The following is a 56,532-nucleotide window of genomic DNA, read 5'->3' as shown; positions in this document are numbered from 1 at the left end:
TGGAGGCCGAGATCCTGCCCGCGCGCGTCGAGGGCTACCGCGCCGGCGATCTCGACGCGCTCTGCGCGGCCGGCGAGGTCGTCTGGCGCGGCGTCGAGCCGGTCGGCGACGGCGACGGCCGCGTCGCGCTCTACCTCGCCGAGGCGTATCCGTACCTCGCCCCGCCGCCCGGCCGCGCCGAGGGGGCGCTGGCCGAGGGCATCCGCGCCGCGCTCGCGCGCCGCGGCGCGCTCTTCTTCTCCGACCTCTCGCGCGAGACGGGCGCCTTCGGCGGCGACCTGCTCGGGGCGCTCTGGGATCTCGTGTGGGCCGGCGAGGTCACGAACGACACGCTCGCCCCGCTGCGCGCTCTCGGCCGCGAGGCGCGCCCGAGCGGCCGCCGGCGCGAGCGCGACCGCCCCGCGCCCGGCCGCGGCCTCTCCGCGCTGCGGTCGCGCCGGATCGGCCCGCCGGGCAGCGAGGGGCGCTGGTCGCTTCTGTTGCCCCCCGGCGTCGCCGCGAGCGCGCCTGGCTCGGCCGCGGGCGCGCCTGGCGTCGCCGCGAGCGCGCCCGGCTCGGCCGCCGGCGCGCTCGGCTCGGCCGCCGGCGCGCCCGGCTCGGCCGCCGGCGCGCCCGGCTCGGCCGCCGGCGCGCCCGGCGAGACCGAGCGCCGCGCGGCGCTCGCGCGCGCCCTGCTCGAGCGCCACGGCGTGCTCACGCGTGAGGCGGCGGCGGTCGAGGGGCTCGCGGGCGGCTTCTCCGCCGTCTACGACGTGCTCCGCGCCATGGAGGAGGCCGGCCAGGCGCGGCGCGGCTACTTCGTCGCCGGGCTCGGCGCCGCGCAGTTCGCGGTGCCCGGGGCCGACGATCGTCTCCGCGCCTGCCGCGAGCCGTCCGACGAGCCGCGCACGCTCGTCCTCGCGGCCACGGACCCGGCGAACCCCTGGGGCGCCGCGGTCCGCTGGCCCGAGGTCGCCGCGCGCGCGGACGGCGCTCCCGAGGGCGCCGTCCGCGGCCCCGTCCGCCCGCAGCGCGCCGCCGGCGCCCTCGTGATCCTGCACGACGGCCGGCTGCTCGCCTGGATGGGCCGCACCGAGCGGAGCCTCACCACGTTCCTGCCCGAGGCCGAGCCGGAGCGCGGCGAGGCGATCCGGGCGATCGCGTCGGCGCTCGCGGCGCTCGTCAGCGAGGGGCGTCGGCGCGCGGTGCTCGTGGCGACGATCGACGGCGAGCCCGCGCACAGCTCGCCCCTTTCGCGCGCGCTCGCGGAGGTGGGCTTCACCTCCGGGGCGCACGGCTACCTCAAGCGCGCCCCCACGCCCGAGCGCGCCCCGTGGCGCCCGCGGCAGGCGCCCGCGAACGCGCCCGACTGGGCGCGCCGCGCGGCAGCGACGGGGCCGAACGCCCCCGAGGACGACGTCGACGGCTTCAAGCCGCCGCCCGGGCTGCGCTCCTGGCCGGCCGGCGCCACGGCGGGCGGGTGGCGGATGCCGCCCCCCGGCGCGGCCGCCCCCGGCGCGGCTACCGGCGGCGCGCGCGGGGTCGACGGGGGCCAGCCCGACGACGTCGACCTGGACGACGACGATCCGGCGCTGTTCGACGACACCGCGGACCTCGACGACGGGCTCGACGACGGATCGGCGTGATCTTCCCCGGCGCGCCGCCCTGAAGCGGCGCCTCGACCAGGCCGCGACCCGCCAGAAAAAGGACCGCCGAGCAGCCAGGAAGGGAGGCCCTTCGTGGTTCCTCGGCGGCTCTTGCTCGTGCTGCGGCGCCGGCGCCATCGCGCGCGGCGCGCTGCGACGGGTTCAGCCCTGGTGGCTATGCTCCATCGGCTTCACGTTCTGCTCATGGTGGCCGCGGTTCCTGCGGGTCCCGTTCGACGCCTGACTCCGCGCCTCGGCGCCCTTGCGCCCGATCGCCGCCATGTGCTCGCGGTTCTGGCTGACGACCTCGCCGCCCTTGCGGCCTGCCGCGCGTGCTTCTTCCGACGTGAACTCGTGCGCCGTGCCCTTCTCGTGCGCCGCCTTGCCGCCCTGGCTCGCGATCTGGCGCTGCTGCTCCGCGTTCATCGCCGCGAAGCCCCGCTTGATCTCGCTGCTCTGTCCCATGATCCACTCCTCGGATTGATGTGCATCGTGAACGTCACTCGACGACCGTGACCACGTGCTGCCTAGCCACAGCGCGCCGGCGGTGCCGGCGACGCCAGACGCTGCTGCAACGCGGGTGCCAGACGCGAGCGCCCGGACGATTCCCACGGAGCGTCGCGGCCGGACGATCGATGACCCCATGGCCGCGCCGCCCATCGTCTCCGGGACTCACTGCGGCAAACTGCCTCACTGTGCGTGCGGACGTGCTTGAGCGCCCCAACCCGGGGCGGTCTCAGCCGTGGCAACCCTCATGGCACGTCGCGCGATCTCGTTTTCCTCTTGCAATCATCCGATGCCGTCTTCGCTCACCGCACGCGCCGCGAGATGACCTGTCGTCATCCCGTGAATCCCGCGGCACACGGCGTTCACGAGCGCTTTTCGGGGGTCGCCTGATCCGCTGCCGGGCTTTTCGATTGCGCGTCCGGCGATCTCCGACGTCTCCATCGCACGCGCGCCGCTTCTGCCACAGGGCACCCCGGGCCGAGTGCCACAGGACTGTCCTTTTGCATTGGTGTTGTATGAATCGCCGACCCATGTGGCCCGGCTGTCGGGGGCCGCAGGGGTCCTCGGCGGCATCGCCAGGGCAGGGGAGCACGGCGCCGGCGCCTTGCGCCTTGACACGACGGCGCCGCGTCCGTTGTTGTTGCGCCGCATCATCACGCCGGCGTCTCGGAGCCCTGTGTTGGCGCTCCCGGGGCGGTCGGGGTGACGATTTTGCGGGAGATCCACGATGGCGGTTCCGATTCCGGGGGCTCGGCTCGATGGGGGCCAGCTCTCCTCACGTGATGCGACATCCTCACCGCGCCGCGCGCGCGGCCGTTTTCCGGGGGCCTTCCGCGGCGCGGCCCTCCTCGCGCTGCCCCTCTGGCTCGCCGTCGGTTGCGGCGGGGCCACGGGCGCCACGCCCGCGGAGAGCCCCGAGCCGGGCCCCGCGCCCGCGGCGAAGGAGCCGTTCGATCTGGAGAAGGCGCTCGCCCGCGAGGCCGACGACCTGCCCGCCCGCGAGATCCGCGCCGCGGACTGGTCGGCGCGCGCGTTCGGGGCGGCGGAGCCGACGATCGAGCGCAAGGAGAAGCTCGTCGCGATCACGATCCCCCTCGGCACGGCCAGCCAGGTCGAGTGCTTCGTCTACAACACGATGCTCGACTCGGGCGAGGTGATGAGGAACTTCATCGAGCTCCTCGACCCCGAGAAGGTCGAGGTCTCTCGCGTCGTGCCCTGGGAGATCAGCGTGCACCGGGAGAGCCCGGCGGTGTTCGTTCAGGCCCTCTACCTGGCCCCGACCGGCGCCGGGAAGGCGGCCGGCCTGCTCAAGATCGCGTTGCACGCGGACAAGGCGCACCCCATCGCGTGCCTGCACGACGAGGTCGGGTATGTCCGCACGTTCGAGCGGCTCGCCAAGGGCCTCTTCGACTCGTTCGAATCGAAGAGCGCCGCGCCGAAGCCCGAGTATACGGACACGGTGATCCTCCGCCTCGACAAGACCCCTGTCGGCTTCGAGACGAGCGATCTGTTCAAGGACGAGGACGGCCAGCGAAGGTGGCTGTCGCGCTCTGCCCTCCTCATCCCGCGAGACCCGAGGACGCTGCTCATCGAGGATGAGGCGTCGAACGTGCTCATCGACCCGCAGGGGCGCCTCAAGGGGGGCATCTGGATCGAGACGTCGCAGGGCAAGGCGAACCACCGGATCGAGCTCTCGCAGAAGAAGAACTTCCAGTACGAGTACGCGGGAGAGGTCGAGGGCAAGAAGATCCAGGGGACGTTCACCCCCGCGGCCAAGGCGTGGCTCGCGTCGCCGGTCACCACCGCCTCGGACCTCGCGCGCCTCCTCAAGAAGAACGGCCCCTTCGACCTGAAGCAGCAGGAGTACATGCCCAACGTCGATCCGACGAAGCCCGTCGACGTGCAGTACGCGCGCGACGCCTCGGGCGCCGTCACGGTCAACGTGAGCTCCGTGCGCATGGTGGGCAGCCTCGCGCCCGACGGCCGCCCCGAGTCGTTCGAGGTCTCGGCCGGTCCCCCGAAGCTGACGCTCCAGCGGGCCTACACCCGAGGGAAGCTCTAGAACGACGAACAATCACGTCGAGCGAGCGAGAAGTTAACCGCCAAGGCGCCAAGGGCGCCAAGAAGAGATGACATCCTGGCGCGCTTGGCGCCTTGGCGGTCCGAAGCGCTGCTCGCTCCAGGTGGGTTCGACCCGTTCGTCGCTCTAGGGCGTCGCGTCCCAGACGCGACCAGAGGCAGTTCCATTGCTGCCGGGGTTGAACACCTCGACGGCCATGACCTGATAGGTGGGATCGTCGCTCGCATCCAGATTGTTCATGTTCGGAACAATCCAGCCGGTGTCGGCCCATGCCTTCAGGTGATCGGCGAATACGATCTTGTGGTCCTCTCCGAGGGCCTGCGGCCGAGCAGGCTTGCTCCAGTACTGGTAGAACGTGGAGCGACCGTTGATAGAGGGCTGCTGCTGCCGCGTTGAGCGGTACGTGGAATACTCAACCCCATCGCTCACGAACGTCTTGCCAGGGGTGGCGCCCTGGCTGGGGTCATAACTCCATCGCTGCAGAATGTAATACTCCACCAGGTGTGCGGCGTTTGTCGTGGGCATGCTCTTGTCGTAGCCCCAGCCGTACAAAGCGATATAGCTCGCGCCGCTGTCGTTGTTGAGGCGGTAGCCGATCACCCTGTTCTCATCTCCGTAGTTGTTACCGCGCCCTCTCAAAAGTGGAGTTCGCCCCGATCTCGATCCCTATTCGTGATGGGAATCCCCTGATCGGCCGCTGCCCGCCCATCAGCGAGCCGGTGTGGGCCCGAGAGAGGAAGCCAGGGTGGAGGCTGATGCCCCGCCGTCGGCCGGCGTTCGCTGTGCATTCCTAAAACCAACCAAAAAATCTCACACAAACGTCAAGTCGCGCGACTTCGCCGCGCTGAGCGCCCTTGCATTCCCGTTCCACGACCCCAATTACCACTACACTTTGCGACACGTCAGCCCCTCGCTGACGTAAGGCCGGGGCCGAGGGAGCGGAGCATCGGCGCGAGGCCGGCCACAAAATAGGCGACGAGGGGATGCGTGTTGTGGCGACCCGTCTTCCCCTCGTCGTGCTCCGAGCACCGTGCAGGAGCGGAGCTCATGCAGGATCGTTCAAGCCGACGTCGACATCAAGCGCTGGATGACGGTGCTGCCAACGGTTGACCTCGTGCGGCCCGCGCGCTGCCCCTGCTGCGACGCGGCCGGCCGCCCCGTCAACGGCCCGCTGGTGATGCGCGGCCACGGCCTGCGCGAGCGGCTGGTGTGCGGCCCGCTCGAGCCCGGCGGCGCTCCCCAGCAGGTCACGATCCAAGCTCGACGCTACCGCTGCAGCGCCTGCGGCGCGATCGTGGTCGTAGTGCCTCGCGGGTTGCTGCACCGCCGGCGCTACTCCGCGGCGGCGATCGGCTGGGTGCTTGCTCGCATCGGGCTCGACGGCGTGAGCACGCCTGTCGCCCGCGCCGAGGTGTGCCCCTGCGCGACCCTGGGCGTCGCAGCGGCCGAGCGGTGGCTCGCGCCGTCTCGCTGGATCGAGGCCAGCCGCCGTGGACAGCTGTTCCCTCGGCTCGGGCGCCATGGCGCGGAAAGCCCCCGCGCGCAGATCGCCGAGCGCACCGCGATGCAGCTCGTGGGGCTGTCACCTCAGGGCAGCACGCGGGAGCCGGCGCCGCACCTGGCGTTCCGCGGCGCCGTGCTCGCAGCGTGATGCCCATCCGCAGGCCAACGCAAGCTCCGGCGACTCCACCACGCAGGATCGGGCACGGCGGTGCAGGAATGAGGCACTGGGTCCACATGGGTCGTCGAAGACGGACCCGTGGAAAGGACCGCTCGTGGACATCCTCAAACCCAGAGACCACGCGGAGGAGATCGCCATCTTCCGCCACGGCATGATCGGGCAGCTCTGCGCTCGCGATCTCGAGCATGGCGACCTCGTCGAAGCGCTACGCGCCCTCTCGAAGGAGCGCGTGCGACCGCCCGGGAGCTCGTGTACACGCACCTTCGCGGTGCCGACACTCGAGCGCTGGCTCTATGCCTACCGCCAGCGCGGGCTCGAAGGGCTCTGCCCTCGCGCCCGTCGCGACCGCGGGCGCGGCCGCGAGCTCGACCCGGTGCTGAGAAGGCTGCTGTGCGACATCCGCCGGGAGCACCCGGACGCTTCGGTGCCACTCATCCTGCGCACGCTCCGCGCAGACGGACGCCTGAGCGCCACGGTCAGCGCGTCGACCGTGCGTCGCCTCTTCCGTCAAGAGGGGCTCGACAAGATCCCGCAGCGCGACGGGAAAGGGCCGACGACTCGGCTCAAGTGGCAAGCCGAGCGCCCTGATGCGCTCTGGCATGGTGACGTGTGTCACGGCCCGACACTTCATCTCGACGGCCGAAGGGTCACGGTGCGGATCCACGCCCTGCTCGACGATGCCTCGCGCTTCATCGTCATCCTCTCGGTCGAGAGCGACGAGAAGGAAGACACCCTGCTGCGGCTGCTCGTCCGTGCCCTCCGGCTCTACGGAGTCCCCGATGCGCTCTACCTCGACAACGGTGCAACCTACCGTGGCGACGCCTTGCGCCTCTTCTGCTCGCGCCTCGGGATCACCCTGCTTCACGCGCGCCCCTACGACCCGCAGGCGCGTGGTAAGATGGAGCGATTCTGGCGGACGCTTCGAGAGAACGTGCTCGACCACCTGGGCTCGGTCACGTCGCTGCAGGACATCTCCTCTCGCATCCAGGCCTTCCTCGACGTCCACTACCACCCGTCGCCGCACGCCGGGCTGATGGGGCGCGCGCCGGGGCTTGTGTACGCGCCCGGGCAGCGCGAGATCGACGCCCTCTCCGAGGCTCGCCTGCGCGAGGCGCTCACGCTCCGGCAGCGTCGGCGCGTGCGCCGCGACACGACCGTCGCCCTCCGAGGACAGCTCTTCGAGCTTGATCACGGCTACCTCGCCGGCCGTGTCGTGACGGTCGCCTATTGCGTGCTCGACGAGCCTCTCGCCCCGGTCGTCGAGCTGGAGGGGCAGCGGATCCCGCTTCGCCCTGTCGACCCGGTACACAACGCGCACGTCAAGCGGCCAGCGCGCCGAGCCACGAGCGGCGGCGCGTCGGCCGCGGGGCAGCCTGTTGCCTTCGACCCGGGCGGCGCCCTGCTCGTCAAGAGCGCGCGCGACGCGGCCCTGGCGACCGGCGCGGACGAGGCCGATGGGGAGGAGGACCTCGATGCGATCTTCTGAGCTCGGCTTCTTCGGCCTTCGCACGGCCCCCTTCTCCAAGGAGCTCGACGATGCCGAGCTGTGGTTGCCCACGTCCAAGCAGGTGCTCGTCGACGATCTCGAAGCGGCGCTCCTCGAGCGTGCCAGTGTGCTCCTCGTCGGTGAGCCGGGCGTCGGCAAGACGTGTGTGCTACGGGCCTTGCGGCATCGGCTACCCCAGGCCGGATTCCGCCTGACCTACTGCCACAATGCGACGCTCGGCCGGCGCGACTTCTACCGCTATCTCTGCCACGCGCTCGGCCTGCAGCCGACCTCGAGCGCCGCGAACCTGTTCCTCGCCGTCGAGCGGCATGTCCACGAGTTGCGCAGAGATCAGATCCACCCGGTGTTTCTGCTCGACGAGGCCCATCTGCTGCACCCGGACATGATGGCGCACTTGCATATCCTCTTGAATCACGAGTGGGACAGCCGTGCTCTTCTGTCGATCGTCCTTGTTGGCCTCCCGGAGCTCGAGGGCCGCATGGCGCTGCGCTCCCATCGCTCGCTCCTCACGCGCATCCACCACCGCTTCATGATCGAGCCGGCCACGGTGGAGGACACGGCGGAGTACGTGGCCTTCCGACTGAAGGGCGCCGGTGTGGAACACGAGCTCTTCTCGCGCGAGTCGCTCGCCGCGCTGCATGAGCTCGCGTCGGGCTCGCTGCGCGAGATCGACCGCCTCGCCTCGGCGGCGATGCGGGAATCGGCGCGCCGCAAGCGCAAGCTGGTCGACCGCGAAGCGGTGGCCCGCGTCGCCGAGACGCTCACGCTCGCCTCGTCTCTCGGCTGAACGGCGGCGCACAGCCCGCGAGGCTCGTCGGCCTCGCGGGCCGAGGCGCGTCTGATCCAGGATGGCCATCGCCTCGCCGCGAGGGACCGTGGCCGGCACGATGCCCATCGCCGTACAGCGCCGGCGCGACACGCCCGCGATGGGCATCGGCGGCTGGGGAGACCTACCGAGCTGCGGCAAGATGGCCATCATTCAGGCGGGGCGCAGTGCCATCAGCCAGCCGGCTCGGCAACACGTAGTGCCATCCTGGACCGCCGACATAGTTGTAGCCGCCGCCCTGCCAGGTCACGCTGAATTCGCCGTTCGGGTCCACGGTCATGGACGTCGAGCCGCCATCTTTCCAGTGGGTGAAGAAAAAATCACCAACGTGGCCCGTCGCGTGATTTGAGTTGATCACGGTTTTTTCCGTGTACTTCTCCGTGTAGGCGGAGAACTTGGAGAAATCGAGGGTGGGTGTAGGCGTAGTCGTTGTGTCCAGTTCGCCATCGTTGGAATAAATGGCAAACCCTGCGATGGTGGGGTTCTCTACGCCCTCGATCAGCTCGATGGTGACGCTGCCGTCGTTTACCGCAATATCCGCGAAGGTCTCCGTGTGGCCCACGTCGTGGCCGACCTCAGCGTAAATATCCAGGTTGCTGATCACGGTGTTGCCTTCGACTGCGACGCTGAAGCTGCGCGAGCCGGCGCTGTTGTGGGCAATCTCCGCGAAATGCAGCTGCACGGTGTAGTTGCCGCTGGCGGTGACCGGGATCTCATAGCTGAATGAGCCGTACCGCTCTGTTTGATAAAGCTGCCCACCGACGACAGGGTCTTGCGTGCTGTTGGTCGAGCCGCCGCGAGCGTATTTGTCCGCCTGATACTCCACGCCATCGACCGTTGCGCTCGACGTGCTGCCGGAGTTGATGGCGACCACCAACGCGAGATCGCCGCTAGAAGAACCAGAGCTGCTCGAGGACGAGCTGGAGCTGCTAGAAGACGAGCTGGAGCTGCTCGAGGACGAGCTGGAGCTGGAGCTGGAGGAGGAAGAGCTGCCAGAACCAGAAGACGACGAGCTGCCCGAGGGCTCTGTGGGATTGCTACCACCGCCGCAGCCTGCCAGCGCGACGGAAGCGAACGCCAGTGTGTACCAGCGAGAGAATCGATTCTGCTGTAAATTTGTCATGGGTGTTTCCCGGGATCGCTTGCTGGCGATTGTTGTCGTGTGACGTTTCACGGCGTATGACATAGCCCGTTCTCGGGCAAAATTGTGGCCTGGGCCATACTCTCTCTGGGAGATCAAGTGGTCGTTCGGCTAAATCTATACGCCATGGAGCGGCCGCGGCACAACGCCATTGGATAGTGGACGACCGCAGCCCCTAGCGCGTGCCCTGGGCGCAGCGATCCGAAGCCGCGCCCTTGACGACCCGCGACCGCCACCGCCGGCACGAGCGCGCGCCCATCGCCCCGTACAGCTCCCCCGGCCTCCCCGCGCTGACCGCTGCTGCAGCTGCGGGGCCCAGCCTCCAACATGCCGGAACCCTTCGGGATTGTTTTTGCGTCTGCGAATCGTTTCGGCGCGCCGCCCCCGGCCCCGCGCGGCGCCGCGCGCGCCCTGAGCTTCTGCCGGCGCGCCTCGAGCGGCTCGCCGTCCACGAGGCCGATCGCGCGCCGCAGCACCTGCCTCTCGGCTTCAGGTCGCGGTGGACGATGCCCTCGCGGTGGACGGCGCCGAGCGCGGCCGCGGCGCGCGGCGCGTCAAGCGGCGTCGCCGGCCCACGCGCCTCGCGGTCGGGAAGGGACATGTCCTGTGTCACGGAAATCAAGCATCTCCGGCAACAACAACGTCGTCTTCGACGTGAGGCCGGTGAACGTCTTCGGGGAGTGCCTCGCGCGGGCGTTCTTCCCCGACACCCCGCGAGATCAGCGCAACGTGCTGATCGACAACACCGCCTTCGGCCCGGGGGAGCCCTCGCTGGAGGGGGTCTTGCGGCACGAGCTCGGGCACACGCTCGGCCAGGGCGCCCAGGCGCTCTACGGCCCGCCCGGCGGCGGGGGCAGCGGCGGCGGCGGCACGGCCACGTCGGCCACCTTCAGCGGCAGCCTGCGGGCGGGCGACGAGGCCGCCCACGGGCCCCTCGCGGTCGTCCTCGGCACCCGCTTCGAGCTCCGGATGACGGGCACGGGCGACCCCGACCTCTACCTGAGGTTCGGAGCGGCGCCGACCCGGAGCCTGTACAACTGCCGCCCGTACAGCGACGGCGCGGCCGAGACCTGCACGCTGACCGTCCCGGCGGGCCTGACGCAGGCCTTCATCATGGTGGACGGCTTCACCGCCAGCACGTACCAGCTCCGCGCGAGCTATACGACTCCCTGGAGCAACAAACGGGTCGAACCCGCCTGAAACGAGCAGAGCTTCGAACCGCCAAGGCGCCAAGGACGCCAAGACATTGTCGTCGTCTTCTTCTTCTTCTTGGCGTCCTCGGCGCCTTGGCGGTTCATTTCCCGCTCGATCAACGTGATCGTTGCCCTGGCTCCGCAGCTCCGACGCCTGCCCCCGACGTGGGTGTCGGGCGCAGGATGAGCAGAGTACGGGGGCCCCGTCATCCAAGGGGCGAGCGACATCGCCGCACAAAAATCGACAAAAATCGTCGCCGAAAATTGGGCACCCCACTGGGACCCTTCCTAGGGTGCTCTCATGGACAAGAAAATCGTTGCCGCAACTCTCCTGCAGGCGCTCGCCGTTGCCCAGCGCGAAGGACGCGCCGAGACCCTCGACTCGCTCGTCGAGAAGCTGCGTGTTCGCCGCAAGGACATCCGGAGCACGCTGACCGTGCTCCACCGCCAGGGCATGGTGGACGTGCTCCGTATGCGACTCACGCTCTCCGGGTTCGCGATCGGCTCGGCGCTGATAGGCAAGACCTTGCCGGCGCTCCGGGCCGCCCCGCGCTCGGCCACCGCCGCGGCGTGAGCCGCGCCCGCGGCGGGATCCGGAGGGCTACGCCTCGACCAGGCCCGAGCGCACCGCCAGGCGGGTCAGGTCGGCCACGCTGTGGGTCGCGACCTTCGCGCAGAGGCGCGCCCGGTGCGTCTCGACCGTCTTCACGCTGATCGAGAGCTGCGCGGCGACCTCCTTGGCCGAGCGGCCCATCGCGAGCAGCCGGAGCACCTGCCGCTCCCTGTCGCTCAGCGAGGCCACCATGTCGCCGCGCGAGGCCGCGTCGCGCCGCTGGAGCGCGCGCACCATCGCCGCGCTCACGTCCGGCGACACGGCGGTGCGCCCGCGGACCACGGTGCGCAGCGCCTCCACGAGGTCGGCGAGCCGGCTCTGCTTGGACAGGTATCCATCCGCGCCGGCCCGCATCGCCTCGGCCACGCGGAACTCGTCCCTGTGCATCGAGAGCACGACGAGGCGGAGCTCCGCGAGCCCCTTGAGCTCCCGGATCAGCTCGATGCCGCTGTGGTCCGCGAGGCACAGCTCGACAACCGCCACCTGACAGCGGTGCAGGTCCGGCGCGCTGAGCGCCTCCCGCCTGCTCCCGGCCTGAACGACCTCGCTCACCCCCGGCTGCGACGCGAGCGCGTGCGCCAGCGCTTCCCGTACGACGTGTTGATCATCGACGAGCAGGATATTCATGTTGAAAGCCCCCCTTACCAAATTGCCTTGTATCAAAATCGTTTGATCTCCATGAACCTGTTTTCGCGGTAGGGATCCGCCTGGCAGCGTCGATTTCGTCCCTGTGGGGACCAACTCGGCTCCTCGCGAGATCGCCTTGGACGAGCGCGAGAGAGCGTGATCGCGGTGCAGCCTTGCTGTCCGAGGCGCGCCATGAACAAGGCCGTTCGACGCCCGCCCTGCGTTCGCTCGGCGCGCGCTCGACGCGGGATCGCCGGCCGGGCGCTCCCGGGTCGCTCCGTGTCCGTGCTCGCTGCGCCTTCCGGCGCGCCGTCGGATCGTCGGGGCCGCGGCGTCTCGTGCGCTCCGGTCGAAGCCTCTCCCTGGACCGTTATGTTTGCGCTAGATAGGCTGCCTCATGGCTGGCCTGCGCGGAGCGCTCCTCTCCGGTCTACGACCCGACTCGGCCTTCTGGCGCCGGGCCCTCACCGCGGGCGTCACGCGCGGGCCGGAGCCCTGGGTGCGCCACAGCCCGCCCGTCTTCGGCGTGCTCTTCGCGGCGGCGCTCCCCGAGCTGCGCCGGCGCGTCGAGCAGAACCTGCGCCGCGTGCGCGGGCCGCGGTCGCGCGTGGCGGACATGCTGGACAGCGCCGAGGTGTTCGCCACCTACGGGAGCTGCATCACCGAGGCGCTCCTGCTGGCGAGCGGCCGCGGCTACGCGGTGCAGCGGCGTACGCGGGGCGTCGAGCACTACCACGCGTGCGCCGCGCCCGGCCGCGGGATCATCATGGTCACCGCGCACACCGGCGGCTGGGACATCGCCGGGCAGATCCTCGGCGTCGTGCACCCGGAGGGCGTCATGCTGGCGATGCAGCGGGAGCGCGACCCCGAGGCGCGCGCCATCCAGGACGCGGCGCGGCAGCGCGCCGGCGTCCAGGTGGCGCACATCGGCGACGGCCCGCTCGACGCGCTGCCGCTGCTGAGCCACCTGCGGCGCGGCGGCGTCGTCGCCATGCAGATCGATCGCGTCCCGCCCGGGATGCGCAGCCGGGAGGTCCCGTTCCTCGGCGCCCGCTGGCGCGCCCCCGAGGGCCCGATCGCGCTCGCCTCGATGAGCGGCGCGCCCATCCTGCCGGTGTTCACGCACCGCAAGGGCTTCCTCGACTACGAGGCGGTCGTGTCGCCCCCGATCTGGGTCGCCCGCCGCGCCAGCGAGGAGGAGCGGGACAGGGCGGCCGCCGCGATGATGGGCGCGATGGAGCGCTTCCTCCGCGCCCACCCGACGCAGTGGTTCCACTTCTCCGGCGACGGCCCCGTCGCGCCCGCGGAGGGCGGGGCCGGCTGATCGCGGGAGCTCGACGGCGTCCGCGTCGCCGCCGGCGCGGACGAGACGCCCGTGTCGCCCGCCGGCGCGGGCGACCGCTCGCTCAGAGGGGCCCCTCGGTGAGCCCGTGGACGAACTGCCGCACGCGCGGATCGTCGCTCGCCTTCGCCTCCTCGGTGGTGCCGTCGAAGATGAGCCGGCCGCGGTAGAGCATCCCCACCCGGTCGGTCACCGTGAGCAGCCGGTCGAGATCGCTCGAGACCATCACGACGGTCGCGTTCATCGCCCGCTGCTCGGCGCGGAGCAGGTCGAAGATGCGCTGCGACGTCACCGGGTCGAGGCCGGCCGCGGGCTCGTCGTAGAGGACGATCTCGCCGCGCGCGATCGTGGCGCGGGCGACGCCGACGCGCTTCTTCTGGCCGCCGGACAGCCCGGCCGGCGTCCGGTCCTCGAAGCCTGCCAGCGACACGACCCGGAGCCGCTCCGCCACGCGCTCGGCGATCTCCTCCTCGCTCAGGTCGTAGAGCCGCCGCAGCGGGAACGCGATGTTCTCGCCCACGGTCATGTAGTCGAACAGCGCGTTGTTCTGGAACAGCATCCCGAACCGGAGCCGGAACGCCTGGAGCTCGATCTCGCTGAGCGCGTGCACGTCCTTGCCGTCGACGAGCACGCGCCCGCGGTCCGGCCGCACGAGCCCGGTGATCATCTTGAGCAGCACGCTCTTGCCCGAGGCGCCCGGCCCGATGAGCCCGTACAGGCAGCCCGCGGGCACCTCGAGGTCGACGCCCCGGAGCACGGGCATGCCCCCGAAGCTCTTCGTCAGCTGCTCGATCTGGATCATCGACCGCGAGGGCGCGGTCGTCGGGGAGGGGGCGCTCACGCCCCTACCATAGCCCTGTTACTTGAACGTCGTCCGCGCGACGTCGAGCCGCGGGTGGGACGGGAACGACATCCCGCGGATCTGCCCGGAGATGCACGACGCGATGCCCGGGTTCGAGGGGCTCGTCGTGACGGTGACGCCGACGGCGCGCCCGTTCTGCACGGCCGCGCAGACGTTCACCTCCATGTTCGACGGCACGTTGCACGCGTTCAGGTACGTGCCGCGGTTCAGCACGTTGCCGTAGGCGCCGGCCGTCAGATCGGCCGGGCCGTTGTTGCCGAGCTTGTACTCCTCGACGTAGCGCGCCTGCGCCGCCTCACAGCTCATGCCCCCGCCGAGCGACGGGTAGCTGCCGCCCCCGCTCGGCCGCGCGCCCCCGCCGGCGCGCGCGGCGCCCTTGGCGCTGTCGAGGCCGGCGTCGACCTCGATCGCGATGCGGTCGGTCGCGCCCTGCACGGCGAGCTCCCGCTCCTTGTTCGTGCGCTCGCGGTACCACCAGCCCGCGCCCGCGGCGAGGATGACGCCCATCAGCGCCATCCCGAGCAGCGCCTTGTACTGCGTGCCCTGCTTCTCGGCCGACACGACGGCGTCGAGCGCGCGCTTCTCCTGGACGATGTCGCGGTTCAGCTTCGCCTGCTCGGCGAACGGCGCGAACTCCTCCCAGTCCTGGATGGCGCGCTCTTCCCCGGCGAACGTGTCGCGCAGCACGTGATCGCCGGTGAACGAGCCCGACGCGATCTGCTGGAGCAGCTCCACGGACGAGAACGGCCCGTGGTCCATGCCGTCCTTGATGACGGCGTACCGCGGCCGCGGGTCGGACTCGAGCGCCGCCTTGAGATCCGCGAGCTTGCGGGTCGGGTCGTTGCCGTGGAGCCGCTGCGGCTGGGCCACCGGGATGGCGACGGCGAACGGCCCGTCGCCGGCCACCGCCTGGATCTTCGGCATCGACGGCGCCGACGGGACGCGCGCCTCCTCGGCGTGCCCGTTCGGCGGCATCATCGACAGGTTGATGTCGACCTCGAACTCGCCGTCGCCGTCGAGGTGCGACGCGTCCGCGCTCGGCGGCTTCTCCGAGGCGTTCGGGACTATCTGGTAGAGCGCCTGCGCGAGGGCGGCGAGATCTGCCGGCCGGTGCTTCGGATCGGCGACGAGCGACTTGCCGAGCACCGTTTCCAGCGCGGGCGGCAGGTCGGGGATCACGTCCGCGGGCCGGCGCATCCCGGGGCCGACGCTGCTGCCCGTGAGCAGCTCGTAGAGGATGGCGCCGATCGCGAAGACGCTCGCGCGCGCGTCGCCCTCGCTGCCCTTGCGCTCCTCGGGCGCGAGGCAGGCGCGGTCGCGGGGCAGCATCGGCGCTGCGTGCGCGAGCTCCTCGATGAGCTGGAGCCCGCCGCTTGCCCCACCATAGGCGAGGCACGAGGGGTGAACGAACGCGGTCCGACCCTGCGCGTGCAGCTCGTGGAGCTGCGTGCAGAGCGGCACGACGAGGCCGACGGCCTCGCGCACATCGAAGCGACGGTTCGTCGCGCGGCGCGACTCCATCTCGGCGCGGAGCGTGCCGGCGGGGATGGATGTGCCGACCGGCAAGGGGGTGAGGATGGCCTGGACCTGAGCAGACATCGGGGAGCAACACTACGCCATCACGACGGCTCCGCTCAACGCTGCGACGCGATGCTTGCGGTATGGACGTGCGAAGTGGTCCAGGACCGACGTGTGTTGAGCAGCGTCAGCGTGCGCTTATGACGTCACCGTTATTCAGCGCGCGTCGGGTGTGTGTCGGTCGCATCAGGACGCGCATCCGGCGGCGTTCTTTGGCGTGCGCCGGGTGTGTGTGGGTCGCGTCAGGGCGCGCGTCCGGCGGGGTTCTCGGCCTGTGTGGTGATGTCTGCGCTGACGGCGAGGGTGTGGCCGGCGAGGAAGCGGAGGAGATCGGCCTCGCGCGATTTCGGCCAGCGCGCGTGGTTGATGGATCCTTTCTTCGCGGAGCAGCGGTTGCGCAGGGCGCAGTGGGGCTCGTCCCTGTCGCCCTCGTCGAGGCGGAGGAACGAGGTCTGCGCGGACTGTGCGTCGCGCGCGCGCAGCCATCGCTCGACCGAGTCACACGGGAACAGGTCGTCGCACGCGCGGTACATCGCCAGCGCGGGCGGGGGAGGGCCCGGGCAGGCCCACGTGGCCGGCGGCGCGTTGCTGGCGAAGGTCGCGAACGCCGCGACGCGGTCGGCGCGCATCATCGCGTACGTCGCGGCCATGTGGCCGCCGTAGGAGGCGCCGAGCGCGTAGATGCGCCGCCGGTCGACGAGCTTCTTCTCGAGGAGCTGGTCGACGAAGGCGTCGACGGTGGCGACGTCGACGTTCCCGTCGCCTGTGAACTCGGCGTCGAACGGCGAGATGGGCGTGTACGTCTTCGAGCCGCGCTCGCGCTCGCTCTGGGTGGGGTTCTTGAAGGCGCGGCCCTGGGGGGCGAGGATGATGAAGCCCGCGTGGGCGGGGTCGCCGGTGAGGTTCCAGGTGGCGGCGAGCTTGCGGAGCCCCGTCTCCTTGTCGACGGCGGTCGGGTTGTCGTGCTCGGCGTGGAAGAAGACGAGGAGCGGCAGCGGCGCGCGCGTCTCGACGCCGCTCGGCGCGATCACGCAGGCGTAGCGGGGCGATCCTTCCGCGTCGCGCGCCTCGAGCACCTGGGCGCCGCGGCACGGCGGCCTGCCGATCGTCTTGCGGAGCTCGCGCCGCGGCTCTCCCTGCTCGGCGACGCAGCGCCCCTCGCTGGGCGGCCTCGCCTCGGGCGCCTTCGGCCGCTTCGCTGCGGCGGCCGAGCTGGCCGCGCGGGCGCCGGCGTCCTTCTGGCCCGCGGTCTGCCGGGGCTGGCCGGCGTCAGCCGAGGCCGCGCCGGCGCCTGCGTCGCGCTCGAAGACGCCGAGCAGGTCGCCGCCGTCGACGCCCGACGACGGCGTGGAGCAGGCCGACGCGATCCACGCCGCGGCGCCGGCGATCGCGGCGCCGGCGAGCAGGGCGCGGCCGCGCCGGGGGCCGGGAGGGGCCGGCGTCTGGGGGCGCCGGGCGCGGGGGCCGGATCGAGGGCGAGGCACGGGCGAACTGTAGTACGAGGATTCCGGAGCTCAGCCGGGATTTCTCTCCCGGCGGAGCTCGGCGAGCGCGTCGGCGATCAAGTCGCCCTCGGCCGGCGGCGGGGCAGCGGCGCTGGCGAGCATCCGAGCACCCGCATGAGCCTGGGCTCCTTGGGCGGCGTGGCGGCCACGGCGAGGACGATCACCTCGGCCGGACCGGAGGGAAGTCTTCTGGAGGCGCCAAGGCGATACGGCGGTCCTCCGTGACGTTCGCGTCGAGCTTGTGAGCCTTCAGGGACATGCCCAGAGGATGGGCGCCTGGTAGGCACGCAGCAGGTGATCCGACGTGACGAGGGGTGCGTCTTCCAACTGGGCTTGCGCCAGCAGCATTCGATCGAACGGGTCGCGATGGTGAAGTGGGAAGGCGGCCGCCGTCCAGACGTGCGCCGCTTCGATCCCCAGCTCCCGCACCGTCGGATGGCCGAGCCACCACGACCGGAGCTGCTCCGGCGGCAAGCTGCCTTGCAGCCGGCCGATGGACTGCTTGATGGCGAGCTCCCACCAGGAAGCGACCGATATCAATACCTGGGCGCCAGGGTCCTGGAGCGCATCGACGACCTCCCGTCGCAAGCGTCCGGGATCGGCGGCAAACCAGATCACGACGTGCGTGTCGAGCAGCCACTTCAAGCTTCGTCTCCCTCGAGCGCGCGCCGGATGTCGTCAGGGAGAGGTGCATCGAAGTCGTCCTTGATCGCGATCTGCCCACGCAACCCGCCTGCGACCGGCGCGATGCGGGCAGGCGGCTGCGCCTCGCCGAGCGCGATGAGCTCGACGCGCTGCCCGCGCAGCGGCGAAAGCGCAGGCAGGGCGCGCACGATGGCGTCGTCCACGAGCACCTGGATCTTGAGCGCTTGCATTCGCGTAGGATGCTGCATCGGGCGGAGGACGTCCATGCTCCGGAGGCCGCTGGACGCAGCAGACGGTGGCGCCGAGGGGCCGTGGTCCGCCGGGCGGGGTCAGGGGTGGACGGACGAATGCAGGCAGGAGGGGTCGTCTAGCCGATCATCGGGCACGAATGACGAGGTAGGGCGTAATGCTAGCTGCCGTGCTGAGCTGGCCCAGCGTGGCTCGACGGGTCGATCTGGAGTGCAAGGCCAGGTACACTGGACGCCCCGATGGCTGATCCCACCCAGGACATCCTCGCCGCCGCTCTGTCGCTTCCCGAAGCAGAGCGCCTCAAGGTCGCGTCCGAGTTGCTCGCCAGCGTCGAGGAACCGTACGAGGATGCCTGGAACGCTGCGTGGATCGAGGAGCTCGAGCGCAGGGAGCAGGCGGTGCGCGATGGCGGCAGCGGGGGGAACGCGTGGGCCGAGGTCCGGGCGCGGGTAATCGCGCGACTGGGCGCTCGTTGACGTGGCGGATCGTTGTTGGCGTCGACGCGCAGGCCGAGCTGGACGAGGCTGCCGTTTCCCTTCTGTCGTGCTCTTCAATGCAGAGGGCGCTTGGGTCCAAGTTGTCGCGTTCGCTCACGCGAAGCGGCGACCGGGTACTGGATGCGACGCTCGGGCCAGTGAGAGGTCTCCCGGTCTTCACCCGTCCGCGATCCGATCCGCGGTTGTCCGGCTGGGGTGAGGCAGCAAGCCGAGAGCTGAGCGAGAGTTCCCCTGGATGGGCAAGATTCGCGGGTGGACGCCTCGAGTGCGCTTGGGCCTGGCAGCGCACTCAGTCCGACAGACCGTAGTGCTGCTGGATTTGGCGAATCTGGTCGGCCTCGGGAATCCCTAGGCTGACCGCGGCGGAGTAGGCGAGCTCGAGGAGGCCGGCGGCATCGCCGCGGTCACCCGGGGCGCTGCGGGCGAGGAGGCAGAGCGCAATCTTGGCGCGTGCGATGAGGGTGTCCCGAGTGGCGCCGAGCCGCTCGAAGACGGGAAGCAGTTCTTGTTGTCGTATGTGCAGCGCCTCGTCGAGCTGGCCTCTTGCCTGGGCGATGTCGGCGATCTTGCCCAAGGTGACGGCGCGCGCGCGGACGTCGCCGAGCCGCTCGAAGACGGGAAGCTGTTCTTGTTGTCGTATGCGCAGCGCCTCGTCGAGCTGGCCTCTTGCCTGGGCGATGTCGGCGCGACAGCCCGCGGCGAGCGCGGCTTCCCGCTCGTCCCCCCTGGCCCGGTCCACAGCCAGTTTCTGCTCTGCCGCCTCTGCAGCCCTGTCCATGGCGCCCACCCTCCGCGCCACGTTGGCCAGCGTCCAGAGCAGGTCGGACCGTTCCTTCGGCTCGCTCCGTTCCGCCAGACCCCGCGCGCAGAACTCCATCCACACGTGGAACGGCCCATTTCGTATCGCGTACTGCGACCCTGCGCGCTCCACCCGCACCACATCCTCCCCGCTCACCCGCGCGAGCCATGCCGACAGCGCGCCCGCCTCGCGTGTCACATCCTTCCACGGCTGCTCCGCCTTCGCCTGCAGCCGAGTCACGAACCATTCTGTCATTCGAGCCATCACCGTGGTCTCATCCGCGCCCCGCCGCAGCCACTCCGAGAGCAGCGGATGGATCCGCCAGGCATCCTCCTCCCGCCCCTCCGCCGGCATCACCAGGGAGAGCTTTCCCGCGTTGTTCATCAACCGGCCGAAATCCACGGCGGCGAGCCCGGCGAGAGCTTCACCGAGGCTTCGCCCGAACCCGCCGAGCGGCGCATGCCCCAGCGCGCGCAGCCCCGCGATGAGCGCGTCCGTGTCAGCCCCGAGTTGCCTGCCGAGCAACGCCAGCGAGAGCGAGAACGTCCGGTGGAGGTTCGCCCGCCGTGGATCCTCCTGGAGCAGCCTGTCGTCCGGATAGTTCGGCTCAAGGTCGAACCCGCTCCGCCGCAGCTCGTCGAGGAACGTCCCCGCATCATATCCACCCTCGCGCAGGTACCCGGCGGCGAGGTATAGGGCCAGCGGTAAGCGTCCAAGCTCCCGCACGAGGCGTTTTAGGTCCTCCCTCTTCCCCCGCACGCGCTCGGGTGGAAGCTCGGCCTCGATCTGCTCCAGCGCCGTTGGCTCGTCGAACTCCGCTACCGGAACGCGCGCCCAACCCGCACCATTTCCGAGCCCCTTGTAGCGGCCTGTCACGATCATCGGACAGTCCCGCAACGACCTCGAGAGCAGCGCGACCGCGCCCGCCGCCGCCTCGCTGTCCACGTTCTCCACGTGCAGGAGCGCCAGCGGCGCACGCAGCCGGTCGCGTACGCGTGCAGCCATCTCCTCCGACGATGCGCGCAGGGACAACTCATCCGCAATCTGCCCGAGCAGCGCGGATGCGAGCGGCTCCGCCGCACGGCTCTCTTCCGGCTGGAGCGCGACGAGCACCGCCCCGCCCGGGAAGTCGCTGGCCCGGTCGAGCCGGAACTGCTCCGCGAGGTACGACTTGCCCACGCCTGGCATCCCCTGCACCGCGCAGATCGCGGCAGGCTTGCGCTCGCCCGCGCTGGGCAGGAGCGCGTCGGCAATACGCTGCAGCTCGTCTCGTCGCCCGACAAAGACGCGGCCACGCGTGGAGGGTGGGGGCGGAGGATCGGTCGGAGGGCGCACCACCCAGGTGAGGCGTCCGTTTGGCGCCTCTGCGTACAAGCTTCCATCATCGAACCAGAAGCCCGTCTGGCGATCGGAGAACCCGCGCAGCCGCACGTCGTAGCGCTTCGGCCTTCCCTCTCCGTCCAGCGTCACGTCGAAGAGGTGGCAGGCGTTCGGCCATGTATTTCCGAGACTCCCCTCGTAGAGGCATCCCGCCGCGACCTGACGCAGCATCTGCCCGGGGCCCACCCACGCCGCGATCTCTTCGCGATGCAGGTGCCCGCGCAGGACCAGATCCACGTGCTGGGCGAGCAGGTCGCGGCAACTGTCGGCATCCCGGAGATCCGTGAGCGGATGGTGCATGAGCGCGAGTCGGAAGCCCGGCAAGGTCCTGCCGTCCTCGGCCATAACGAGGCGCGCCACCTGATCCTCGGTGAGCAGGAGGTTGCCGCTGTCCGCGTTGTCGCCACCGAGCCACGCCGAGTCGAGACCGATGACCTGAACGTCGAACGGCAAGCCAGGCACGCACACGCGGTAGCCGAGGCGCCCGTGCGGCGAGCGAGCCGGCAAGAGAGCCTCACGCCCGATGGACGACAACCACGCACGGAAGGCCGCCCCTCGCTCGAGAACCTGCTCGCGGTGCTTGTCCTGCAAGCCCCGTGGCGTCCTTCCGCCCAGTAGCCAGCGCGACCTCTCGATCGCGGGGACATCGAACAGCAGGGCGCGCAGCTTCTTTCACGCAGCCTGGTTCGTCCTGCGATGGATGTCGTGGTTCCCCGGTATCACGAAGAACCGCTCCTTCGGCACGTGGAGCCGCCCGATCGTCGCTTCCACGAACTCCGTCGCTGGCCCATACTCCTCCGGGGTCCCGTGGTCGGCGACATCGCCGGTGAAGCAGACAAGGTCGATCGGGATCCCGTCCTCCACGAGCTCGTCGAGGTTCCTCTCCCACGCCTCACCGAGCACGCGCCGCCTGCGCCATGCCTCTGTCTCGCGCGGTCCGCGCACGTGGAGATCCGAGATGTGCAGGACGCGTAACCTGTGCTCACGCTCTTTGGCCATGGTCCCTCTGCCGAGGATATCAGGCCCCGGCATCGTCTTCAGAAACCGCTCAACCAACACTCAGCGATGGCGTCTCCACCCGGCCAGCACGTCGATTACCCGCCCCGGTGCAGCGCGAGGAGGGAGAACAAGCCGTAGCTGCGCCCAACGCGAGCTGGAGCGCGGCGAGAGGCCACCGGCCAGCGTATTGAAGTAAGTTGTCTTACTGGGAGGTGCCACCAAGAGGCGGTCAGCGCGAGTTGGAATGCCGCGAGCGGTGGCCGGAGGGTGGTTCGCGTAAGCTGTCTTACTTCATGACGCCGCTCGGAGGCGCTCGGCGCAAGTTGACATGCCGCAAGGGCCCACCGGGCGGCGTGTCTGCGTAAGCTGCCTTACTTCGTGGTGCCGCCGGGCGGCGTTCGGCGCAAGCTGGAATGCCGCGAGGGGCCGCCGGGAGGCGATTGGAGTAAGATGTCTTACTTTGAGGTGCCACGAGGAGGCGCTCGGCGGCCGCTGGGATGCGCCAGGACGCCACCGGGACGCGATCGCGGGCAGCTCCGTGTGTGTGGAAGCCGTGCATCGGCTGCACCGAACGCCTTGAAGCTCGCGTTCCGCGCTGCCGGTGGTCGGCAGGCCGGGACGCCAGCCGGAGCTCCGGCGTGAGCGGGCGCCGCCGGGGCGGCCGTCATGGAGATGGAGAGCAGGATACCGAGGCTCCTCCTCGACCTCGCTCGACCGCGCCGATCGCGCATCCCCTCGGTCCGCAGGCGCTCGTCACAAGCCCGCTCGTCCGCACGAGGCCGACCCCATCGCCCCCGCATCCGCCCGGGGCCTGCCGAGGACGAAAGCACCCCCGCGACGCCCGCCGGCTTGCGGTAGGGCCCGTCATGGCTAGGCTGGTCCGCACCCAGCCATGACGCCCTTCGATTTTGTCATCGGCGCCGCCCTCGCGGCGCTCCTTGCTTTTCAGATCTACGTGACCGTGCGCGTCTTCCGAAGCCGCGTCTACGAGCCCAAGCAGAAGGTCTACCAGGCACAGCTCGTCTGGCTGCTCCCGATCATCGGCGCCGGCCTCGTCTTCTCGATCCTCCAGGAAGAAGACAAGTCCCGCCGCGACGCCTCCTCCCACCTCCGGAGCTGAGCCGGCTCCCTCCGCCGCCGGGCCGCGCCGTAAGGCCGCCCGGCCGCCACGCCGGCGAGCCCGCCCGCCTCACGTCCAGCCGCCCGCCTCGCTCGCTTCTCCCCCTCCGTCCTCCACGCTCATCTGGCCACCTCGACGCATCCACCGCGATGCGGCGCGGCGGTGGAAGATCGAACGGATCGAACGGATCGGACGATCGAACAGGAAAATTCGGTTTCACCCTTCGGTCCAGCGGCGCCGTGCGCTATGGCTCAGGGAGCATGGCGGACGACGTCTTCGGCATCGTCGGGACCACGCAGGCGGGTAATTTCCACGTCGAGCAGGTGGTCGCAGAGGGGGGATTCGGCGTGGTGTACCGCGCCATCCATGCCGGTTTTCGCGCGCCGGTCGCCTTGAAGTGCCTGAAGGTGTCCGAGGCGAAGACGCCGCGCGAACGCCAGCTCTTCCTGGAAAAATTCCGCGAGGAGGCCCAGCTCCTCTTCCGGCTCTCCGCCTCCATCCCGGAGGTCGTCCGCCCCCTCCACGTCGACGTTCTCCACCTGAAGCGGGGGGAGTTCGTCCCGTTCCTCGCCCTCGAGTGGCTGGAGGGCGAGTCGCTCGACAAGGTCATCGACCGGCGCAGGCTCAAGGGGGAGCCGCCCATCCCGCTCCACCGGCTGATGAAGATGATGCGCCCCATCGCGCAGGCGATCGCGCGCGCGCACCGCTTCCCGAGCCCGAACGGCACGGTGTCGATCATCCACCGCGACCTCAAGCCCGAGAACATCTTCATCACCACGCAGGAGGGGACCGAGCGCCTCAAGATCCTCGACTACGGCATCGCCCAGGCGAAGACGCTCGCCGAGCAGGCGGTGGGCCGGGTGACGAACGGTGACCCGCTGAACGCGTTCTCGCCGGCGTACGGCGCGCCCGAACAGTGGGCGCCGAAGCGGTTCGGACAGGCGGGAACCTGGACCGACGTCTGGGGTCTGGCGCTCACCATGGTCGAGGCGCTCGTCGGACGGCAGGTGATCGAGGGCGAGGCGCAGGCGATGATGGGGACGGCGCTCGACGTGAAGCGCCGGCCAACGCCCCGGACCGAGGGCGCCAACATCCCGCCGGAGGTCGACGCCGTGTTCGAGCGCGCCCTCGCGGTGAGCCCGCGCGACCGCACGCGCGATATCGAGACGTTCTGGTCGGAGCTCGAGGCGGCGATGGGGCTCGCGCCCTCGTTCGGGCGGGCCTCCGCGGACGACGCGTACTCGGTGCCGCCGCCGTCGTCGTCGATGCGCGCGGGCCCCCAGGTCAAGCGCGGCGCGCACGTATGGCTCGACACGCCCGCGGACGGCGGGTCGCTGGAGCTCGACCTCGACATGGCCCCGGCCTCGATGCGCTCGCCGAAGGGGGGGCGCCGCGAGGGCCCGGCGAGCAGCGCGCGCCCGGGGCCGCCCCCGGACTCGGCCGGGCTCGAGATGGACCTGCCCGAGGGGCCGGCGCCGAGCGCGCTGGGGCGAGGGATGGGCGCGCTCGCCCCCGAGGGCGTGCCCGCCAGCGGGCGAGGCCGCATGCGCGACGAGCGCGCCGGCCTCGCGGAGGCGACGCCCGTCGGCGTGCTGCCGCGCGCCGTCGGGATGGAGACCGGGCCGACGAGCGCGCGGGTGCGCATCGGCGGCATGCTGGAGAGCGCGCCGCCGATGGAGGTGGCGCTCGGCGCGACGCCGCGCGCGACCTCGATGGCGCCCGCGGCGCTCCGCCCGCTGTCGGACATGCCGTCGGCCCGCTACAGGCCGCTGTCGGCGCGACCGCCGGCGGACGTGCGGCCGCGCCCCCCGGACCCGAAGCCGAGCGCCGGGCCGACCCTCGTCCAGCAGCTCGCGCTGCCGATCGCGTGCATCGTGTTCGCCTGCGTGCTCACCGTGGCCGACCTCATCATCAAGCGATCGGGCGAGGCGCTGAGCTTCGGCCCCGTGCGCGCCTTCTGGGTCGCCGGCGTGCTCCTCCTCGTCGGCGTCGGCCTGTTCTTCTGGCGCATGCTCGGAGATCCCGGAGATGCCTGACGCGACCCCCGGCAGCGCGCTCGCGGAGCAGCGCGCCGACCAGAGCGTGTCGGCCCGCTTCACGCGGCTGATGAACGCGTCGACCTCGCGGTGGGGCGTGCTCACCGATCCCCCGCTCGTGTCGCTCGCGTCGGGCGCCTTCCTCCTCGCGTTCCTCGGGGCGCTCGGCCGCGACGCGGGCCCCTCGGTCGCGCGCGCGCTCGGCGGCCTCATCGTCGCGCCGATCGCGATCGCGCTCGTCGTCAGCCTGGCGCTGCGCGGCGCGCGGCGCGAGGTCGTCGCGTGGCTCGCGCGCCAGCCGTTCCCGGTGGAGAACCTGAACGCCGTGCTGAACGGGCTCGGCGAGGCGCTCGAGGTCACCTTCGCCGGCGCGGTCCCGGAGACGGCGGAGCTCAACGCCGAGCTCGACAAGGTGCACCCGGATGTGTTCGTGACGGGCGGCGTGGAGGACGCGCGCTCGCTGGACCTCCGCATCGGCGTCGTCGACTCGAAGCGAAACCCGTCCGTCACGAACCACCGGCGCTACGTGCGCGTCCGCGAGATCGTCGAGCGCGTCCTCGTGCCGCTCGCGGAGCGCTACCCGATCGAGAGCGTCCGGGTGAAGTAGTCGCACGCCGAACGCAACGAGAGCGCAAGCCGAGCGCAACGAGAGCGCAGGCCGAGCGCAAACAGGACGCAAGCCGAGCGCGACCAGAACGCAAATGGAGCCCAGGCGGAGCGCGAGGCGCCGCGCGCGCGGCTTGCCATCCCGCCCGGTACCCCTGCTATCGTCGCGGCCCATGACCGCCTCGACCTCCGAGAAGCTCCTCTCCGATCTGGAAGCCCGGGGCATCACCCGCGCCAAGATCGGCGGCTTTGACATCGACGGGATCCTCCGCGGCAAGTACGTCTCCCTCGAGAAGCTGAAGAGCGCGCTCGGGAGCGGCTTCGGGTTCTGCGACGTGATCTTCGGCTGGGACATCGCGGACGTCCTCTACGACAACGCCAAGGTCACCGGCTGGCACACCGGCTACCCGGACGCGCACGCGGTCCTCGACCCGAGCACGCTGCGCGACATGCCGTGGGAGCCGAACACCGTCGCGATGCTCGCCGACTTCCGCGACGAGCGCGGCGGCCCGCACCCCGCGTGCCCGCGCTCGCTGCTCCGGAGCGTCATCGCGAAGGGCGAGCGCATGGGCTACTCGGCGAAGCTCTCGTGCGAGTTCGAGTTCTTCCTCTTCGAGGAGACGCCGCGCTCGCTGCACGAGAAGCGCTTCGCCGGCCTGACGCCGCTCAGCCCCGGCATGTTCGGCTACTCGTGGGTCCGCGAGGGCCAGAACAAGAACCTCATGGCGGCCATCCTCGACCAGATGCGCGCCTTCGACGTCGAGATCGAGGGCCTGCACACCGAGACCGGGCCGGGCGTGTACGAGGCGGCGATCCGCTACGACGACGCGCTCCGCGCCGCGGACAAGGCCGCGCTGTTCAAGGTCGCCATGAAGCAGATCGCCCACGAGCACGGCCTCTCGGTGACGTTCATGGCGAAGTGGAACGCCGAGCTCCCCGGATCGAGCGGCCACCTGCACCAGAGCCTCTGGAAGGACGGCCGCAACGTCTTCGACGACGCGTCGGCGCCCGATCGGCTCCCGGCCGCGCTGCGCCACTACGTCGGCGGTCAGATCGCGCTCATGCCCGAGCTCACCGCGATCTACTCGCCGACGATCAACGCCTACAAGCGGTACGTGCCCGGCGTCTGGGCGCCGCTCACCGCGAGCTGGGGCGTCGAGAACCGCACGGCGGCGATCCGCCTCATCGGGCTCGGCACGCCGGGCGCGCGCGTCGAGTACCGGCAGACGGCCGCGGACATCAACCCGTACATCGCCATGGCCGCGTGCCTCGGCGCGGGGCTCCACGGCATCGAGCACGGCGTCGAGCCGCCGCCCGAGGCCTCCGGGGACGCGTCGGTCGCCGAGTCCTCGCGCCTGTCCTTGCCGCGCACGCTCGCGGACGCCACCCGGATGCTCGCGGGGAGCCAGAAGGCCCGGGAGATCCTCGGCGAGCGGTTCGTCGATCATTATGTCAGGACGCGCGACTGGGAGGTGCGGCAGTACGATCGCGCGGTCACGGATTGGGAGCTGAAGCGCTACTTCGAGGCGGTGTGATCATGAGCCAGTTCACGGTTTGGAGCTTTCCTACACGCATCCTCTTCGGCGCCGGCGTCGTCGCGCAGACGGGCGCCGAGGCGCGCCGGCTCGGCGCGTCGCGGGCGCTGATCGTCACGGACAAGGGCGTCGTCCGATCGGGGCTCCTCGAGCCCGTCGCCGCGTCGCTGAAGAAGGAGGGCGTCGAGGTCGCCGTCTTCGACGACGTGCTCGGCAACCCCATCGAGAAGAACGTGCACGACGGCGTCGCCGCGTTCCGGGACGCGCGCGCCGATCTCGTCGTCGCGCTCGGCGGCGGCTCGCCGCTCGACGTCGGCAAGCTCGTCCGCCTCGGCGTGAACCACGGCCGGCCGCTCGTCGACTACGACGACGCCACGGGCGGCGATCGCTTCATCACGCCCGACGTCCCGCCGATGCTCGCCGTCCCGACGACGGCCGGGACGGGCAGCGAGGTCGGCCGCTCGGGCGTCGTCACGCTCGACGTGAACCACCGCAAGACGGTGATCTTCTCCCCGTACCTGCTCGCGAACGCCGCGCTGCTCGATCCGGAGATGACGCGGTCGATGCCGGCCTTCCTCACGGCCGCGACGGGCTTCGACGCGCTCACCCACTGCGTCGAGGCGTACGTCGCGAAGGGCGATCACCCGATGGCCGACGGCATCGCGCTCGAGGGGATCCGCCTCGCCGCGGCGCACCTCGAGCGCGCGGTCACGCACGGCAACGACCTCGAGGCGCGCGGCGGCATGATGAAGGCGGCCATGATGGGCGCCGTCGCGTTCCAGAAGGGGCTCGGCGCGTGCCACTCGCTCGCCCATCCGCTCTCGAGCGAGTGCGGGCTGCACCACGGCCTCGCCAACGCGCTCTGCCTGCCGGCGGTCGTCGACTTCAACGTCGCCGCCGCGGGGCCGCGGCTCGCCCGCGTCGCGGCGCTCCTCGGCGCCGCCGAGGACGCGGCGGCGTGCGCGGACGCCGTCCGCGCCCTGCGCACCCGCATCGGGCTCGCGGCCGGCCTCGAGAAGGCGGGCGTCCCGCGCGACAAGCTCGACACGCTGGCCGACCTCGCCGCTCAGGACGCATGCCACGCGTGCAACCCGCGCCCGTGCTCGCGCGAGGATCTCCGCCAGCTCTACGAGGCCTCCTTCGCCGCCTGACGCCCGCGCCGGGGGCGCCAGGCGGCCACGGCGCGTCGGATCGCGGCTGCGTCGCGCCGTACGCGCGTGCCGCGCCCGCGACGTTCCCGTGACGCCCACGCGGCCACCCCCGGGCGAGCGCAAGCGTGCGTGGACGAGGGCAACCGGCGGCAACCGAGCGTTGGCGAGCGTTGGCGAGCGTTGGCGAGCGTTGACCAGCGCTGACCGCGGCGAGATGTCGGCCATTTGCCGGCATCCAGCGGGTCCGTGGATGCCGGCCTACCTCTGGCCGACAATGGATAAATGAGGTAGCAGGGGGGCACGATGACGGCGACGACCCCCACCGAGCGCACCGCGCGTCCAGCGACATGCCAGATGTTCGAGACGCCGCTCATCGAGCGGTTTTCGCGGATTCACCCGATCACGCCGTTCGCCTTCTGGCTCCCGGTTTACGGATATCTGAGCGTCCGGGCCGCGCGCAACGGGGTCGGCCTGATCGAGGGGCTCGGGCTCGTGCTGGCGGGCCTGTTCCTGTGGACGTTCGCCGAGTACGTCCTGCATCGATACGTGTTTCACTACGTCGGGCCGCGGCTGTGGCAGCGCCGGATGCACTTCGTCCTCCACGGGGTACACCATGATTTCCCGCAGGACGGGGACCGGCTCGTGATGCCGCTCGGCGCGAGCATCCCGCTCGGCGTCGTGTTCTACACGCTGTTCCGCGTCGTCTTTGGGCCTGTTCCAGCGGATCCGCTGTTCGTCGGCTTCGGCCTCGGGTACCTCGTGTACGATGGCACGCACTATGCCATTCATCACTTCCGCATGAGCTCTCGCTGGGGGAAGTGGATCAAGCGCCATCACATGGTCCATCACCACACGGGAGAGCACGCGCGGTGGGGCGTCTCGTCGCCGCTCTGGGACTGGGTCTTCGGGACGATGGGCACCTCGCAGCCGGGAAAAGGGAGCTGACCGGGAGATCGCGGGGCGCGCTCCGGAGCGCGGGTGGGGTGATCGTCCGAAGGGTGGGAATCGGTCCGAGGCGCCGTGGGTTGACGGGCCGTGAAACGGTCGCGTCTGGGCGCTTGTGCATGCGCGGCGTGCGTGGACTGCGCGGATGACGCGGCCGCGCCGCGTCGCATCGCGCTGATCGATCGTCGAGGAGGGGAGGGAGGCGCCGGATCGGGGCGGCTCGCCGCGGGGGCGCGCAGCCTTGCCGCGGGGTCGCGTGGAGGGGGAGGGCGGGGCGCGCGCGGTGATCGCGCCGCGCCCGCCCCGGCTCACGCGCGCGTCGGATGGGGTTGCTTGACGTGCCGCCCGGGGAGATCGAGGTTCAGCGGGCGCCTCACAGCGAGGAGGTCGTGCCGGGAGGAGGGGCGGGCTGCGCCGCCGGCGGCGGGTCGGGCAGCCGCCTCATCGCGCCTGCATAGAAGGTCCGCAGCGTGTTGCGCCCGCAGTAGGGGCACAGCCACGCCACGTCGAACCGGTCGAGGTGGGCGTTGATGCTGTGCGCCGGCGCGAGCTCCCGATCGGCCTCACCGGAGGCCGACCGACCGCGGGGAGCCCTGGTGGCCCACCCGGCGATGACGTGCCGGTGCTCGTCCAGGGTGGCTGAGAGGCTTGCCTGGCACTCGCAAGGAGTGGAGATGAGGAACCGACTCATGCGTAACCGTCCTTCGTAGATGTTTCCGTAAAACCATGTCGGCATGCCGCGACGCGGCGTGCCCGGGAAGCGCGCTCGGGAAGCGCCCGGGGCTTGCTCGGGAGCCATGCCCCGGTCCTGGTCCAGGTCGACGTGTCGACGTAACGATGTCCTGGGACATCGTCCCGAAAGAGACGGGTCCCCATATAAAGGTTGGTCAGTTTGAGCTCAAGGGGTGTTAGCCTGGAGTACGGTCGCCTTTGTGTGACCGAGGAAGGGGAGTCCATGAACGCTCGACGTGGCGCTCGTGAGCGCGCGACGCTGGCGTCCGGGAGGTTGCAGGTCGTCGAGACACGGCGTCCTGGGCCGCGCTCGGTGCGCAGCTTCAAGATCCTGCTCGCGCACGACGCGCGCGCGTCGACCTGCGATCCGCTGGCCCGCGCCATCGAGGACGCGCTGGAGAACGTCGAGATCGTGGACGCGTCGTCGATCGACGACGCCTTGCTCGCGTCGGCGACCGAGCGGTTCGACGCGTGCCTGGTCTGCCTGGATCTTCCGCCGGCCCCGCACGGCGGCGCGCGCCTGGCGAGCGAGCTCATGGCCACGAACCACCCGGTCGTGCTCGTGACGAGGAGCCTTCGCTGGCTGCCGCCCGACCGCCCCGCGCTGCAGAACCTGCCCTGGATCCCGCCCGACGCGGGCGCGGCCGAGATCACCAGCGCGATCACCGCGGCGACCAGCGAGTGCGACAGCATGATCCGCAGGCGCGCGCCGCTGCCCGGCGAGCTGCTCGACGCGCCCGCGTTGCGCGCGCGACGCTGAGCCGAGCGCCGGCGCGCCGCGAGCTGGACGCCGGATCAAAAAAAAACGGAGGAAGGGGGTTGCTCTGCGGCCCGTGATTCGGTAGAAGCTTCCTCCACCTCGCGCGGGACTAGCTCAGTTGGTAGAGCATCAGCTTCCCAAGCTGAGGGTCGCGGGTTCGAATCCCGTGTCCCGCTCCGAGGATCGCCGGCACCCTCCTGCGCTGGCGCTCCTCCTGCCGTTGGATGGCATGGGGCCGAGGATCGTCTCGCACCTCGGCGCCTCCGAGACGTCTCCCTGAGCTGAGCTCGGGAGCGGACAGCCTGCGCGCGCTGCGCACGGCGCCTCGTGGCTCGGTCGGTGATCGCCGAGCGCGACGTGCGGCGAGCCCGAAGCGCGCGCTGCGCGTGCCCGGCCGGCCTCGCCGCGCGCCTGGCCTGTGCGCTGGCGCTGCCTCGCCGCGCGCCGGGCCTGCGCGCTGGCCTGCCTCGCCGCGCGCCGGGCCTGCGCGCTGGCCTGCCTCGCCGCGCGAGACGGACGTGCTCTGGGGGCGCACGACCGCTGAATCCGGGGCCCTCCCGCTGCGTGGACAGCACTGCCCGACAGCATGGGGACACGCGGAGGTGCTCATGAAGGATGGCCGGCGCATCGCCCGGAACGCGGCGCTGCTGCTCCTCAAGCAGGCGATCATGGCCGTCCTCGGCGTTGTGTTCGTCGGCTACCTCGCGCGGAAGGTGGGGGTCGCCGACTGGGGCGAGTTCCAGGCCTCGCTCGCGATCGCGGGCATCGTCACGATCGCCGCCGGCGTCGGCGTGAGGGGATACCTGGCCCGCGAGATCGCCGTGCGGCCGGAGCTCGGACCGCGTCACCTCGGCGCGGCGCTCGCCATCCGCGGCGTGACCGGCGCGCTGGTGCTCGGCGCGACCGTGGCCGTCGCGCTCGCGACCCGATCGGGCGTCGGCGCGCAGCTCGTCGTGCTCGCCGCCGCGTCCCAGCTCGCGACGCTCCTCTACTCGACCATGTGGCTCTCGTTCGAGGCCCACGAGCGCTTCGAGTACATCCTCTACGCGGAGCTCGGCGCCAGGCTGTTCGTCATCGCGCTGTCGGCGGCGCTGCTCGCGCTCGGCTTCGGCGTCGTCGCGGTGGCCGCGGCGTTCCTGCTCGGCAACGTGCTGGAGCTCGGGATCACCGCGCACTACGTCCGCTCGCGGCTCTACCGGCCGGAGCTCGCGACGCCCCCCGCCGAGCTCTGGCAGATCACCAAGCGCAGCCTGCCGATCGGCGCGCTCGGCGCGCTCACGAGCGCGCTCCTCCAGGCCGACCGCGTCATGCTGCGCGCCCTCTGCGACGAGCAGGCCGTGGGCATCTACAGCGCCGCCTGGGTGCTCAGCGAGAACTTCCGCCTGCTGCCCGACGTCCTGCTCGGCGCCGCCTTCGCCGCGGGCATGCGCCTCTACGCCCAGGATGGCGGCGCGTTCGGGCGCCTCTACGGCGGCTGCATGCTCGTCGCCGCGCTCTTCGGGCTCCCGGTCGCCGCCGGCGTCTTCCTGCTCGCGCCGGACATCATCCGGCTCGTCTACGGAACGTCGGGCGACTACGCCCCGTCGGCGGACGTGCTCCGGATCCTCGCCTGCGGCGTCCCGGTGACGTTCGCGTTCCAGGTCGTGACGCTGCCGCTGCTCGCCGCGAAGCGCGAGGTCGCGATGGTGCAGGTGCTCGCGGTGACGCTCGTCGCCAAGGTCCTCTTGAACCTGCTCCTCTTGCCGCGCTACCGCGCCCTCGGCGCCGCGTGCGCGACGCTGGCCGTCAGCGCGGGGGCGCTCGTCGCGTCGTGGGGCATGACCGCGCGCTGGGCGCAGTTCGTCGAGCTCGGCCGGGTCGTCGCGATCTTCGTCGCGACGGCGGTGATGGCCAGCGCGGCCTACGCCGCGCGCGTCCTCGCGGGGATGTGGGCGGCGATCGCGGTGGGCGTCGCCGTCTACGTCGTGCTCCTCGTCGCCCTGCGCGCCGTCTCCTTCCGCGAGGTGCGCGCCCTGCTCGCGCGCCGGGTCCGCGCCTCGCCCGCTCCGGCGGCGTGATCCGCGCCCTCCGCGCCCGCGCCCGCGGCGTCAGCGCCGTCCGCCGCGGGCGGGCCCGGCGCGCGCGGCCTCGTGCGCGCGCGTGCGGACGAGGGCGATCCAGATTCCTCATTTTTCGCCGGAGATGGCGCTCGCCGCGGCTCCCTGCGGTTGCCGACATGCGCTCTCATCCGGCGGGATCCACGCAGGAAGCGCACGACGCCTGTGGCCCGGAGGTGACGGTGCCGCGACCCTGCACGTGGCATGCAGCGTGAATAGCGGAGGGCCGATGTGGCGGCGCGGGCAAGTCCGGGGGCTGGCCGGGGTGGGGCGACTCCGGCAGTGGATGGCGCGGCGGCCGTCCTCGCTCCGCGCCCTCGGCGCGCCGGGGCGAGACGAGGTGAGCGCGGCGGAGCAACCGTGGAGGTCCGGGGAGATGGACCTGCCCATGGGCGACGGCGGCTACGCGCTCCTCGCGCGCCTGTCGGCCGGCGGCATGGCCGAGCTGTTCCTCGCGTGCCGGCGCGGGTCGGCAGGGATCGCCCACCCCGTCGTCGTGAAGCGCCTTCGCCCCGAGGCGCGGCGCGATCCGTCGATCGTCCGGATGTTCCTGCGGGAGGCCTGGATCAGCGCCCGGCTCCAGCACCCGAACGTGATCCGGTTCCACGACTTCGTCTTTCACGAGGGGCGCCACCACCTCGTCGTCGAGTACGTCCCGGGCTGCGATCTCGCCGCGGCCGCGCGCGCGTACTTCGCCGAGGGGCGGCCGTTTCCGATCGAGGCGGCGCTCGAGATCGGCCTGGGCGTGCTGCGGGCGCTCGGGCACGCGCACGGGCTCCGCGACGACGCCGGGAGCCTCGTCGGGCTCGTGCACCGCGACGTGAGCCCGCAGAACGTGCTCCTCTCGCTGGAGGGCGAGATCAAGCTGATCGATTTCGGCGTCGCGAAGATGACGGCGATGACCGGAACCGGGATCGAGGACGCCGGCCCGCTCGGCCTGGCGTGGTGCGCCGGGGGCGCGGCGCCGTCGAGCGGCGCGGGCACCGTGAAGGGCAAGCTCGGTTACGTGGCGCCCGAGCAGCTCCACGGGCAGCGGATCGACGCGCGGGCGGATCTCTTCGCGGTCGGGGTGATCCTGTTCGAGCTGTTGACCGGGCGGCGCCTGTTCCACCGGAAGGACGACGTCGCGACGATGCACGCGGTGCTCTCCGGCGAGGTGCCGGCGATCGCGCCGCTCCGCCCGGCGTGCCCTGCGCTGCTCGAGGAGGCCGTGCGGCGGGCGCTCGCGCGCGATCCCGAGGGGCGCTTCGAGACCGCCGCGGAGATGGAGGAGGCGCTGGCCGAGGTGCTCGCGTCGCTGCGCAGCGCGCCGGGCGGGCGCGCCGAGCCGAGCTCGAGCGAGCGCGGCCTGCTCGCGGGCCAGGAGCTCGCGGCGCTCGTGCGCGACGTCACGAGCGGGCGCGATCGACACCGGTCGATGCTGGTGCGGGGCTGCCGGAGATCTGCCGGGATCCGCGGGCGGCCAGGCTCGAGGCAACCGGCCGCGAGCCGCCCTGGAGAAGACTCGCGGCAACCGGCCGCGAGCCGCCCCGGAGAAGACTCGCGGCAACCGGCCGCGAGGATCTCTGGAGAAGGCTCGATGCCACTGGCCGCGAGGATCTCTGGAGATGCGCCGCGGCAGAGCGCTGAGCGCAGCTCCGGGGGCGAGCGCGGCGAGGCGACGCCGCGGCCGCGCGGGCTCGGCGGGGGCGCACCGGAGGACGGAAGCGATCGAGGCGACCTCGTCGATGCCAGGGACGCCGCGACGCCCCACTGGAGGGACGCGCGACCGCAGCGGCGCGTCCGGCTTCTGCCCTGGCTCGTGATCGCGGCTGTCACGTTCGCCGCCGGCGCGCTCGCGGGCAGGGCGATCGGCGCGACAGGCGCCGAGCCCTCCCGCGCTGATCGCCGGCGCGGCGAGATCGCGGAGAGCGCGCGATCCGGGGCAGAGAGCCATTCGACGCCGCCGCGGTGATGCGCCGAACGCGAACGGCCCTTTGCGGTAGCGCGGGTAGCGCCGGGCTCGCTAACCTGGCCGGCCCTGATGCCCCTCCGGAAATCCCTGGGCCGTTCCTTCGCGATCGCCGTATTGACCGTACCCCTCCTCGCGAGCTCCACGAGCGGGAGCGCGCTCCCGCGCCCCGTCCTCGGCGAGCCGGAGGCGCCGAGCTGGCTCGGCGCTGCGATCGAGGCCCAGGCGATCTGCGTCGGGTCGACGGTGGCGAGCGCGGGCGAGCTCGGCGACGTCCTGTACTACCGCAGCGCGCCGGGCGAGCGCGGCGAGGTCTCCGTCGGCTATTACGCCTTCTTCTCGGAGGAGCGGCCCTGGGGCAACAACTGGCTCACCTGGACCGTGCTGCCCGCGCTCGCCGTGGACCTCGTCTACACGCACGCGCTGTTCGTCGGGCCGGGGGTCCAGCGCGTCATGTACGGCAAGGGCGACGTCGAGGGGTTCAGGATCGTCTACAGCGTGGGCGATGACGGGCGGCTCGCCGTCGAGCACGGGGTGGCCGACCGCGGCGATCACAGCGAGGTGCGGCTCGATCGCGCCGATCTGCTCTCGGTCGATCCCGCGCGGCCGACGGTCTACTCGCGGTGGTGGAGCCACCAGCTCGGCGGGCAGGGCGCGGCGCCGGACGATCTCGTGACCCGCCGGTGCTACGGCGCGGGCGAGATCCGGCCGCTGCCGCCGGACGTCGCGCTCGACTTCCGCCTCGATCGGCGCGCCGGGCCGGCTCGCGTGGTGCCCGCCGCGGCGCTGCTCGGGCAGCCCGCCGCACCGCCGCAAGGCGATCAGGGCCTCGCCTTGCGGCCGAGCGTCGCGTTGTAGATCGCGAGGAGGATGACGGCGCCCAGGATCGACGTGAAGAAGCCGCCGCTCGACTGGTACGACGGGTAGATCCCCAGGGCCCGTCCGATGAAGCCGCCGAGCAGGGCTCCGGCCATGCCCAGCAGCGCTGTCACGACGAAGCCACCCGGGTCGCGCCCGGGGGTGAGCAGCTTGGCGATGATGCCGACGATGAGCCCGAACAGGATCCACAACAGGACAGACATGGTTCGCTCCTCTCGTCACCGGGTCACGCCGAGGGGCGTCTTCCCGTGTCAACGCGGAGGCCAGCGTTTGCAGACGACGTGCCGGGCGCGGTGCGCTCCGTTCGCACCGAGGTGAGGCGGCCCCGGCGGGCGGCCCGAGCGGCGGCGGTGCCGGCGAGCGGCGCTGGGCATCGGCTGTACACGGCGCCCGCGGCCCGGGTGAGGTCGAGGATCGCCGCGCTGCGGGCGCGCGCTCCTCGGCGCGGGGTGAGCGCTTCGTTCGCACCGCACCCACGCCGCGGCGCTCGCGATCGCCCGGCGCCTCGTCGCTCCGGCGGCGATGCGCGCCCACCAGAGCTCGCGCGCCGCGCGCCCGATCAGAGCTCGCGCGCCGCGCGCCCGCCAGAGCTCGCGCGCCGCGCGCCGGACAACCGGGCTCCTGGAGCAACGATCACGTTGAGCGAGCGAGAAATGAACCGCCAAGACGCCAAGGACGCCAAGAAGAAGGTCTTGGCGTCTTGGCGGTTCGACGTTCTGCTCGTTTCAGGCGGGTTCAACCCGTTGGTTGCTCTAGGCGACCGCCGTCCGGCGGGATCGCTCACGGCGGCTCGAACGGGCAGGCGTGCTCCGGCCCCGGGGCGCCGGGCGCCCTTGCGGGCGCATCGCTGCTCGGGGGCGCGTCGTCGTCGCGTCCCGGAGAGCTCGACGTGAGCGGGGCGAGCGCGGCGCGGGCCGCGCTGAAGAGCAGGCACAGCGATCCGCCGAGCACCGTGGCCGCGACGGTGCCGAGGACGACCGGCGCGAGCCGCCGTCGACGCCGCCGGCGCAGGCCGCTCGGGCTCCGCAGCCCGCTCGACAGGCGCGTCCGCAGCAGGACGAGCGGCGCGAGCGCGGCGTCGAGCTGCGCACTGCGGCGCGCGCTGACCGGATCCGCGGAGGGGAGCGCGACAGCGACAGCGGGAGGCGGCACGGCGGAAGCAGGACGAGGAGGAAACGAGGTCGGGGCAGGCGGGAGCGAGGTCGGGGCAGGCGGGAGCGAGGTCGGGGCAGGCGAGAGCGAGGTCGGGGCAGGCGAGAGCGAGATGGGGACCGGAGGAAGCGACGCCGGGGGAGGCGGGAGCGAGGCTGCGGCAGACGCAGGCGCCCCGCTCGTCGGCGGCGCGCCGGCCGGCTCAGGCGGCGCGGCGAGCTCCGCGAGCGCGGCCGGCAGGGATGGCACCGAGCGGTGGCCGACCCACGTTGGAGCGGACGCGGCGTCGCGCCGCGCGCTCTGCGGCGCGCCTGGATGATCCAGCGGCACGCTCCCCGGTCGCGACGAGGCGCGGTACCCCACCCACGTCGTGGTGCCCGCAGGGCGCGCCGTCGCGGCCCCCTCCGCGGAGCGCGCCCAGCGCGGCGAGGGCGCCGCCGCGGGGGGCGCGCTCCGGGCCGGGTGCCGCTCGCCGCTCGCCGCGGCGCGCTCCTCCGCCGCGGCGCGCGCCCGGCGGACGGCGATGTGCCCGAGCGCCTCGCGCAACGCGCGCGCGCTCTGCGGGCGGTCGTCCGGGTTCTTTCGCAGGCACTGGAGGATCAGCGCTTCCAGATCCGGATCGATCGACGGATGGAGCGCGCTCGGCAGGGGCGGCGGGGACTCGACGTGCGCCGCGGCGAGCGCGACGGGCGTCGCGCGCTCGAACGGGAGCCGGCCCGTCGCCATCTCGAACAGCAGCACGCCGCACGCGTAGATGTCGCTCCGCGCATCGACGGGCTGCCCTGCAGCCTGCTCCGGGCTCATGTAGGCGGGGGTCCCGATCACGAGCCTGCCGGCGTCCTCGTCGGGCACCGCGAGCAGGGGCGCGCCGGGGAGCGCGCCGGACGGGTCGCCGTGGAGCAGCTTCGCGGTGCCGAAGTCGAGGAGCTTCACCTGCTGGAACGGCTCCCCGTCGTCGTCGACGCGGGGCACGAGGCGGATGTTCTCGGGCTTGACGTCGCGGTGGATGACGCCCGCGTCGTGCGCGTGCTGCAGCGCCGAGCACAGCGGGCGCACGATCGCGATGATGCGCTCCGCCGGCAGGATCGGCGCGGCGTTCAGCAGATCGATGAGGTCCTCGCCGTCGAGGTGCTCCGTGACGAGGTACCAGAGGCTCGCCGGCGCCTCCTCGCGCCCGCCGGCGCCCGCGCCGAGCGCGCCGCCCGGACACGACGGCTCGCAGCCGAAGTCGAGGATCCGCACGATGTTCGGGTGATCGAGCCGGCTCGCCGCCAGCGCCTCGACGTGGAACCGCCGCACCGCGTCCCCGGCCAGCGCGCCGCCGGAGCGCGCCCTCGCGTCGCTGCGCGGCCGCTCGCTCACGCCGCTCGATCTCCCGAGGTCCACCCCGCGCGGCGGCGCGGCGGTGCGCGCCGTGGACGTCGAGGCGCCGTCGTTCGCCTCGGCGCCCGCGCGCGGCGAGGCGGCGCGCTCGCGGATGATCTTCACCGCGCACGCGCGCCCGAGCCCGACGTGCCGCGCGCGGTAGACGCGCCCCATCGCGCCGGCGCCGATCATCTGCTCGACGAGATACCGCCCCCCGAGCAGGCGTCCCCTGAGGAATCGCTCCGAGGACGGGATTCCCGCGTCGAGGGGCGCGGAGGAGCGGAGGCAGTCCATGGCGCTCTCCCCGCAGCAGAATGGGTGCCATCGCGCTGTGCGGACGGTTCACAGCGCCCCGCAGACGGAGCGGCGGGCGCCGCGGAGCCGCGCTCTCGGCCGCCGCGCGGCGCCGCTCCCGGCGCGCTCTCGGCGAGCGGCCCGCGGCGCGCTCGCCGAGAGGCCCGCGGCGCGGGCGCCGTTTCCGCGGGAAATCGCGCGGGTCGCGCCCGACGCGCGCGACGGACGGCAGCGCGGGGGGCTGAATTGTTCTGTTGTCGACGGCCTGTGATAGCGTGGCGCGCGAGGAGGCCCGAGTGCTCTTGAGACGATCCATTCCGTTCGCCGCGGCGCTGTTCCTGTTGCTCCCGACAGGCGAGGTCCGCGCGCAATCGGACCAGGACAGAGCAGCGGCCCGGTCGCTGGCCACCCAGGGCGCCGAGGCGTTCACGTCCGGCCGCTTCGACGAGGCGATCGATCTGCTCGGCCGCGCCGAGGCGCTCGTGCACGCGCCGACGCACCTCCTCCTGATCGCGCGCGCGCAGGCGCGCCTCGGCCGGCTCGTCGCCGCCAAGGAGACGTACCTGAGGATCGTGCGCGAGGAGCTTCCGCCCACGGCGCCGGCGCCCTTCAAGAGAGCCCAGCAGGACGCGCGCGAGGAGCTCGCCGCGGTCGAGCCGAGGATCGCGTCGCTGCGCATCGCGCTCGAGGGCGCGGGAGGCCGGAAGATCAGCGTGAAGCTGGACGGCCAGCCGGTCGCGGACGCGCTGCTCGGCGTGCACCGCCCGATCGACCCCGGGAACCATGTGATCGTCGTGTCGCCGCCGGGCCTCGCGCCGATCGAGCAGACGACCACCCTCGCCGACGGCGAGCGGAAGGAGCTCAAGATCCCGATCCCGGAGAGCCCTGTCGCGGCGTCCCCGCCGGACGGCGCGGGCGCGGGGCAGGGCGCGTGGGGCGGCGAGGACCCCGGGGCCGTACCCGAGGCGCCGTCGAGCACCCCCGAGCGGAAGACGAACCTGCTGATGCTGGGCGGGGGCATCGCTGCCGCGGCGCTCGGCGTCGGCGGCGTGGTGGTCGGCTCGGTGTTCCTGGCGAAAGGTGGGTCGACGCAGCGGGACGCGAACGCGCTGAGCGCGAAGCACGGCTGCGAGTCGCAGGCCCCCGCCGACGGCCTGGAGTGCGGACCGCTCGTCCGGCGTCAGATCGAGAAGCTCGACAGCGATGCCGCGTCGGAGAGGACGACCGGCGCGATCAACCTCATCACCGGCGGCGTGCTCCTCGCCGGCGGCGCGACGCTGATCGTGCTGGAGGTGACGTCCCGACCGCAGCCGTCGAGCTCGGCGTGGATCAAGCCGTACGTGACGCCGACGGGGATCGGCGTGCGCGGCGCGTTCTGAACGGCGCGCGTTGAGCCCAGCGCTCGAGCGCGCCCTCGGCGGCGCAGCGCTCGGGCGCGCGCTCCGTGGAGCGCTCGTCCAGCGCCGCGCTCAGTAACCGAAGTCGCCGGGGACGGCCGGCTTCGGCGGCTTCGGCGGCGGCGTCGTCGGCTTCGGCGCTGTCGGCTTCGGCGTCGTTTGCGGCGGCCGCGTGACCGGCGGCGAGGGCCTCGTCGAGGGGGGCGGCGTCCGCGGGGGCACCGGCTTCACGGGCGCCTCGGAGGCGATCGGCGCCGCGCTCGACGAGGCGGAGGGCGCCGGCTCCGCGACCGGGGCGCTCGCGGTGACGAGCGGCTCGGACGGCGCCTGCGTCGCGGGCGGCGTCGGCTCCTGCGTGGCCGGCGGCAAGGGCGGCGGGGTGACCGTCGCGCTGACGGCGCTCGGATCGCCGGTCGCCGCGCTCGTCGTCCCGCCGCCGCCGAAGGCCATCCAGGCGGCGACGCCCGCGCCGAACAGGGTGGCCGCCGCGGCGAGGGCGACGAGGATCGGCGCCCTGGACGGCGGGCGGGTCGCGCGGCCGGAGACGCCGGACGAGGCGCCCCACGAGTTCGCGGTGAGCTGCGGCGTCTGCGGCGTGTGGCCCATGCCCTGCGCCGCCGGTCCGTTCTGCCCCCCCCACGATCCCTCGGCCCGGACGACGACCGGCGGCGTCGCCATCTCGGGCAGGGCCGGCACCGACAGCCGGGGGAACGACGTCCGCCCCGTGCTCAGCAAGGCCAGGCCGGGCCGCGCCGCAGCCCAGGCGAGGAGCGCGCTCTTGAACTCCGCGCAGCTCTGGAAGCGCGCCCCCGGCTCGCGCGCCATCGCCTTCTGGATGATCCCGGAGAACTCGAGGTCGAGGTCGGGCACGAGCTGCTGGGGGAGGGGCGCCGCCTCGAGGACGATCTTGAAGAGCAGCTCGTTGAACGTCGCCGCGTCGAAGGGCACCTGGCCGGTGGTCGCCTGATACAGCAGCACGCCCATGGCGTAGATGTCGGTCCGCTGATCGACAGGGCTGGAGCCGCGCGCCTGCTCGGGCGACATGTAGTAAGGCGTCCCCACGACGGCGCCCGTGCGCGTCATGCTCATCTCCGCGCCGGCGAGCTGCGAGAACTTCGAGACCCCGAAATCGAGCACCTTCACGAAGTTGGTGAGGCCGGCCTTCGTGGGGACGATGAAGATGTTGTCCGGCTTGAGATCGCGGTGGATGATCCCCGCGGCGTGCGCCGCGCCGAGCGCCTCGAGCACCTGGGACATGATCGGCACGGTCACCTCGGGCCCGAGCCGGCCGTGCCGCTGGATCTTGGCCCCGAGCGTCTCGCCCTCGAGGTACTCCATGACCATGTACCGCGTGCCGTCCGGCAGCACGCCGAGGTCGAGCACCTCGCAGATGTGATCGGAGCCGATGCGCGCGGCGGCCTGGGCCTCGCGCTCGAAGCGCGCCACCGACTCGGCCTGGCTCGAGATGCTCGCGTGCAGCAGCTTGATGGCCACGCGGCGCCGGATGCGCACGTTCTCGCCCTCGAAGACCGCGCCCATCCCCCCCTGGCCGAGCAACCGGACGATCCGGTACTTGCCGTCGATGATCTCGCCGATCAGCGCGCTCATGGCAGAAGGCCCGGTTCGGAGAAGCGGATCACGCCGCCAGGCTAGCACGGCCGCCCGAGCGCAGCCTACGCCCTCGCGGCGCGCGCCGCCGTCGTACGGCCGTGCGTCACCGTCGTACGGCCCCCGCCCCGCTCAGCGCATCCCTGGGCTTTCGCGAGGGCTCTTCGTGATAACGTCGCCCACGTATGGCGGTTTACGAGCTGTCGGTCGATGGCGCCCTGGTTCGCGAAGCGGAGAAGGTCGTGTCTCTCGCGGGTCGCGAGTACCCGACGCTCATCATGCGCTGGGAATCGCGCCTGTTCGACCAGCCCTGGCTCACCACGCTGGTGCTCGACTACGTGATCGCGCTGCCGCCGCTCATCGTCGGGCAGGCGACGTTCAACGAGGTCAGGATCGCCGCGTTCACGGGGCGCGCGGGCACGAAGTTCATGTACTTCGGCACCGAGATGAGCGCGAGCGTGCCCCGCATCGCGCCCGAGATGGAGAACGCGATCGCCCCGCCCGCGCTCTACCAGGAGTTCCGGCTGGACGAGCAGACTTGCCCCATCCCGTATCTGAAGCTGATCCAGGTCAGTCCGCGCATCTACGGCGAAGGGCTCCAGAACTACTACTCGCCGCCGATCAAGGTCGAGCGCTACGACGGGGTGGCCTCGCCGGACCTCATCGCCGATTTCTTCCCCAAGATCGTCGCGAACCTCGACCCGGTGAAGGGGACGACGCTCGTCGACCCCGCGCAGGGCTTCTGGTCGGGCGCGCGCTTCCTCGGCGCCACGTCGATCGCCATCCTCCGGCAGGGCCGCGTGGTCGGGCTGCACCGCCGCGCCGGCAAGGCCGACAAGGACCCGGTGCCGCCCGAGGTGAAGCGGCGCGATCCCCGGCTCGACGTGCGCAGCGACTGGGTGGCTGTCGACGTCGGCGCGGCGTCGACCGTCGTCGCCGTCCGGGGTGAGCGCGGCGGCGCGGAGTTCCTGCGGATCGGGGCGGACGCGCCGCTCCGGGTGTCGGCCGACAACGAGAACCCGAGCGAGGTCGCGTTCGAGGCGCTCGCGAGGACGACGAAGGCGTGGCGTGACCGGGTGATCCTGCCGCTCACGCGCTGGGGCGACGTGCTCGTCGGGCACGCCGCGCGCGACATGCGCGTCCGGCAGGGCGCCGACGCGCACGAGCGGGCCGCGGCGTCTCTCCCGGCGCTCACGCTGCTGCGCGAGCGGACCGAGCGCGGCGAGCCGTTCCGGCTCCGGGGCAAGAGCGACCCCGACACGAGCGAGTCGCTGAAGAAGCCGGCGCCGCCCGTCATCGACGAGGAAGGGATCGGCGCGCACGACCCGTTCGATCCGATCGAGCTGTACGCGTACTACGTCGGCCTGCACGTCAACCAGCGGACGCGGGGGCTCCACACGCGCTACGCGATCACGATGCCGACGGGCTGGTCGCCCGAGCGCCGCGCCAGCGTGCTCATCGCCTTCCGCCGCGGCCTCTTCCGGAGCCTGCCCGCGGGCCTGTGCGAGTACCACGACCTCGACGACCTGAAGGTCGTCGACGCGGGCCCGTCGGCGATCGCCTACGCCGTGCAGGCGTTCCGCATGTTCGGGATCCAGCCGCGGGACAGCGCCGTCCCGTTCTGCGTCATCGACGCCGGCGCGAGCGAGACGGGGATAGCGTTCGGCATCCTGCGGAGCGCCAAGGCGCACGAGGAGGCCCAGGGGCTGGAGCGGATGGTCGAGTACCTCGATCCCGCGGCGATCCCGTGGCTCGGCGGCGAGCGGCTGCTCCACCGGCTGGCCTACCGGGTGTACGTCGCGAGCCAGGCCGCGATGCGCGAGCGCCGCGTGCCGTTCGAGCGTCCGCCCGAGGAGGCCGCGCTCGACGGCGCCGAGGAGCTCTTCGCGCCGTCGCCCGACGCGCGCGCCAACACCTGGGCGCTGAAGGAGCACCTGCGGCCGCTGCTCGAGCGGGGGCCGAGCGCGCCCATCGACGAGCGCCTCTCGCTCGTCGGGCTCGACGGGACGGCGTCCGCTGTGCCGCTCTCGATCGATCGCGGCGCGCTCGCCGGCGCGATCGAGGCGTGGTTCCGCGACGGGATCGACATGTTCCGGCAGCACCTCGCGGGCGCGATCGCCAAGATCGGGCGCGAGCCGGATCCGTACCAGGGGCTCCGGATCCTGCTCGGCGGGCGGCTCGGGATGAACCAGCGCTTCGCGGAGATCCTCGCCGGCACGCTGCCCGCGGGCGTGCAGGTGCACCGCTTCAAGGAGCCGGACAAGGCGAACCTCGGCGCGCCGACCGTCAAGATGGCGACCGCGCTCGGCGCGCTGTCGCTGCGGTTCGACCGGATCGGCGCCACGCTGCGCGCGGAGAAGCGAGACGCCTTCCGCTACCGCGTCGGGCGGGCGCGCCACGGGCAGCTCGCGGACGTGCTCGATCCGTCCGTCGACTACGACGCCTGGCGCGAGATGGGCGCTTGCCTGAAGCCGGACGTCGAGGTCCTCTTCATGCCGGCCGAGGACGAGGGCGAGGTCGCCGCCGACGATCCGCGCGTGCGCCGCGCCGTCTGCGCGCTCGGGCGAGGCGCCGTCGGGCAGCGGCTCTACATCCGGGCCGTCGGGCCGGCGCGCGCCGAGGTCAGCGTGGGGCCGCCCGGCGGCGATCCGGCGGCCGGCGCCGTCTGCTGGACGGTCAACCTCGAGACCGGCGCCGCGGACCAGACCGGCGGCTGAGGGCATGGGGGCTCCGCGGCTTCACGCTTCGCTCGGCGGGCTCGACCCCGAGGCCGAGGCCTGCGCAGGGGCCACGCCGGGGGGCGGGCCCCCGGAGGGCGTGCACGGCGGCGGCGCGCCTGCGCTGCCGGGGGATGCGCCGCCGCTCGGCGGGCGTGACGGCGGCGAGGTGCGCGACGGCGGCGAGGCGCGCGACGGCGGCGAGGCGTGTGGCGGCGGCGAGGTGCGCGGCGGCGGCGAGGCGCGCGACGGCGGCGACGCGCGGCTGGCCGCGCAGCTCGCGCGCGCCGAGCGCGAGCTGCACGCGCTCTTCCGCGCCATCCCGGATCTCTGCTTCCGCCTCGACGCCGAGCTCCGGATCGCCGACTGCAACGAGCCGCGCCTCGCCGAGCTCCACGTCGCGCCGGAGGCGCTCCTGGGCAAGCGCATGACGGAGGTGCTCCCCGGCGAGCTCGGCGAGCAGCTCGAGCGCGCGATCGCGCAGGCCCGCGAGGGGGGCGCCGTCGTCGCGCTCGAGCACGCCCTCGCGGCCGAGGGCGGCGAGCGCCACGTCGAGGCGCGGGTCGTGCCGTTCCTCGACGGCCACGCCCTCGTGCTGCTCCGCGACATCTCCGAGCGGCGGCGCACCGAGGAGGCGCTCCGGCAGCGCGAGGAGCGCTCGCGCGAGTCGCAGAAGATGGAGGCGCTCGGCCGGCTCGCCGGCGGCATCGCGCACGACTTCAACAACATGCTCATGGTGATGCTCGGCTACGGCGAGCTCCTGCTGCGCCGGCTCGGGCCCGAGAGCGCGCTCCGGCGCGACGCGCTCCAGATCACGAAGGCCGGCGAGCGCGCCGCGGCGCTCACGCGGCAGCTCCTCGCGATGAGCCGGCGCAAGGCGCTCCAGCGCGAGGTGCTCGACATCAACGCGGTGGTGCTCGACATGCAGGCGATGCTGCAGCGCCTCATCGGCGAGAACATCGACCTGCGGACGAGCGTCGGCCGGGATCTCGGCTCGATCAAGGTCGACAAGAGCCAGCTCGAGCAGGTGCTCCTCAACCTTGTCGTGAACGCGCGCGACGCGATGCCGCGGGGCGGCAGGCTCGTCGTCGAGACGTCGCTCGGCGAGCCCGGCGCGAGCCCCACGGCGAGGTCGTTCGCGCCGGCGGAGCGGGACGAGGACGCCCCGCCCGCCGCGGGCGGCCCGCCGTACGTCGTGCTCTCGGTGACCGACAGCGGCCACGGGATAGACCAGGACACGCTCTCGCACCTGTTCGAGCCGTTCTTCACGACGAAGGCGCGCGGCAAGGGCACCGGCCTCGGCCTCGCCACCGTGTACGGGATCGTGAGCCAGAGCGGCGGCCTCATCGAGGTCGAGAGCGAGGTGGGGCGCGGCGCGACGTTCCGCGTCTACTTCCCGCGCGTCGAGGACCGCTCGGAGGCAGCGCCGCCGCGCGCCCGGCCGTCGCCCGCGGGCGGCGACGAGACGGTGCTCGTCGTGGAGGACGACGACGCCGTCCGCAAGCTCATCGTCGAGGTGCTCGAGCGGCGCGGCTACGGCGTGATCTCGGCGTCGAGCGCCGAGGAGGCGCTCGACGCGCTGGCGCACGAGGGGGTCGACGCGATGGATCTCCTGCTCACCGACCTCGTGATGCCGGGCTTGAACGGCCGCGAGCTCGCGGAGCGCGCGCTCGCGATGTACCCGCGCGCCCGCGTGCTCTACATGTCCGGCTACGCCGAGGACGTGCTCGCGGGCGCCGAGCGCGACGGCGAGCTCACGATGCTGCAGAAGCCGTTCACCCCCGACATGCTCGCGCAGCGCGTGCGCGACCTGCTCGACGGGCGGTAGCGACCGAGCCTAGAGCAGCAAACGGGTTGAACCCGCCTGAAACGAGCAGAACTTCGAACCGCCAAGACGCCAAGACATTGTCTTCCTCTTGGCGTCCTTGGCGTCTTGGCGGTTCATTTCTCGCTCGCTCAACGCGATCGTCGTTCTAGGAGTCCGGCCGCCGCCGCCGCAGGTAGAAGAAGTCGCGCGGGGACGGCTCCGCCACGTACTCCTCCGGCTTGTACTGCACGTCCGGGATGAGGGCGGACGTCGCGCGGGGCGCCGCGCCGTCCTCGCCGCGGCCGTACAGGAGGAAGCGCGGGTAGGCGTGGTTGACGTCGAGCTCCGCCACGTCGTGCGCGCCCGCGGCCTTCATGCCGTGGGCGAGGGTGCGCGCCGTGACCGCCTCGCCGAGGCCGTAGAAGAGCCGCTTGCCGGTCGCGTCGACGCCGAGCGCCGACCGCCGGATCACCGTCTCGCCGCTCACGGTCGCGCCCCAGTCGCGGTTCGAGTCGTAGAGCGCCTGGTGCAGCTCGCCCTGCTCGACGAGGCAGGGTGGCGTCTGCCGGTAGGCCGCCATGCGGGCCTCGTCGGCGCGCAGCTCGGGCCAGGTGCGGATCCGCACCGCGCCGTTGCGGTAGAGCGCGATCGTGCAGGCCCTGTCGCGCGGCGGCAGGAACGTGTCGCCGTCGAGCATCATCCCGTAGTGGCCGTGCATCGCCTTGAAGCCGCCGTTGAAGGCGGCGATGAGGTCGCCGGCGTGGTCCTCGGGCACGAGCCCCGGGCGCCGCTCGACGGGGACGTCCGGCGAGAACGGCTCCTTCGTGCCCGCGACGAGCCGGAGGTCGACGCGCCCGAGATCGATGGCCACGACCGCGATCGCCGCGAACACGCGCCGCGCGTCGGGGTGAACGACGCTCTTCCAGAGCACCGGCGCGTCGTCGGGCCGCGCCGGGTCCTCGATCGGCGTCCAGACGCCGTCGCCCGTCGCCGCGACCTGCGGAAAGGGCGGCTCGAACGAGGCGGGCGGCGCCGCCGGCTCCGCCGCCCGGCGCTCGCCGCGCCTGTCGATCTCCGCCGCGGCGGCGGGCGCGGGCTCCCAGAACGTCTTCGGGGGGGCGTGCCGGTAGATGGCCCGGTTCAGGCGGTCGGCGACGCCGTAGGCCACGTCCTCGGCCCACGCGACCGGCGCCGGGCCGACGACGGCGCGCGCGCCGTCAGCGAGCGCCGGGCCGAAGCCGCGGACCTCGTGGATGCCGTACCAGAGCGCCTCGACGGCGATCGCGCAGATGGCCGCGCCGCGCAGCGCGCGCTCGGGCAGGCCAGGGCGGCGTCGCCGCCTGGGCGGAGGTCCGCTGGCGGAGGGGGGCGAAGGCTTGTCCACGGCGAGGCAGAGGCTACCCGATCGCGCGGGCAGCCCCAAGTTCCGGGCTTCGAGCGGACGCGGCCGGGCGCGCTACGGCTGGCCGTGCGCCATCGTCCGGGGCCCGTCCTTGAACAGGATCTCGATCTTGCCCCGATCGATGACCTTCGCGACGACGCCGTCGCCGAACTTGCTGTGACGGATGAGCTCCCCCTCGCCGAAGGTGAGGTTGATGCGGTACGGCTTGAACGCCCCCGAGGGCTGCCCCGCGATGGCGCGCTCCCAGGCGATCGTCTGATCGCGCTCGGCGCGCTGGGCGGCGGTGAGCCGCTCCACGCCGCCGCCGCGCGGCGACGCCGAGGCCGCCCTCGGCTCGCCGGTGCTGCGCGCCGCGGCGCGCGCGGCCGCGCGGCTCTCGCGCTCGCTCTTCGGCGCTCGGTAGAGGTGGTGCGACATGCAGGTCTTGCACTCGACCTTCTTCACCACGTCGCCGACCATGGCGATGATGCGATGGGTGAGATCGAGGCGGCACTTCGTGCACCACGCGTCGACCTCGCCGCCGGTCCTAAGCTTCTTTGTCGTCACTTCTCCTCGCGGCGCCGGTCTCGCCCGGTCTCTTTGCTACGGTCCTTCACGTTCACTTGGGCGGTGATTTCCGGTTTGGGCAAGCCGCTCCGCGGCTCGTCCTGGCTGTCGTCTCGCTTGGCCGCGTCGTTCGGCACGAAGCGGATCTCGGTCTTGATCTCGAAGGAGAGCTTCGTCAGCACCTTCGTGATCTCGTCCGCGAACTGGGTGTGCTCGAGCACGTCGCGGATCTCCTTCGCGACGACCCGGTAGAGGCCGTTCTTCGTCTCGTCGATCTGCGTGTAGAGGTAGTGGAGGACCTCTTTGGGCAGCTTGAGGTCGCCGACGAAGTGCCGGATGTTCTCGGGCCCCTCGCTGAGCCTGTCGATGCCGCTCTCGACGGCGCGCTCGACCACGCGCTTGAAGATCTCCGGGATGGCGCGCTCGAAGAGGCGCTTCTTCTCGCCTTCGCCTTCCACCTTGTCCCCTTCGTCCTCGCGGAGCGGCTCGGTGTCGTCGGCCATGGCTCGGGCTCCCCTAGCGGGACGGGGCGGCCACGTCAATGCGGGGGAGCGTGCAGGGTGCCGGCGTCGCGCCATGGTCCATGGATCTGCCGGATTTCGATGACGATGGGGAGCCTTTCGCGCGCTTCCGGCGGCCGGGAGAGCTCTTCCTTATGCGCCGCCGGCGCTCGCCGCGCCCGGGGCGGAACGCCGCGGCCGGCCGGCCGCGCGCCGCCGCCCGCGCCGGCCGACGCCGGCTCAGAGCTCCTCGTACGCGTCCATCTCGTTCGATTCGTACGGATCCACGCCGCCGTCGCCCGACGCCGATCGTTTGTAGGATCGAAGGACCCACACCTCGGCCGCGAACCGGCCAGCGCCCCGCCGGGCGCTGATCTCGACGGTGGCGTCGTCGTCCTCGAGCGGGCAGAACGGCCGATCCGGCTGGACGATCGGCCAGGCGTCCTCGGTGCCGTCGCTCGCGATCATCGCCCCGCGGCTGCTCCGCACGGCGACGTCCAGGTTGAGGATCCCGGGCCCGCCGACGGCGAACACGCGGTAGCACGCGCCCCGCAGGGCCTTCAGCGGCTCCGAGACGATCGCGCCGCCCTCGGCGACGTGGCCCTCGATCGTCGTGGTCGAGAGCCGCCGCATGCCGTTCTCGGGGCCGCAGAGCAGCGACAGGCGGGTGACGTCCTTCACGGGCTCGCCGCTGATCTTGAAGTTTCCGTAGCAGCGGACCCAGGGGCCGCCGACGCGCACCGGCAGCACCGGCAGGTCCGGATCCCCGAGGGATCCGGCGTCACCCTGTCCCGCGTCGGCGTCCGACGGCCCGTCGGGCACGGCCGTGACCACCGGGCGCGGCGGCGCTGCGGAGAGCACGACCGGGGGCCCCGGCTTGCCTTCCCAGGGGCGAGGCTCCTCGCGGCACCCAGGCGCGGTGAGCCCGACGAGCAGGACGGCGCCGAGGCGCGCAGCCCGAGGGATCGACAGGGAAGGGCAGTCGCGCCTGGACGACACCGCGGTCGGCTCTGCGCTAGAGTCCCGCGCGATGGAAGCGTTTTCTGAGCGCAGCGGGCGGCGGGCGGGTAATCCGTACCTCGAACGACGCGTCGAACCACGCGTCGAGCCGCGCGTCGAACCGAGCCGCGGATCGCGCGGCGGGCGGGCCCTCCGCGCGTGAGCACGACGCCCCGATCGCCCGCGCGCGCGGGCGCGAGCCAGGGTCCGAAGCGCGCCCCGCGGCGCCGCACCCCGCCCGGTGAGCAGGGCGCGCCCCCGCCGGCGGCGGCGGAGCCGAGCGAGAGCGACCGGGAGATCGCGGCCGCCCTCGCGGCGTGGTTCGACCGCGTCGCGCGCGACCTTCCGTGGCGGCGGACGCGCGATCCCTACGCGATCTGGCTGAGCGAGGTGATGCTCCAGCAGACGCGCGTCGAGACGGTCATCCCGTACTACGAGCGGTTCCTCGCCCGCTACCCGACCGTCTTCGCGCTCGCGTCCGCCGCGATCGACGACGTGCTCTCGCTGTGGAGCGGGCTCGGCTACTACCGCCGCGCGCGCGTGCTCCACCTCGCCGCGCGCGAGGTCACCGCGCGCCACGACGGCGCGCTCCCCCGCGACGTCGCCGCGCTCCGCGCCCTGCCCGGCGTCGGCGCGTACACCGCGGGCGCGATCGCCAGCATCGCGTACGACCAGCCGGTGCCGCTCGTCGACGGCAACGTCGCCCGGGTGCTCTCCCGCATCGAGGGCATCGACGACGACATCCGCAGCGCCTCGGGCACCCGCAAGCTCTGGGCGGCGGCGGAGCGCCTCGTGCGGGCCGCGGCGGAGAGCGTCCATCCGGGACGCTTCAACCAGGCCTTGATGGAGCTCGGCGCGACCGTCTGCGCGCCGCGCAATCCCCGCTGCGACGCGTGTCCCGTCGACGGCGCGTGCGCCGCGCGCGCCCTCGGGAGGCAGGCAGAGCTGCCGGTGATCGCCCCGAAGCGCGACGTCCCCGCGGTCGCGATGGTGGCCGCGGTGGTGCGGTCGGGCGACCGCGTGCTCTTCGTCCGGCGCGCCGAGGGCGGGCTGTTCGGCGGGCTCTGGGAGCCGCCCATGGTCGAGGCGCGCGCGCTCGCGGACGCCCGCGCGCTCCTCGAGCAGGTCGGCGTCGCGCCTGACGCGCCGCTCCGCGAGGTCGGCCGCGTGCGCCACATCCTCACGCACCGGCGGCTCGACGTGACGGTGGCGCGCGCCGAGGTGTCGGCCCCGTGGCGCTTCCGGGCAAAGCTTGCCTCCCCCTACGAGAAGGCGGCGTGGCTCGATCCGGGCGTGCTGGATATCGGCGTTTCCAAGCTCGCTCGAAAGGTCCTGTCCGCGGCATCGGCGCCGGACGGCGGATCCGCGCGCCGGTCCCGGTAGGCCCGCGCGCCCTCGTCGGGCCGGCTCGCGGCCGGATCCGGGGCCGGATCGCGCGCGCATCGGCCCGCGCAGGGGCCGGAAACGGCCCCTCGGGCCGCGGCCAGGCGGCGCCGCGGGCCATCCGCGCTCCGCTGCGGGCGTGGCGCGGCGCCGCTTGCGGCCGGGCCGCCGCGACGCAGCGGCGCGGGTCAGGGCGAACGCCATACGTCGCCGTGGAACGTTCCTGACTCCGGCGCGGCGGCGCGAGCACCGTGGCACGGAAGGCGCTTGGTGGGATGGCGGGCAGGCCCCTCTAGCCTCGTGCCTCCGGCCGTCGCCGGAGCTCGATTGAAGCCTGGGAGCTCAGCAACATGGATGCGCGACGACGGACCACAGAGACGCTGCCCACCATGAGCGCACCTGTGCGATCCATGACCGTGATGGCGGACGACGGCGCGCTGTACGTGCTGCCGCTGTGCGAGCGGATCGTGCTCGACGTGCTGGCCTACGAGGACGAAGGCCTGCTGGCCTTCATCCGCATCGACGGAGAGGTGGTGGCAGAGCTGCCCGTGCTCGGCCAGGCGTGACCGAACGGCACGTCCGCGCGCGCCTGCGCGGCGGAGCGCCTCACCTCCTCGTCGCGCGCCGCGGCGGCCTGCGCGCGCCGCCGCTCAGCCCACGTGCCGTCGCATCCGCTGGGTCGCGGGCAGCTCGTCTTCTTCCTCGTCCGCACCCTCGTCGTCCGGCTCCACGGACTCGACGTCCTCGTCCTCCAGGAGATAGGGCAGGTCGCCGTCATCGTCGTCGTGCGACATCGCCACGTCGCTGATGTCCTGCCCCTTGGTCGCCCCTTCGAGGAACTCCGCCCCGAGATCGCTCGCCAGATCGGCGGCGGCGTCGGCGGCGTCGGGGTTGACCTCGAACTCGGTGCTCCCGGCGTCGTTCGGGTGGTGGTGATAGCCGCGCACCTCGTCGTCGAGCGTCGGGATCACGTCGCTGAACTCGCTGCGCGGGTACACCTTGCCGCGCAGCGGGGGCGCAGCCTCGGCGTCCACCATGTCGGCGAACGGCTCGTCCAGCTCGCCCGTGCCGAACCCCCTCGCGGCGGTCCGGGGCGCCTCGGCCCGCTTGCGCGGCCTTCCCGGGTCGCTGCGTTCTTCTCGTTCTCGGCGCTGCGTCGGGCTCGTGCGCGGTGCGCGAAGCGTCGACGAATTTGCGGCGGTGCTCTGCCTGCCTCGGGTGCTTGAATTGCTCACGGTGGTCTCCGCATGCAGGGTCCGGTCCGCAGGTGAAGCGGGCGGATACGGAAGGGGGGCGAGGACCGTGCCGAGGGGCGCGCCGCCGCAGCGCCGGCGGCAGCGAGGCGCCGGCGGCAGCGAGGCGCCGGCGACAGCGAGGCCCCGGCGCAGCGTCGTGCGCGCGGCGCGCCGGAGCGGCTCGAGCGTCGCGCCCCGCACGGGCGGGACGCAATTGAGCGTGCCAGCGGGCGCCGCCTCGGGGTAGAAGGCGCCTGGCGATGCTGGAACTCCGGACCGGGCTCTCGCTCGTGGCCGTTCTGCTGGGGGCGTGCTGGGCGCGCACCGCCGCGGCCCAGCACGCTGCCGGCGAGGCCGGGGCGGTCGAGGAGGCGCAGGCCGGCGAGGAGGGCGGGAACGCCGAGCTCGAGGCGTACCGCGCGCTCGCGCGCCCGCCGGGGACGGCGGCGCGGGTCGTGTCGACGGTCGCGATGGGGAGGGGGATCCGGTTCAACAACCCCTACCGCCTGCAGACGCAGCTCGGCGAGACGGCCGAATCGCTCTCGCTCACCGCCGGGTACCTCGACCTCGGCGCCGCGTTCGCGCTGGGGCCGGCCGACGGCATTCAGCACGGCGGCGCGCTGCGCCTGTCGCTCGCGGTGGGCGGCGTCCCGCAGGAGTCGCTGACGCCGAGCTACTTCATCGCCTACCGCGGCGTCCCGCGCGTGCTCGGCTACGGGCGGCTCGGGGCGGCGATCCTGATCGAGCCCGACGCGAACGTCGGCGGCGAGCTCGCCGTCGGGCTCGGGTACTTCCTGCTCGCGGGCGTCGCGGTCTCGGGCGAGATCGTCGGGGATCTCTTCTACGGCGCCGCGACCTACGACGCGGCGTACACCGTCTACCCCGTCGTCTCGGCGCAGCTCGGGATCCTCATCGACCACGAGCTCCTGCCATGAGCGCGCCGGGACGCGCGCGGCGCCGCGGGCGCCTCCGGACGAGGGACGTCGCAGGGGTCGCGGCGCTGCTGCTCCTCGTCGGCGTCGCGCCGGTCGTGGGCGACATCGGGAGCTGCGGGCAGGCGCCGGACGAGCTCGATCCGTACAAGTTCTTCGCGCTCAAGGCGAACATCGATTGCGCCCAGTGCGAAGCGTGCGGCCTGCACACCCGTGCGTGCGCGGCCGCGTGCGACCCCGAGGGCGCGCCGGAGTTTCCGCCCGGCTGCTACCCGCTGGTGCACGACGGCGAGGTGTGCCTGCGCAAGCTCCAGCTGGCGGGCTGCGACGAGTTCAGCGCGTACGCGGCGGACGAGGGCCCCTCGATCCCGACGGAGTGCAATTTCTGCCCATTGCCGGGGGAGGCGCCGTGAGCGCGCCCAGCGCAGCCGTGTCGCGCCGACGTCTCGCCCGGCGCGTCGCGAAGGCCGCGCGGGGGCTCTGGTTCGCGGCGCTCGCCCTTGCCCTGTCCGGGTGCGCCTCGAGGCCGGCGATCCTGGCGAGCGCCGACGACTACGCGGCGTACCGGGCGACCCGCGTGTCGCGGACCTTCGAGGGGCGGCTCGCCGCGGCGTCGAACTACCTGGAGCGCTACCCGGACGGCGCCTTCGCCGGCGAGGTGCGCGCGTACCTCGCGCGGGCCGAGCCGGTCTACTACGCCGCGAAGCGCGGGACCGCCGCGGGGCTCACGGCGTACCTCGCGACGCTGCCGCGGGGCGCGTTCCGCGAGGACGCGGCGCACCGGCTGCGCGCGCTCGTCCGCGACCGCAACGCGGGCGACCTCCTCGCGCGCGCCGCGCGCGAGACGGAGGCGCAGCTCTCGAGGCAGCGGGCCGCGCGCGCGCGGGTGCGCGAGGAGCTCGCCGCGTGGCTGCGCCGCTTCCTGGGCAGCGACGCCTGGGGGCGGCCGCTCGCGGAGGCGCCGGCCGAGGTGGTCGTCCCGTTCTCCCTTGCGCTGCCGGCGCCCCGGTGCGCGTCAGCCGACGAGCGCGCGGGCCCGGGCGCGGTCGTCTGCGCGAAGCGGATCGAGCTCCCGTTCGCCGTGAGCGCCGGCGGCGAGAGCGCGCCGCGGAAGGCGGAGCTCGAGGTCGCCGTGCTGCAGGACGCGGCGGGCCGCCCGATCGAGGTCGCGCTCCGGGGGCCCGACCTCTTCACGCGCCTCGAGGAGGCGCGCTCGGCGCGCGAGATCACCGCGGACGACCCCGAGGGCCGCATCGGGGGGATCGCGCTGGCGGTCGAGCTCGCGCGCGGCGCCTTCGCCGCGCGCGTCTCGGCCGAGCCGTCGTGCAGCCGCGAGGTGGAGGCGCCCGTCGTGCTCCACCTGGAGTGCGGCGGCGTGCGCCTCGTCGCGCGCGCCGCCGTCGACGCGGGCGAGGACGACGGCGTGACGATCTCCGTCGCCCCGCCGGCGCGCTAGGCCGCGCGAGCAGAACTCCGAACCGCCAAGACGCCAAGACGCCAAGGCTTTGTCTTCTTCTTGGCGTCCTCGGCGTCTTGGCGGTTCATTTCTCGCTCGATCAACGTGATCGTTGTTCTAGCACCGCTTGTTCTTCTTCTTGCCCTTGAGCTTCGCCGTGTTCTTCGGGCAGACGTCCTTGATGGCCGCGGAGCGCTCCTTGTAGAGCGCCTTCATCTCCTCGAAGACGGACGCTTGCTCTCGCTTCAGATCCTTCGTCTCCCCCGGATCCGCGACGACGTCGAAGAGGTCGAAGCGCTCGTCGTCGCCGTAGGCGGTGAGCTTGTACCGCCCGTGGATGAGCGCGCGGCGCCTGTCGTTGTCGCTCGTGCGCGGCAGGTCGATGATGACGTCGCGCGGCTCGGGCTTCGCGCCGTGCAGCTCGGGGACCAGGCTCTTGCCCGGGAACGACGGCTCGGGCGGGGCGCCGGTCAGCTCCAGGATCGTCGGCGCGAGGTCGATCGAGCTGCGCGGCTCGTCGATGCGGCGCGGGGTGATCCCGGGCGCCTGGATCATCAGCGGCACGTGGGTGAGCACGTCCCACACCTCGAAGCCGTGGCGGTACATCTTGTGCTCGCCGAACGCCTCTCCGTGGTCCGCGGTCACGATGATCGCCGTGTCCTTCCCCCACGGCTGCTGCGCGACGAAATCGAGCAGCTTGCCGACGTGCATGTCGGTGAACTTGACCTCGCCGTCGTACTTGTCGCGCGCGCGCTTGCCGAACGGCTCGATCCCCTCGTGCGTCATGTACACGTCGTGCGGATCGAGGAAGTGGAAGTACGCGAAGAAGGTGCCCGACGTGTTCTGCTTGTCGGAGAGCATCTTCAGCGCGAGCTCCAGGTGCCCCGGGCTGGTGACGTTCCGATCGGTCGTGTTGTCGGCCGAGAGCCCCGGCACGATCTCGTAGACGTCGAAGCCCTGCCGGAAGCCCGCCTTCTGGTCGAAGTAGAAGTGCGCGTGGGCGCTCATCGTCCGCACCCCGGCCTTCTGCAGGAGCTCCGGGAACATGACCACGCTGTCGGGGTAGTTGCCGAAGAAGTAGCCGCTGCGCTCGACCTCGCTCGGGTACCGGCCGGCGAGGAAGCCGCCGACGCTCATCGATGTGTACGACGAGATCGCGTAGTGGCGCGTGTAGCTGACCGCCTGCTTCTCGAACGCCGTCAGCCTGGGCGCGATGTCGCGCTCGTAGCCGTTCCACGGCATGTCCGCGCGCATGCTGTCGATCGAGACGACGAGCACGTTCATCTTCGCGCGCTGCCCCGCGGGCGCGCCCGTGGCGCCGCCCTCCTTGCCGGCGGCGGCGCTCGCGGCGGCCGGCGCGGCGCTCGCCCCGGCGGCGGCCTGCGGCCCGGTCGCGGCGGGCTCCTGCCGCGCCGTGGGCTCCGGCGTGCGCGGGGGCGGCGGCTGGCCGTCGCCCTCGCGGGAGCAGCCCGACCCGGCGACCGCGAACGCGAGCGCGAGGGCCGCCGCGAGGCGCCGGCGGGCCGGACGTGATGGCGAGGAGGAGGAGGAGGACGCCCGCGGTCCTCCCGGCTCCCAGGCGCTCGTACGTGAAGCGACCGTGTGCATGGGGCCGTCTTACTCCGACTCGCGCCGCTCCGCCAAAGCCGCACACCGCCGGCGAGTTCCGGTATGCTCTCGGATCATGGCCCCGGCCCCTCGGAACCCTCCACCGCTGCCGCCCCAGGGCCGCGCGCAACCCGCGGCGAGGCCCGGCGAGCGGGCGCCGACCGAGCAGCCGAGGTCGCTCCCTCCCGACGCGCCGCGGCGCGTCGGCGAGCACGTCAGCCAGGCGCTGAAGGATCACATCACCGAGATGGCGCTCGGCCTGCTCGAGGAGCAGATGCAGGCCCGCATCATCCACTACCGCGCCGACCTCGAGACGAACCCCGAGCTCGACGCCGTCACCGCGCAGGTCGTCGCCCAGCTCAAGGTGATCCAGGCCTCCGCGGGCGCGGCCGATCGCGGGGCGAAGAACCGCGAGGCGATCCGCGAGGCGCACGAGAGGACCCTCTGCACCCTGCTCGCGCGGGTCATCCCCGAGGACGGCATCTCGCTGCTCGTCGAGCGGCGGCTCAAGAAGATCCACAAGAACCTGGCGCGCCTGTTCTTCCAGTCCGAGCTCCACGAGAAGACGCGCGGCCGCGACGGCGCCCCCAAGGTGATCCACCACGGCGAGCAGGCGCTCTTTTACGTGCTGACCCGCTACAAGAACCGGATCGAGGCCGAGCTC

General features: G+C 72.5%; 50 protein-coding genes and 1 tRNA gene (2 of these 51 cut by a window edge). 30 read left to right on the top strand and 21 right to left on the bottom strand.

The annotated features are described in order from the left end of the window. Positions 1-1,625: the 3' end of a DEAD/DEAH box helicase gene (locus tag WMF24_RS20750; protein ID WP_437738158.1), read on the top strand. 3,418 nt of this gene lie to the left of the window's left edge; only the last 1,625 of its 5,043 coding nucleotides appear in the window; its start codon lies off the left edge, out of view; the stop codon is at positions 1,623-1,625. Positions 1,626-1,787: 162 nt separating this feature from the next. On the opposite strand, the gene WMF24_RS20745 is transcribed toward WMF24_RS20750, so the two are convergent. Next, positions 1,788-2,090, bottom strand: coding sequence for a KGG domain-containing protein (locus WMF24_RS20745; RefSeq protein WP_437738157.1), 303 nt, complete (start codon positions 2,088-2,090; stop codon positions 1,788-1,790). Between the two features lie 769 nt (positions 2,091-2,859). On the opposite strand from WMF24_RS20745, the gene WMF24_RS20740 reads away from it, so the two are divergent. Further along, a complete protein-coding gene (locus WMF24_RS20740; RefSeq protein WP_437738156.1) occupies positions 2,860-4,194 on the top strand; it encodes a hypothetical protein in 1,335 nt (444 codons plus the stop codon). A gap of 144 nt (positions 4,195-4,338) precedes the next feature. On the opposite strand, the gene WMF24_RS20735 is transcribed toward WMF24_RS20740, so the two are convergent. Continuing rightward, positions 4,339-4,851, bottom strand: a complete 513-nt coding sequence (locus WMF24_RS20735; RefSeq protein WP_437738155.1) for a glycoside hydrolase family 11 protein — start codon at positions 4,849-4,851, stop codon at positions 4,339-4,341. Positions 4,852-5,242: 391 nt separating this feature from the next. Between WMF24_RS20735 and WMF24_RS20730 the strand changes: the two genes are divergently transcribed. The 3 genes from WMF24_RS20730 (at position 5,243) to WMF24_RS20720 (ending at position 8,187) form a co-directional block, all read left to right on the top strand. Then, entirely contained in the window at positions 5,243-5,863 is a 621-nt protein-coding gene (locus tag WMF24_RS20730; RefSeq protein WP_437730027.1) for a hypothetical protein, read from the top strand. Between the two features lie 124 nt (positions 5,864-5,987). Further along, the gene (locus WMF24_RS20725) at positions 5,988-7,379 is read left to right on the top strand and encodes a DDE-type integrase/transposase/recombinase (protein ID WP_437736760.1); all 1,392 of its coding nucleotides are present in this window, start codon (positions 5,988-5,990) and stop codon (positions 7,377-7,379) included. Next, complete coding sequence (locus WMF24_RS20720) at positions 7,366-8,187, top strand: ExeA family protein (RefSeq protein WP_437731295.1); 822 nt, start codon at positions 7,366-7,368, stop codon at positions 8,185-8,187. Before WMF24_RS20725 ends, WMF24_RS20720 begins: the two co-directional genes overlap by 14 nt. Positions 8,188-8,350: 163 nt before the next feature. Here WMF24_RS20720 and WMF24_RS20715 read toward each other — a convergent pair whose 3' ends face one another. Continuing rightward, positions 8,351-9,100, bottom strand: a complete 750-nt coding sequence (locus WMF24_RS20715) for a malectin domain-containing carbohydrate-binding protein (RefSeq protein ID WP_437738829.1) — start codon at positions 9,098-9,100, stop codon at positions 8,351-8,353. On the opposite strand from WMF24_RS20715, the gene WMF24_RS20710 reads away from it, so the two are divergent. From WMF24_RS20710 to WMF24_RS20700, 3 genes are all read left to right on the top strand, one after another. Continuing rightward, complete coding sequence (locus WMF24_RS20710; protein WP_437738154.1) at positions 9,090-9,392, top strand: hypothetical protein; 303 nt, start codon at positions 9,090-9,092, stop codon at positions 9,390-9,392. The genes WMF24_RS20715 and WMF24_RS20710 overlap by 11 nt on opposite strands. A gap of 581 nt (positions 9,393-9,973) precedes the next feature. Next, positions 9,974-10,567 carry a pre-peptidase C-terminal domain-containing protein gene (locus tag WMF24_RS20705; RefSeq protein ID WP_437738153.1) on the top strand — a complete coding sequence of 198 codons (594 nt, stop codon included), beginning with the start codon at positions 9,974-9,976 and terminating at the stop codon, positions 10,565-10,567. 294 nt (positions 10,568-10,861) lie between these two features. Further along, entirely contained in the window at positions 10,862-11,134 is a 273-nt protein-coding gene (locus WMF24_RS20700) for a hypothetical protein (protein ID WP_437738152.1), read from the top strand. Positions 11,135-11,161: 27 nt separating this feature from the next. On the opposite strand, the gene WMF24_RS20695 is transcribed toward WMF24_RS20700, so the two are convergent. Next, positions 11,162-11,800, bottom strand: coding sequence for a response regulator (locus WMF24_RS20695; RefSeq protein WP_437738151.1), 639 nt, complete (start codon positions 11,798-11,800; stop codon positions 11,162-11,164). Positions 11,801-12,197: 397 nt separating this feature from the next. Between WMF24_RS20695 and WMF24_RS20690 the strand changes: the two genes are divergently transcribed. Beyond that, positions 12,198-13,124, top strand: coding sequence for an LpxL/LpxP family acyltransferase (locus WMF24_RS20690; RefSeq protein WP_437738150.1), 927 nt, complete (start codon positions 12,198-12,200; stop codon positions 13,122-13,124). An 82-nt stretch (positions 13,125-13,206) separates the two neighbouring features. Here WMF24_RS20690 and WMF24_RS20685 read toward each other — a convergent pair whose 3' ends face one another. The 5 genes from WMF24_RS20685 to WMF24_RS20665 all read right to left on the bottom strand — a co-directional run bounded on the left by WMF24_RS20685 (position 13,207) and on the right by WMF24_RS20665 (position 17,962). Then, entirely contained in the window at positions 13,207-13,983 is a 777-nt protein-coding gene (locus WMF24_RS20685; protein ID WP_437738149.1) for an ABC transporter ATP-binding protein, read from the bottom strand. An 18-nt stretch (positions 13,984-14,001) separates the two neighbouring features. Beyond that, positions 14,002-15,603, bottom strand: a complete 1,602-nt coding sequence (locus WMF24_RS20680; protein ID WP_437738148.1) for a hypothetical protein — start codon at positions 15,601-15,603, stop codon at positions 14,002-14,004. Positions 15,604-15,824: 221 nt separating this feature from the next. After that, positions 15,825-17,066, bottom strand: coding sequence for an alpha/beta hydrolase family esterase (locus WMF24_RS20675; RefSeq protein ID WP_437738147.1), 1,242 nt, complete (start codon positions 17,064-17,066; stop codon positions 15,825-15,827). A 270-nt stretch (positions 17,067-17,336) separates the two neighbouring features. Beyond that, positions 17,337-17,732: a type II toxin-antitoxin system VapC family toxin gene (locus WMF24_RS20670; protein ID WP_437738146.1), complete on the bottom strand. Its 396-nt coding sequence runs from the start codon at positions 17,730-17,732 to the stop codon at positions 17,337-17,339. Continuing rightward, entirely contained in the window at positions 17,729-17,962 is a 234-nt protein-coding gene (locus WMF24_RS20665; protein ID WP_437738145.1) for a prevent-host-death protein, read from the bottom strand. Before WMF24_RS20665 ends, WMF24_RS20670 begins: the two co-directional genes overlap by 4 nt. Before the next feature lie 258 nt (positions 17,963-18,220). Between WMF24_RS20665 and WMF24_RS20660 the strand changes: the two genes are divergently transcribed. Continuing rightward, entirely contained in the window at positions 18,221-18,457 is a 237-nt protein-coding gene (locus WMF24_RS20660; protein WP_437738144.1) for an addiction module protein, read from the top strand. A 310-nt stretch (positions 18,458-18,767) separates the two neighbouring features. Here WMF24_RS20660 and WMF24_RS20655 read toward each other — a convergent pair whose 3' ends face one another. Both WMF24_RS20655 and WMF24_RS20650 read right to left on the bottom strand, forming a co-directional pair. Then, positions 18,768-21,248: an AAA family ATPase gene (locus WMF24_RS20655; protein ID WP_437738143.1), complete on the bottom strand. Its 2,481-nt coding sequence runs from the start codon at positions 21,246-21,248 to the stop codon at positions 18,768-18,770. Between the two features lie 81 nt (positions 21,249-21,329). After that, on the bottom strand, positions 21,330-21,656 hold the full coding sequence (locus tag WMF24_RS20650) for a metallophosphoesterase family protein (protein ID WP_437738142.1): 327 nt from the start codon (positions 21,654-21,656) through the stop codon (positions 21,330-21,332). An 892-nt stretch (positions 21,657-22,548) separates the two neighbouring features. On the opposite strand from WMF24_RS20650, the gene WMF24_RS20645 reads away from it, so the two are divergent. The 6 genes from WMF24_RS20645 (at position 22,549) to WMF24_RS20620 (ending at position 29,049) form a co-directional block, all read left to right on the top strand. Beyond that, positions 22,549-22,776: a hypothetical protein gene (locus WMF24_RS20645; RefSeq protein ID WP_437738141.1), complete on the top strand. Its 228-nt coding sequence runs from the start codon at positions 22,549-22,551 to the stop codon at positions 22,774-22,776. Positions 22,777-23,036: 260 nt separating this feature from the next. Next, positions 23,037-24,812 (top strand): serine/threonine protein kinase, encoded by a 1,776-nt coding sequence (locus WMF24_RS20640; RefSeq protein WP_437738140.1) that lies wholly within the window; start codon positions 23,037-23,039, stop codon positions 24,810-24,812. Beyond that, positions 24,805-25,419, top strand: a complete 615-nt coding sequence (locus WMF24_RS20635) for a hypothetical protein (protein ID WP_437738139.1) — start codon at positions 24,805-24,807, stop codon at positions 25,417-25,419. The genes WMF24_RS20640 and WMF24_RS20635 overlap by 8 nt, the downstream gene beginning before the upstream one ends. Before the next feature lie 172 nt (positions 25,420-25,591). Then, positions 25,592-26,953, top strand: coding sequence for a glutamine synthetase family protein (locus tag WMF24_RS20630; protein ID WP_437738138.1), 1,362 nt, complete (start codon positions 25,592-25,594; stop codon positions 26,951-26,953). Next, positions 26,950-28,104 carry an iron-containing alcohol dehydrogenase gene (locus WMF24_RS20625; protein ID WP_437738137.1) on the top strand — a complete coding sequence of 385 codons (1,155 nt, stop codon included), beginning with the start codon at positions 26,950-26,952 and terminating at the stop codon, positions 28,102-28,104. Before WMF24_RS20630 ends, WMF24_RS20625 begins: the two co-directional genes overlap by 4 nt. A gap of 303 nt (positions 28,105-28,407) precedes the next feature. After that, positions 28,408-29,049 (top strand): sterol desaturase family protein, encoded by a 642-nt coding sequence (locus tag WMF24_RS20620; protein WP_437738136.1) that lies wholly within the window; start codon positions 28,408-28,410, stop codon positions 29,047-29,049. Positions 29,050-29,422: 373 nt separating this feature from the next. Here the strand turns inward: WMF24_RS20620 and WMF24_RS20615 are convergent, their stop codons facing one another. Further along, positions 29,423-29,740 carry a hypothetical protein gene (locus WMF24_RS20615; RefSeq protein WP_437738135.1) on the bottom strand — a complete coding sequence of 106 codons (318 nt, stop codon included), beginning with the start codon at positions 29,738-29,740 and terminating at the stop codon, positions 29,423-29,425. A 264-nt stretch (positions 29,741-30,004) separates the two neighbouring features. On the opposite strand from WMF24_RS20615, the gene WMF24_RS20610 reads away from it, so the two are divergent. From WMF24_RS20610 to WMF24_RS20590, 5 genes are all read left to right on the top strand, one after another. Further along, complete coding sequence (locus WMF24_RS20610; protein WP_437738134.1) at positions 30,005-30,541, top strand: hypothetical protein; 537 nt, start codon at positions 30,005-30,007, stop codon at positions 30,539-30,541. Between the two features lie 103 nt (positions 30,542-30,644). Next, positions 30,645-30,717, top strand: a tRNA-Gly gene (locus WMF24_RS20605). Between the two features lie 432 nt (positions 30,718-31,149). Then, the gene (locus WMF24_RS20600) at positions 31,150-32,598 is read left to right on the top strand and encodes a flippase (RefSeq protein WP_437738133.1); all 1,449 of its coding nucleotides are present in this window, start codon (positions 31,150-31,152) and stop codon (positions 32,596-32,598) included. Positions 32,599-33,013: 415 nt separating this feature from the next. Next, on the top strand, positions 33,014-34,591 hold the full coding sequence (locus WMF24_RS20595) for a protein kinase domain-containing protein (protein ID WP_437738132.1): 1,578 nt from the start codon (positions 33,014-33,016) through the stop codon (positions 34,589-34,591). 69 nt (positions 34,592-34,660) lie between these two features. Then, positions 34,661-35,446, top strand: coding sequence for a hypothetical protein (locus WMF24_RS20590; RefSeq protein WP_437738131.1), 786 nt, complete (start codon positions 34,661-34,663; stop codon positions 35,444-35,446). On the opposite strand, the gene WMF24_RS20585 is transcribed toward WMF24_RS20590, so the two are convergent. Both WMF24_RS20585 and WMF24_RS20580 read right to left on the bottom strand, forming a co-directional pair. Further along, positions 35,410-35,670, bottom strand: coding sequence for a GlsB/YeaQ/YmgE family stress response membrane protein (locus WMF24_RS20585; RefSeq protein WP_437738130.1), 261 nt, complete (start codon positions 35,668-35,670; stop codon positions 35,410-35,412). The two genes, WMF24_RS20590 and WMF24_RS20585, sit on opposite strands and share 37 nt — an antisense overlap. A gap of 577 nt (positions 35,671-36,247) precedes the next feature. Next, a complete protein-coding gene (locus tag WMF24_RS20580; RefSeq protein ID WP_437738129.1) occupies positions 36,248-38,278 on the bottom strand; it encodes a protein kinase domain-containing protein in 2,031 nt (676 codons plus the stop codon). A gap of 296 nt (positions 38,279-38,574) precedes the next feature. Between WMF24_RS20580 and WMF24_RS20575 the strand changes: the two genes are divergently transcribed. Further along, complete coding sequence (locus WMF24_RS20575; protein ID WP_437738128.1) at positions 38,575-39,657, top strand: hypothetical protein; 1,083 nt, start codon at positions 38,575-38,577, stop codon at positions 39,655-39,657. A 90-nt stretch (positions 39,658-39,747) separates the two neighbouring features. Here WMF24_RS20575 and WMF24_RS20570 read toward each other — a convergent pair whose 3' ends face one another. Further along, positions 39,748-41,283 carry a serine/threonine-protein kinase gene (locus tag WMF24_RS20570; protein ID WP_437738127.1) on the bottom strand — a complete coding sequence of 512 codons (1,536 nt, stop codon included), beginning with the start codon at positions 41,281-41,283 and terminating at the stop codon, positions 39,748-39,750. Positions 41,284-41,525: 242 nt separating this feature from the next. Between WMF24_RS20570 and WMF24_RS20565 the strand changes: the two genes are divergently transcribed. Both WMF24_RS20565 and WMF24_RS20560 read left to right on the top strand, forming a co-directional pair. Beyond that, positions 41,526-44,000 (top strand): hypothetical protein, encoded by a 2,475-nt coding sequence (locus WMF24_RS20565; RefSeq protein WP_437738126.1) that lies wholly within the window; start codon positions 41,526-41,528, stop codon positions 43,998-44,000. 4 nt (positions 44,001-44,004) lie between these two features. Further along, on the top strand, positions 44,005-45,828 hold the full coding sequence (locus WMF24_RS20560) for an ATP-binding protein (RefSeq protein WP_437738125.1): 1,824 nt from the start codon (positions 44,005-44,007) through the stop codon (positions 45,826-45,828). A 145-nt stretch (positions 45,829-45,973) separates the two neighbouring features. Here the strand turns inward: WMF24_RS20560 and WMF24_RS20555 are convergent, their stop codons facing one another. The 4 genes from WMF24_RS20555 to WMF24_RS20540 form a co-directional block, all read right to left on the bottom strand. Then, the gene (locus WMF24_RS20555) at positions 45,974-47,191 is read right to left on the bottom strand and encodes a phosphodiester glycosidase family protein (RefSeq protein WP_437738124.1); all 1,218 of its coding nucleotides are present in this window, start codon (positions 47,189-47,191) and stop codon (positions 45,974-45,976) included. 72 nt (positions 47,192-47,263) lie between these two features. Beyond that, positions 47,264-47,755, bottom strand: coding sequence for a hypothetical protein (locus tag WMF24_RS20550; RefSeq protein WP_437738123.1), 492 nt, complete (start codon positions 47,753-47,755; stop codon positions 47,264-47,266). After that, on the bottom strand, positions 47,752-48,258 hold the full coding sequence (locus WMF24_RS20545; RefSeq protein WP_437738122.1) for a hypothetical protein: 507 nt from the start codon (positions 48,256-48,258) through the stop codon (positions 47,752-47,754). The genes WMF24_RS20550 and WMF24_RS20545 overlap by 4 nt, the downstream gene beginning before the upstream one ends. A 237-nt stretch (positions 48,259-48,495) precedes the next feature. Further along, positions 48,496-49,254 (bottom strand): hypothetical protein, encoded by a 759-nt coding sequence (locus WMF24_RS20540; protein ID WP_437738121.1) that lies wholly within the window; start codon positions 49,252-49,254, stop codon positions 48,496-48,498. 159 nt (positions 49,255-49,413) lie between these two features. Here WMF24_RS20540 and mutY point away from each other — a divergent pair, with 159 nt between their 5' ends. Both mutY and WMF24_RS20530 read left to right on the top strand, forming a co-directional pair. Next, positions 49,414-50,637: an A/G-specific adenine glycosylase gene (gene mutY, locus WMF24_RS20535; protein WP_437738120.1), complete on the top strand. Its 1,224-nt coding sequence runs from the start codon at positions 49,414-49,416 to the stop codon at positions 50,635-50,637. A gap of 389 nt (positions 50,638-51,026) precedes the next feature. Then, positions 51,027-51,203, top strand: coding sequence for a hypothetical protein (locus WMF24_RS20530; RefSeq protein ID WP_437738119.1), 177 nt, complete (start codon positions 51,027-51,029; stop codon positions 51,201-51,203). Positions 51,204-51,287: 84 nt separating this feature from the next. Here WMF24_RS20530 and WMF24_RS20525 read toward each other — a convergent pair whose 3' ends face one another. After that, entirely contained in the window at positions 51,288-51,674 is a 387-nt protein-coding gene (locus tag WMF24_RS20525) for a hypothetical protein (protein WP_437738118.1), read from the bottom strand. 458 nt (positions 51,675-52,132) lie between these two features. Here WMF24_RS20525 and WMF24_RS20520 point away from each other — a divergent pair, with 458 nt between their 5' ends. The 3 genes from WMF24_RS20520 to WMF24_RS20510 are packed head-to-tail and all read left to right on the top strand — an operon-like array spanning position 52,133 to position 54,260. Then, positions 52,133-52,807, top strand: coding sequence for a hypothetical protein (locus WMF24_RS20520; RefSeq protein ID WP_437738117.1), 675 nt, complete (start codon positions 52,133-52,135; stop codon positions 52,805-52,807). Then, on the top strand, positions 52,804-53,217 hold the full coding sequence (locus tag WMF24_RS20515) for a hypothetical protein (protein WP_437738116.1): 414 nt from the start codon (positions 52,804-52,806) through the stop codon (positions 53,215-53,217). Before WMF24_RS20520 ends, WMF24_RS20515 begins: the two co-directional genes overlap by 4 nt. Positions 53,218-53,234: 17 nt before the next feature. Then, positions 53,235-54,260 (top strand): hypothetical protein, encoded by a 1,026-nt coding sequence (locus tag WMF24_RS20510; protein ID WP_437738115.1) that lies wholly within the window; start codon positions 53,235-53,237, stop codon positions 54,258-54,260. A 117-nt stretch (positions 54,261-54,377) separates the two neighbouring features. On the opposite strand, the gene WMF24_RS20505 is transcribed toward WMF24_RS20510, so the two are convergent. After that, the gene (locus tag WMF24_RS20505) at positions 54,378-55,868 is read right to left on the bottom strand and encodes a sulfatase (RefSeq protein ID WP_437738114.1); all 1,491 of its coding nucleotides are present in this window, start codon (positions 55,866-55,868) and stop codon (positions 54,378-54,380) included. Positions 55,869-55,944: 76 nt separating this feature from the next. Between WMF24_RS20505 and WMF24_RS20500 the strand changes: the two genes are divergently transcribed. Continuing rightward, positions 55,945-56,532, top strand: the 5' portion of a protein-coding gene (locus tag WMF24_RS20500) for a hypothetical protein (RefSeq protein ID WP_437738113.1). The gene runs 522 nt beyond the window's last position; 588 of the gene's 1,110 nt are visible here — the first part of the coding sequence; the start codon lies at positions 55,945-55,947; the stop codon falls past the right edge of the window.

It is taken from the genome of Sorangium sp. So ce1335 (genome assembly GCF_051521615.1).
Classification (GTDB): Bacteria; Myxococcota_A; Polyangia; order Polyangiales; family Polyangiaceae; genus Sorangium.
Note: the sequence above shows the minus strand (reverse complement) of the source record. Positions and strands in the feature narration are given on the sequence as shown.

Excerpts from the sequence above, each read along its gene's own strand:
- WMF24_RS20745 (WP_437738157.1), bottom strand. The coding sequence starts at position 2,090 with ATGGGACAGAGCAGCGAGATCAAGCGGGGCTTCGCGGCGATGAACGCG.
- WMF24_RS20740 (WP_437738156.1), top strand. The coding sequence starts at position 2,860 with ATGGCGGTTCCGATTCCGGGGGCTCGGCTCGATGGGGGCCAGCTCTCC.
- WMF24_RS20720 (WP_437731295.1), top strand. The coding sequence starts at position 7,366 with ATGCGATCTTCTGAGCTCGGCTTCTTCGGCCTTCGCACGGCCCCCTTC.
- WMF24_RS20710 (WP_437738154.1), top strand. The coding sequence starts at position 9,090 with ATGGCGACCACCAACGCGAGATCGCCGCTAGAAGAACCAGAGCTGCTC.
- WMF24_RS20700 (WP_437738152.1), top strand. The coding sequence starts at position 10,862 with ATGGACAAGAAAATCGTTGCCGCAACTCTCCTGCAGGCGCTCGCCGTT.
- WMF24_RS20695 (WP_437738151.1), bottom strand. The coding sequence starts at position 11,800 with ATGAATATCCTGCTCGTCGATGATCAACACGTCGTACGGGAAGCGCTG.
- WMF24_RS20690 (WP_437738150.1), top strand. The coding sequence starts at position 12,198 with ATGGCTGGCCTGCGCGGAGCGCTCCTCTCCGGTCTACGACCCGACTCG.
- WMF24_RS20680 (WP_437738148.1), bottom strand. The coding sequence starts at position 15,603 with ATGTCTGCTCAGGTCCAGGCCATCCTCACCCCCTTGCCGGTCGGCACA.
- WMF24_RS20665 (WP_437738145.1), bottom strand. The coding sequence starts at position 17,962 with ATGCAAGCGCTCAAGATCCAGGTGCTCGTGGACGACGCCATCGTGCGC.
- WMF24_RS20660 (WP_437738144.1), top strand. The coding sequence starts at position 18,221 with ATGGCTGATCCCACCCAGGACATCCTCGCCGCCGCTCTGTCGCTTCCC.
- WMF24_RS20650 (WP_437738142.1), bottom strand. The coding sequence starts at position 21,656 with ATGGCCAAAGAGCGTGAGCACAGGTTACGCGTCCTGCACATCTCGGAT.
- WMF24_RS20645 (WP_437738141.1), top strand. The coding sequence starts at position 22,549 with ATGACGCCCTTCGATTTTGTCATCGGCGCCGCCCTCGCGGCGCTCCTT.
- WMF24_RS20640 (WP_437738140.1), top strand. The coding sequence starts at position 23,037 with ATGGCGGACGACGTCTTCGGCATCGTCGGGACCACGCAGGCGGGTAAT.
- WMF24_RS20635 (WP_437738139.1), top strand. The coding sequence starts at position 24,805 with ATGCCTGACGCGACCCCCGGCAGCGCGCTCGCGGAGCAGCGCGCCGAC.
- WMF24_RS20630 (WP_437738138.1), top strand. The coding sequence starts at position 25,592 with ATGACCGCCTCGACCTCCGAGAAGCTCCTCTCCGATCTGGAAGCCCGG.
- WMF24_RS20620 (WP_437738136.1), top strand. The coding sequence starts at position 28,408 with ATGACGGCGACGACCCCCACCGAGCGCACCGCGCGTCCAGCGACATGC.
- WMF24_RS20615 (WP_437738135.1), bottom strand. The coding sequence starts at position 29,740 with ATGAGTCGGTTCCTCATCTCCACTCCTTGCGAGTGCCAGGCAAGCCTC.
- WMF24_RS20610 (WP_437738134.1), top strand. The coding sequence starts at position 30,005 with ATGAACGCTCGACGTGGCGCTCGTGAGCGCGCGACGCTGGCGTCCGGG.
- WMF24_RS20600 (WP_437738133.1), top strand. The coding sequence starts at position 31,150 with ATGAAGGATGGCCGGCGCATCGCCCGGAACGCGGCGCTGCTGCTCCTC.
- WMF24_RS20595 (WP_437738132.1), top strand. The coding sequence starts at position 33,014 with ATGGACCTGCCCATGGGCGACGGCGGCTACGCGCTCCTCGCGCGCCTG.
- WMF24_RS20590 (WP_437738131.1), top strand. The coding sequence starts at position 34,661 with ATGCCCCTCCGGAAATCCCTGGGCCGTTCCTTCGCGATCGCCGTATTG.
- WMF24_RS20585 (WP_437738130.1), bottom strand. The coding sequence starts at position 35,670 with ATGTCTGTCCTGTTGTGGATCCTGTTCGGGCTCATCGTCGGCATCATC.
- WMF24_RS20580 (WP_437738129.1), bottom strand. The coding sequence starts at position 38,278 with ATGGACTGCCTCCGCTCCTCCGCGCCCCTCGACGCGGGAATCCCGTCC.
- WMF24_RS20570 (WP_437738127.1), bottom strand. The coding sequence starts at position 41,283 with ATGAGCGCGCTGATCGGCGAGATCATCGACGGCAAGTACCGGATCGTC.
- WMF24_RS20560 (WP_437738125.1), top strand. The coding sequence starts at position 44,005 with ATGGGGGCTCCGCGGCTTCACGCTTCGCTCGGCGGGCTCGACCCCGAG.
- WMF24_RS20545 (WP_437738122.1), bottom strand. The coding sequence starts at position 48,258 with ATGGCCGACGACACCGAGCCGCTCCGCGAGGACGAAGGGGACAAGGTG.
- WMF24_RS20530 (WP_437738119.1), top strand. The coding sequence starts at position 51,027 with ATGAGCGCACCTGTGCGATCCATGACCGTGATGGCGGACGACGGCGCG.
- WMF24_RS20525 (WP_437738118.1), bottom strand. The coding sequence starts at position 51,674 with ATGGTGGACGCCGAGGCTGCGCCCCCGCTGCGCGGCAAGGTGTACCCG.
- WMF24_RS20520 (WP_437738117.1), top strand. The coding sequence starts at position 52,133 with ATGCTGGAACTCCGGACCGGGCTCTCGCTCGTGGCCGTTCTGCTGGGG.
- WMF24_RS20515 (WP_437738116.1), top strand. The coding sequence starts at position 52,804 with ATGAGCGCGCCGGGACGCGCGCGGCGCCGCGGGCGCCTCCGGACGAGG.
- WMF24_RS20505 (WP_437738114.1), bottom strand. The coding sequence starts at position 55,868 with ATGCACACGGTCGCTTCACGTACGAGCGCCTGGGAGCCGGGAGGACCG.